68 protein-coding genes (1 of these 68 running past the window's edge) are annotated in these 53,024 nt (G+C 70.5%); 59 read left to right on the top strand and 9 right to left on the bottom strand.

Annotated elements, in window-relative coordinates; genetic code table 11:
* Positions 1-102 precede the first annotated feature (102 nt).
* The 37 genes from ACFV7Q_RS13635 to glmM all read left to right on the top strand — a co-directional run bounded on the left by ACFV7Q_RS13635 (position 103) and on the right by glmM (position 24,493).
* The gene (locus tag ACFV7Q_RS13635) at positions 103-1,272 is read left to right on the top strand and encodes a hypothetical protein (RefSeq protein ID WP_385427919.1); all 1,170 of its coding nucleotides are present in this window, start codon (positions 103-105) and stop codon (positions 1,270-1,272) included.
* 454 nt (positions 1,273-1,726) lie between these two features.
* A complete protein-coding gene (rpsJ, locus tag ACFV7Q_RS13640) occupies positions 1,727-2,035 on the top strand; it encodes a 30S ribosomal protein S10 (RefSeq protein WP_003948644.1) in 309 nt (102 codons plus the stop codon).
* Positions 2,036-2,049: 14 nt separating this feature from the next.
* Positions 2,050-2,694, top strand: coding sequence for a 50S ribosomal protein L3 (gene rplC, locus ACFV7Q_RS13645; RefSeq protein WP_361090689.1), 645 nt, complete (start codon positions 2,050-2,052; stop codon positions 2,692-2,694).
* 5 nt (positions 2,695-2,699) lie between these two features.
* Positions 2,700-3,350 (top strand): 50S ribosomal protein L4, encoded by a 651-nt coding sequence (gene rplD, locus ACFV7Q_RS13650; RefSeq protein ID WP_125540845.1) that lies wholly within the window; start codon positions 2,700-2,702, stop codon positions 3,348-3,350.
* The gene (gene rplW / locus ACFV7Q_RS13655) at positions 3,350-3,673 is read left to right on the top strand and encodes a 50S ribosomal protein L23 (protein WP_385427922.1); all 324 of its coding nucleotides are present in this window, start codon (positions 3,350-3,352) and stop codon (positions 3,671-3,673) included. Before rplD ends, rplW begins: the two co-directional genes overlap by 1 nt.
* Positions 3,674-3,712: 39 nt before the next feature.
* Entirely contained in the window at positions 3,713-4,549 is an 837-nt protein-coding gene (rplB, locus tag ACFV7Q_RS13660) for a 50S ribosomal protein L2 (RefSeq protein ID WP_114053737.1), read from the top strand.
* Between the two features lie 12 nt (positions 4,550-4,561).
* The gene (gene rpsS, locus ACFV7Q_RS13665; RefSeq protein ID WP_114053738.1) at positions 4,562-4,843 is read left to right on the top strand and encodes a 30S ribosomal protein S19; all 282 of its coding nucleotides are present in this window, start codon (positions 4,562-4,564) and stop codon (positions 4,841-4,843) included.
* 45 nt (positions 4,844-4,888) lie between these two features.
* Positions 4,889-5,236 (top strand): 50S ribosomal protein L22, encoded by a 348-nt coding sequence (gene rplV, locus ACFV7Q_RS13670; protein WP_385428049.1) that lies wholly within the window; start codon positions 4,889-4,891, stop codon positions 5,234-5,236.
* Complete coding sequence (rpsC, locus tag ACFV7Q_RS13675) at positions 5,236-6,075, top strand: 30S ribosomal protein S3 (RefSeq protein WP_179173312.1); 840 nt, start codon at positions 5,236-5,238, stop codon at positions 6,073-6,075. The genes rplV and rpsC overlap by 1 nt, the downstream gene beginning before the upstream one ends.
* 5 nt (positions 6,076-6,080) lie before the next feature.
* Positions 6,081-6,500 carry a 50S ribosomal protein L16 gene (gene rplP, locus ACFV7Q_RS13680; protein WP_179173313.1) on the top strand — a complete coding sequence of 140 codons (420 nt, stop codon included), beginning with the start codon at positions 6,081-6,083 and terminating at the stop codon, positions 6,498-6,500.
* Positions 6,500-6,724: a 50S ribosomal protein L29 gene (gene rpmC, locus ACFV7Q_RS13685; RefSeq protein WP_125540842.1), complete on the top strand. Its 225-nt coding sequence runs from the start codon at positions 6,500-6,502 to the stop codon at positions 6,722-6,724. The genes rplP and rpmC overlap by 1 nt, the downstream gene beginning before the upstream one ends.
* Complete coding sequence (gene rpsQ, locus ACFV7Q_RS13690) at positions 6,724-7,005, top strand: 30S ribosomal protein S17 (RefSeq protein WP_079429300.1); 282 nt, start codon at positions 6,724-6,726, stop codon at positions 7,003-7,005. Before rpmC ends, rpsQ begins: the two co-directional genes overlap by 1 nt.
* 102 nt (positions 7,006-7,107) lie before the next feature.
* Positions 7,108-7,476 carry a 50S ribosomal protein L14 gene (gene rplN, locus ACFV7Q_RS13695; protein WP_003956455.1) on the top strand — a complete coding sequence of 123 codons (369 nt, stop codon included), beginning with the start codon at positions 7,108-7,110 and terminating at the stop codon, positions 7,474-7,476.
* A gap of 2 nt (positions 7,477-7,478) precedes the next feature.
* A complete protein-coding gene (gene rplX, locus ACFV7Q_RS13700) occupies positions 7,479-7,790 on the top strand; it encodes a 50S ribosomal protein L24 (RefSeq protein ID WP_385427927.1) in 312 nt (103 codons plus the stop codon).
* A complete protein-coding gene (gene rplE, locus ACFV7Q_RS13705) occupies positions 7,790-8,341 on the top strand; it encodes a 50S ribosomal protein L5 (protein ID WP_179173315.1) in 552 nt (183 codons plus the stop codon). Before rplX ends, rplE begins: the two co-directional genes overlap by 1 nt.
* A 5-nt stretch (positions 8,342-8,346) precedes the next feature.
* On the top strand, positions 8,347-8,532 hold the full coding sequence (locus ACFV7Q_RS13710) for a type Z 30S ribosomal protein S14 (RefSeq protein ID WP_003956452.1): 186 nt from the start codon (positions 8,347-8,349) through the stop codon (positions 8,530-8,532).
* Positions 8,533-8,752: 220 nt separating this feature from the next.
* Positions 8,753-9,151: a 30S ribosomal protein S8 gene (rpsH, locus tag ACFV7Q_RS13715; protein WP_042812335.1), complete on the top strand. Its 399-nt coding sequence runs from the start codon at positions 8,753-8,755 to the stop codon at positions 9,149-9,151.
* 20 nt (positions 9,152-9,171) lie between these two features.
* Entirely contained in the window at positions 9,172-9,711 is a 540-nt protein-coding gene (rplF, locus tag ACFV7Q_RS13720) for a 50S ribosomal protein L6 (RefSeq protein ID WP_385427931.1), read from the top strand.
* 4 nt (positions 9,712-9,715) lie between these two features.
* The gene (gene rplR / locus ACFV7Q_RS13725) at positions 9,716-10,099 is read left to right on the top strand and encodes a 50S ribosomal protein L18 (protein WP_114053745.1); all 384 of its coding nucleotides are present in this window, start codon (positions 9,716-9,718) and stop codon (positions 10,097-10,099) included.
* Positions 10,100-10,144: 45 nt separating this feature from the next.
* On the top strand, positions 10,145-10,747 hold the full coding sequence (gene rpsE, locus ACFV7Q_RS13730) for a 30S ribosomal protein S5 (RefSeq protein WP_179173317.1): 603 nt from the start codon (positions 10,145-10,147) through the stop codon (positions 10,745-10,747).
* Positions 10,747-10,929 carry a 50S ribosomal protein L30 gene (gene rpmD, locus ACFV7Q_RS13735; RefSeq protein ID WP_005313525.1) on the top strand — a complete coding sequence of 61 codons (183 nt, stop codon included), beginning with the start codon at positions 10,747-10,749 and terminating at the stop codon, positions 10,927-10,929. Before rpsE ends, rpmD begins: the two co-directional genes overlap by 1 nt.
* Positions 10,930-10,931: 2 nt before the next feature.
* Positions 10,932-11,387: a 50S ribosomal protein L15 gene (gene rplO / locus ACFV7Q_RS13740; protein ID WP_385427934.1), complete on the top strand. Its 456-nt coding sequence runs from the start codon at positions 10,932-10,934 to the stop codon at positions 11,385-11,387.
* A gap of 186 nt (positions 11,388-11,573) precedes the next feature.
* Entirely contained in the window at positions 11,574-12,887 is a 1,314-nt protein-coding gene (gene secY, locus ACFV7Q_RS13745; RefSeq protein WP_385427937.1) for a preprotein translocase subunit SecY, read from the top strand.
* Complete coding sequence (locus ACFV7Q_RS13750) at positions 12,887-13,534, top strand: adenylate kinase (protein WP_385427940.1); 648 nt, start codon at positions 12,887-12,889, stop codon at positions 13,532-13,534. Before secY ends, ACFV7Q_RS13750 begins: the two co-directional genes overlap by 1 nt.
* Positions 13,535-13,624: 90 nt before the next feature.
* Positions 13,625-14,461: a type I methionyl aminopeptidase gene (map, locus tag ACFV7Q_RS13755; RefSeq protein ID WP_385427942.1), complete on the top strand. Its 837-nt coding sequence runs from the start codon at positions 13,625-13,627 to the stop codon at positions 14,459-14,461.
* Positions 14,462-14,589: 128 nt separating this feature from the next.
* On the top strand, positions 14,590-14,811 hold the full coding sequence (gene infA, locus ACFV7Q_RS13760; RefSeq protein WP_003956442.1) for a translation initiation factor IF-1: 222 nt from the start codon (positions 14,590-14,592) through the stop codon (positions 14,809-14,811).
* A gap of 73 nt (positions 14,812-14,884) precedes the next feature.
* A complete protein-coding gene (rpmJ, locus tag ACFV7Q_RS13765; RefSeq protein ID WP_003956441.1) occupies positions 14,885-14,998 on the top strand; it encodes a 50S ribosomal protein L36 in 114 nt (37 codons plus the stop codon).
* 196 nt (positions 14,999-15,194) lie between these two features.
* Positions 15,195-15,575, top strand: coding sequence for a 30S ribosomal protein S13 (gene rpsM, locus ACFV7Q_RS13770; RefSeq protein ID WP_179173322.1), 381 nt, complete (start codon positions 15,195-15,197; stop codon positions 15,573-15,575).
* Between the two features lie 54 nt (positions 15,576-15,629).
* Positions 15,630-16,034, top strand: a complete 405-nt coding sequence (gene rpsK / locus ACFV7Q_RS13775; RefSeq protein WP_003956432.1) for a 30S ribosomal protein S11 — start codon at positions 15,630-15,632, stop codon at positions 16,032-16,034.
* 151 nt (positions 16,035-16,185) lie between these two features.
* Positions 16,186-17,208 carry a DNA-directed RNA polymerase subunit alpha gene (locus tag ACFV7Q_RS13780; protein ID WP_003956430.1) on the top strand — a complete coding sequence of 341 codons (1,023 nt, stop codon included), beginning with the start codon at positions 16,186-16,188 and terminating at the stop codon, positions 17,206-17,208.
* Positions 17,209-17,313: 105 nt separating this feature from the next.
* Complete coding sequence (gene rplQ / locus ACFV7Q_RS13785) at positions 17,314-17,784, top strand: 50S ribosomal protein L17 (RefSeq protein WP_385427945.1); 471 nt, start codon at positions 17,314-17,316, stop codon at positions 17,782-17,784.
* 107 nt (positions 17,785-17,891) lie between these two features.
* The gene (gene truA, locus ACFV7Q_RS13790) at positions 17,892-18,743 is read left to right on the top strand and encodes a tRNA pseudouridine(38-40) synthase TruA (protein WP_385427948.1); all 852 of its coding nucleotides are present in this window, start codon (positions 17,892-17,894) and stop codon (positions 18,741-18,743) included.
* A gap of 62 nt (positions 18,744-18,805) precedes the next feature.
* A complete protein-coding gene (locus tag ACFV7Q_RS13795) occupies positions 18,806-20,443 on the top strand; it encodes an ABC-F family ATP-binding cassette domain-containing protein (RefSeq protein WP_385427950.1) in 1,638 nt (545 codons plus the stop codon).
* Between the two features lie 45 nt (positions 20,444-20,488).
* Complete coding sequence (locus tag ACFV7Q_RS13800) at positions 20,489-21,763, top strand: glycosyltransferase family 87 protein (protein WP_385428051.1); 1,275 nt, start codon at positions 20,489-20,491, stop codon at positions 21,761-21,763.
* 238 nt (positions 21,764-22,001) lie between these two features.
* Positions 22,002-22,445, top strand: a complete 444-nt coding sequence (gene rplM, locus ACFV7Q_RS13805; RefSeq protein WP_045945297.1) for a 50S ribosomal protein L13 — start codon at positions 22,002-22,004, stop codon at positions 22,443-22,445.
* Positions 22,446-22,486: 41 nt separating this feature from the next.
* Entirely contained in the window at positions 22,487-23,002 is a 516-nt protein-coding gene (gene rpsI, locus ACFV7Q_RS13810; RefSeq protein ID WP_179173326.1) for a 30S ribosomal protein S9, read from the top strand.
* Between the two features lie 132 nt (positions 23,003-23,134).
* Positions 23,135-24,493: a phosphoglucosamine mutase gene (gene glmM, locus ACFV7Q_RS13815; protein WP_385427955.1), complete on the top strand. Its 1,359-nt coding sequence runs from the start codon at positions 23,135-23,137 to the stop codon at positions 24,491-24,493.
* Between the two features lie 25 nt (positions 24,494-24,518).
* Here the strand turns inward: glmM and ACFV7Q_RS13820 are convergent, their stop codons facing one another.
* Together ACFV7Q_RS13820 and coaA are read right to left on the bottom strand one after the other, a co-directional pair.
* The gene (locus tag ACFV7Q_RS13820; protein ID WP_385427958.1) at positions 24,519-25,478 is read right to left on the bottom strand and encodes a DUF389 domain-containing protein; all 960 of its coding nucleotides are present in this window, start codon (positions 25,476-25,478) and stop codon (positions 24,519-24,521) included.
* 39 nt (positions 25,479-25,517) lie between these two features.
* On the bottom strand, positions 25,518-26,513 hold the full coding sequence (gene coaA / locus ACFV7Q_RS13825; RefSeq protein ID WP_385428053.1) for a type I pantothenate kinase: 996 nt from the start codon (positions 26,511-26,513) through the stop codon (positions 25,518-25,520).
* A gap of 289 nt (positions 26,514-26,802) precedes the next feature.
* Here coaA and ACFV7Q_RS13830 point away from each other — a divergent pair, with 289 nt between their 5' ends.
* The 8 genes from ACFV7Q_RS13830 (at position 26,803) to ACFV7Q_RS13865 (ending at position 34,911) form a co-directional block, all read left to right on the top strand.
* Positions 26,803-27,579 carry a hypothetical protein gene (locus ACFV7Q_RS13830; RefSeq protein ID WP_385427961.1) on the top strand — a complete coding sequence of 259 codons (777 nt, stop codon included), beginning with the start codon at positions 26,803-26,805 and terminating at the stop codon, positions 27,577-27,579.
* Between the two features lie 123 nt (positions 27,580-27,702).
* The gene (gene glmS, locus ACFV7Q_RS13835) at positions 27,703-29,553 is read left to right on the top strand and encodes a glutamine--fructose-6-phosphate transaminase (isomerizing) (RefSeq protein WP_385427964.1); all 1,851 of its coding nucleotides are present in this window, start codon (positions 27,703-27,705) and stop codon (positions 29,551-29,553) included.
* A gap of 14 nt (positions 29,554-29,567) precedes the next feature.
* Positions 29,568-29,936 carry a holo-ACP synthase gene (locus ACFV7Q_RS13840; RefSeq protein ID WP_385427967.1) on the top strand — a complete coding sequence of 123 codons (369 nt, stop codon included), beginning with the start codon at positions 29,568-29,570 and terminating at the stop codon, positions 29,934-29,936.
* A gap of 39 nt (positions 29,937-29,975) precedes the next feature.
* Entirely contained in the window at positions 29,976-31,415 is a 1,440-nt protein-coding gene (locus tag ACFV7Q_RS13845) for an NAD(P)H-hydrate epimerase (RefSeq protein ID WP_385427969.1), read from the top strand.
* Positions 31,416-31,555: 140 nt separating this feature from the next.
* On the top strand, positions 31,556-32,695 hold the full coding sequence (gene alr, locus ACFV7Q_RS13850) for an alanine racemase (RefSeq protein WP_385427970.1): 1,140 nt from the start codon (positions 31,556-31,558) through the stop codon (positions 32,693-32,695).
* An 18-nt stretch (positions 32,696-32,713) separates the two neighbouring features.
* A complete protein-coding gene (locus tag ACFV7Q_RS13855) occupies positions 32,714-33,922 on the top strand; it encodes an alpha/beta fold hydrolase (protein ID WP_385427973.1) in 1,209 nt (402 codons plus the stop codon).
* On the top strand, positions 33,855-34,433 hold the full coding sequence (gene tsaE, locus ACFV7Q_RS13860) for a tRNA (adenosine(37)-N6)-threonylcarbamoyltransferase complex ATPase subunit type 1 TsaE (protein WP_385427976.1): 579 nt from the start codon (positions 33,855-33,857) through the stop codon (positions 34,431-34,433). The genes ACFV7Q_RS13855 and tsaE overlap by 68 nt, the downstream gene beginning before the upstream one ends.
* 229 nt (positions 34,434-34,662) lie before the next feature.
* A complete protein-coding gene (locus tag ACFV7Q_RS13865) occupies positions 34,663-34,911 on the top strand; it encodes a hypothetical protein (RefSeq protein WP_385427978.1) in 249 nt (82 codons plus the stop codon).
* Positions 34,912-34,931: 20 nt separating this feature from the next.
* On the opposite strand, the gene ACFV7Q_RS13870 is transcribed toward ACFV7Q_RS13865, so the two are convergent.
* Entirely contained in the window at positions 34,932-35,501 is a 570-nt protein-coding gene (locus tag ACFV7Q_RS13870; protein WP_385427981.1) for a hypothetical protein, read from the bottom strand.
* Positions 35,502-35,655: 154 nt separating this feature from the next.
* Between ACFV7Q_RS13870 and tsaB the strand changes: the two genes are divergently transcribed.
* Genes tsaB through ACFV7Q_RS13895 form a run of 5 tightly spaced genes read left to right on the top strand, consistent with a single transcriptional unit; the run spans position 35,656 to position 38,975 of the window.
* Positions 35,656-36,318, top strand: coding sequence for a tRNA (adenosine(37)-N6)-threonylcarbamoyltransferase complex dimerization subunit type 1 TsaB (gene tsaB / locus ACFV7Q_RS13875; RefSeq protein WP_385427982.1), 663 nt, complete (start codon positions 35,656-35,658; stop codon positions 36,316-36,318).
* A 32-nt stretch (positions 36,319-36,350) separates the two neighbouring features.
* Positions 36,351-36,866 (top strand): ribosomal protein S18-alanine N-acetyltransferase, encoded by a 516-nt coding sequence (gene rimI / locus ACFV7Q_RS13880; RefSeq protein ID WP_385428056.1) that lies wholly within the window; start codon positions 36,351-36,353, stop codon positions 36,864-36,866.
* The gene (gene tsaD, locus ACFV7Q_RS13885; RefSeq protein WP_385427985.1) at positions 36,859-38,010 is read left to right on the top strand and encodes a tRNA (adenosine(37)-N6)-threonylcarbamoyltransferase complex transferase subunit TsaD; all 1,152 of its coding nucleotides are present in this window, start codon (positions 36,859-36,861) and stop codon (positions 38,008-38,010) included. Before rimI ends, tsaD begins: the two co-directional genes overlap by 8 nt.
* On the top strand, positions 38,007-38,288 hold the full coding sequence (locus ACFV7Q_RS13890; protein ID WP_385427988.1) for a hypothetical protein: 282 nt from the start codon (positions 38,007-38,009) through the stop codon (positions 38,286-38,288). The genes tsaD and ACFV7Q_RS13890 overlap by 4 nt, the downstream gene beginning before the upstream one ends.
* A gap of 36 nt (positions 38,289-38,324) precedes the next feature.
* Positions 38,325-38,975 (top strand): hypothetical protein, encoded by a 651-nt coding sequence (locus ACFV7Q_RS13895; RefSeq protein WP_385427990.1) that lies wholly within the window; start codon positions 38,325-38,327, stop codon positions 38,973-38,975.
* On the opposite strand, the gene ACFV7Q_RS13900 is transcribed toward ACFV7Q_RS13895, so the two are convergent.
* On the bottom strand, positions 38,962-40,194 hold the full coding sequence (locus ACFV7Q_RS13900) for a methyltransferase domain-containing protein (protein WP_385427993.1): 1,233 nt from the start codon (positions 40,192-40,194) through the stop codon (positions 38,962-38,964). The two genes, ACFV7Q_RS13895 and ACFV7Q_RS13900, sit on opposite strands and share 14 nt — an antisense overlap.
* A gap of 100 nt (positions 40,195-40,294) precedes the next feature.
* Between ACFV7Q_RS13900 and ACFV7Q_RS13905 the strand changes: the two genes are divergently transcribed.
* From ACFV7Q_RS13905 to ACFV7Q_RS13915, 3 genes are all read left to right on the top strand, one after another.
* Complete coding sequence (locus ACFV7Q_RS13905) at positions 40,295-41,254, top strand: polysaccharide deacetylase family protein (RefSeq protein ID WP_385427995.1); 960 nt, start codon at positions 40,295-40,297, stop codon at positions 41,252-41,254.
* Between the two features lie 14 nt (positions 41,255-41,268).
* Positions 41,269-42,141, top strand: coding sequence for a polysaccharide deacetylase family protein (locus tag ACFV7Q_RS13910; RefSeq protein ID WP_385428059.1), 873 nt, complete (start codon positions 41,269-41,271; stop codon positions 42,139-42,141).
* 105 nt (positions 42,142-42,246) lie between these two features.
* A complete protein-coding gene (locus ACFV7Q_RS13915) occupies positions 42,247-42,465 on the top strand; it encodes a hypothetical protein (RefSeq protein ID WP_385427998.1) in 219 nt (72 codons plus the stop codon).
* A gap of 124 nt (positions 42,466-42,589) precedes the next feature.
* Here ACFV7Q_RS13915 and ACFV7Q_RS13920 read toward each other — a convergent pair whose 3' ends face one another.
* Positions 42,590-43,993 carry an FtsW/RodA/SpoVE family cell cycle protein gene (locus ACFV7Q_RS13920; protein WP_385428001.1) on the bottom strand — a complete coding sequence of 468 codons (1,404 nt, stop codon included), beginning with the start codon at positions 43,991-43,993 and terminating at the stop codon, positions 42,590-42,592.
* Between the two features lie 374 nt (positions 43,994-44,367).
* Between ACFV7Q_RS13920 and groES the strand changes: the two genes are divergently transcribed.
* Positions 44,368-44,676: a co-chaperone GroES gene (gene groES, locus ACFV7Q_RS13925; protein WP_360635802.1), complete on the top strand. Its 309-nt coding sequence runs from the start codon at positions 44,368-44,370 to the stop codon at positions 44,674-44,676.
* A 114-nt stretch (positions 44,677-44,790) separates the two neighbouring features.
* Positions 44,791-46,422: a chaperonin GroEL gene (gene groL / locus ACFV7Q_RS13930; RefSeq protein WP_385428004.1), complete on the top strand. Its 1,632-nt coding sequence runs from the start codon at positions 44,791-44,793 to the stop codon at positions 46,420-46,422.
* A 114-nt stretch (positions 46,423-46,536) separates the two neighbouring features.
* Here groL and ACFV7Q_RS13935 read toward each other — a convergent pair whose 3' ends face one another.
* The 3 genes from ACFV7Q_RS13935 to ACFV7Q_RS13945 form a co-directional block, all read right to left on the bottom strand.
* Entirely contained in the window at positions 46,537-47,229 is a 693-nt protein-coding gene (locus ACFV7Q_RS13935) for an ester cyclase (protein WP_385428007.1), read from the bottom strand.
* Between the two features lie 85 nt (positions 47,230-47,314).
* Positions 47,315-48,088 (bottom strand): SDR family NAD(P)-dependent oxidoreductase, encoded by a 774-nt coding sequence (locus ACFV7Q_RS13940; protein WP_385428010.1) that lies wholly within the window; start codon positions 48,086-48,088, stop codon positions 47,315-47,317.
* 117 nt (positions 48,089-48,205) lie between these two features.
* Positions 48,206-48,883, bottom strand: a complete 678-nt coding sequence (locus tag ACFV7Q_RS13945; RefSeq protein WP_385428012.1) for an MOSC domain-containing protein — start codon at positions 48,881-48,883, stop codon at positions 48,206-48,208.
* 80 nt (positions 48,884-48,963) lie between these two features.
* Between ACFV7Q_RS13945 and ACFV7Q_RS13950 the strand changes: the two genes are divergently transcribed.
* On the top strand, positions 48,964-49,917 hold the full coding sequence (locus ACFV7Q_RS13950) for a LysR family transcriptional regulator (protein ID WP_385428015.1): 954 nt from the start codon (positions 48,964-48,966) through the stop codon (positions 49,915-49,917).
* A 120-nt stretch (positions 49,918-50,037) separates the two neighbouring features.
* On the opposite strand, the gene ACFV7Q_RS13955 is transcribed toward ACFV7Q_RS13950, so the two are convergent.
* Positions 50,038-50,364 carry a WhiB family transcriptional regulator gene (locus ACFV7Q_RS13955; RefSeq protein ID WP_385428017.1) on the bottom strand — a complete coding sequence of 109 codons (327 nt, stop codon included), beginning with the start codon at positions 50,362-50,364 and terminating at the stop codon, positions 50,038-50,040.
* 389 nt (positions 50,365-50,753) lie between these two features.
* Here ACFV7Q_RS13955 and ACFV7Q_RS13960 point away from each other — a divergent pair, with 389 nt between their 5' ends.
* The 3 genes from ACFV7Q_RS13960 to guaB all read left to right on the top strand — a co-directional run.
* The gene (locus tag ACFV7Q_RS13960; protein WP_003948568.1) at positions 50,754-51,365 is read left to right on the top strand and encodes a response regulator transcription factor; all 612 of its coding nucleotides are present in this window, start codon (positions 50,754-50,756) and stop codon (positions 51,363-51,365) included.
* A gap of 364 nt (positions 51,366-51,729) precedes the next feature.
* A complete protein-coding gene (locus ACFV7Q_RS13965) occupies positions 51,730-52,359 on the top strand; it encodes a sigma-70 family RNA polymerase sigma factor (RefSeq protein ID WP_360635821.1) in 630 nt (209 codons plus the stop codon).
* Positions 52,360-52,517: 158 nt separating this feature from the next.
* Positions 52,518-53,024, top strand: partial view of an IMP dehydrogenase gene (gene guaB, locus ACFV7Q_RS13970; RefSeq protein WP_385428020.1) — the beginning only. It continues 999 nt past the right edge of the window; only the first 507 of its 1,506 coding nucleotides appear in the window; the start codon lies at positions 52,518-52,520; the stop codon falls past the right edge of the window.

A 53,024-nucleotide genomic window follows, 5' to 3' on the forward strand; every position in this document is an offset into this window, starting at 1 on the left:
GTTACATAGCGGGTTTCCTTCCCCAGTTTTTTTAATAACACGTGGGGGGGGGGGCCCGGTGCCGCGTGCGGGCCCCCCCCACCGCTCTGTGCAAGGACGTACATGGGCGACAAGAGCAACACCGACGGACCGGGCATCTCCGACGAGGAGTGGGCCCGCTTCGTGCAGGAGGCCGAGTCCGGTACCGGCGCGGCCCCCGCGGAGCCGTCGGCCCGGGCCCGGGAGGTGACCGCGCGCCTGCGCCGCGAGGACGAGCAGCGTGCCAGGGCGGCGAAGAAGGGCAGGGCTGCTTCCGCCGAGCCGCCGGGCTGGCGGACCGGGCCGGCCTGGCAGGAGATGGAGGGTCGGGGGAAGGGCAAGCGGCGGCTGAAGGCCGCACTGGGCGTCGCCGCCATCGCCGCGCTCGCGCTGGTCGCCCTGCGGCCGGAGCTGGTCATCGACCGCGTCACCGGCAAGGCGGCCCAGGACGCACGGGCCGGCCGGCCGCTCCCCGCCGAGACCGCGCGCCCCACTGCCGCGCCCTCCGTGGGCCACCCGGACCAGCCCACCCTCAAGGAGCCGTTCAAGGGCTCCCCGGCCGCCCAGTGGGCCGACGGCGCGGCCGGGATCGAGGTCCCGGAGGCCCAGGCCGTCGGCGGGATGAGCAAGGAGCAGGTCGCCGACGCGCTGGCGAAGGCCAAGCAGTTCCTGGTCTCGGCCAACCTGGACCCGGCCACCCTGCGGGGCGAGCGCCCGACGGCGGCCCTGACCCTGCTGGACCCGAAGCTGAAGGAGTCGCTCACCCGTCTTGAGCAGTCGCTGACGGCGCCGGCCAAGGGAAACGACCCGCTCGACGTCTTCACCCGGGCCGATCCGGCCGAGCTGAAGCTCGTGGGGGACGTGGTCAAGGTCCGCGGCCGCATGTGGACGGAGCCCGGCAAGGACCCGGGCCAGGCCCGCGTGCGCGTCGACTACACGTTCGTCTACCCCTTCGTGAAGGCGAAGCCGGGCGCCGCCCAGGTCGAGCGCACCATCGTGCGGCGCGAGATCACCTTCTCCGTCGCGGACCCGCGCACCTGGGAGGCGACAGCGGGCAAGCTCTGGCTAGAGGCCTACAACAGTGACCTCGCCAACAGCGCCTGCGACGTCCACGACGGATTCCTGCACCCCGTCTTCGACGAGGACGCCCCTACCGGGCCCACGCCCTCCGGGTCGCCCGTGGACCCGTACGACCGCAGCACCAGCCTGGACACCGGGCAGCAGGGGGGTTGCGGGACCCTTTCGCGGTCCTGAGACGGACCCGGGAGCCCCGCCGCGTGGCGCTGTTTGACCACTCAACGTGGCGGGGTATTCTCTTCGGCCCGATTGGCCAGGTACGCACCTCGTATGGCAGACTACTCAAGTTGCTCGGCTGAGTGTCGATGCTGCGCGCCTCCCGCCGGGAGGACCGGAAGCGAGTCCCACAGTACTCGTCGCCTTTATCTGCCTCACGGGGCAGCAATGGGGCGGACGTACGGGAATCTTTCGGGAAGCGTCAGCACGGTGCCTGCCAGGCGCTCGGTGGGTGTTTCTCCCCCGAAACGCGGTCCAGGGACCGCACCCCCTGAACAAGGGAATTTCCGTATGGGAATTTTCTGAGAGGGAGTGCGACACGCCCGACCGCGTGGGTCGGAGAGAAGCGGTGGAGGGATCCACGGCCGGCCGGGAGCCAGAGCGTTTCCACAAGAGACAGGACTACGGAGTAGCCATGGCGGGACAGAAGATCCGCATCCGGCTCAAGGCCTACGACCACGAGGTCATCGACTCCTCGGCGAAGAAGATCGTCGAGACGGTGACCCGCACTGGTGCGTCGGTCGCGGGCCCGGTGCCGCTGCCCACTGAGAAGAACGTGTACTGCGTCATCAAGTCGCCGCACAAGTACAAGGACTCGCGCGAGCACTTCGAGATGCGCACGCACAAGCGCCTGATCGACATCCTCGACCCGACGCCCAAGACCGTTGACTCGCTGATGCGCCTGGACCTTCCGGCCGGCGTTGACATCGAGATCAAGCTCTGAGAGGCGTCGAGAAGATGGCAAAGCAGATCAAGGGCGTCCTGGGCGAGAAGCTCGGCATGACCCAGGTCTGGGACGAGAACAACCGTGTCGTCCCGGTCACCGTCGTCAAGGCCGGTCCCTGCGTCGTCACCCAGGTCCGTACCAACGACACCGACGGCTACGAGTCGGTCCAGATCGCCTTCGGCGAGATCGACCCGCGCAAGGTGAACAAGCCCCTCAAGGGCCACTTCGCCAAGGCCGACGTCACCCCCCGCCGCCACCTGGTGGAGCTCCGCACCTCCGACGCCAGCGAGTACACGCTCGGCCAGGAGATCACCGCGGCCGTGTTCGAGTCCGGCGTCAAGGTTGACGTCACGGGCAACAGCAAGGGCAAGGGCTTCGCCGGTGTCATGAAGCGCCACAACTTCCGGGGCCTCGGCGCCGGTCACGGTGTGCAGCGCAAGCACCGCTCCCCCGGTTCGATCGGTGGCTGCGCCACCCCTGGGCGCGTCTTCAAGGGCGTGCGCATGGCTGGTCGTATGGGCAACGAGCGCGTCACCACCCAGAACCTGACCATCCACGCGGTGGACGCGGAGAAGGGTCTGCTCCTCATCAAGGGTGCGGTCCCCGGTCCGAACGGCGGCCTCGTCCTGGTCCGTACCGCGGCCAAGGGGGCTTGAGGTTAATGAGCACCATTGACATCCTTTCGCCGGCAGGCGACAAGGCCGGTACCGTCGAGCTCCCCGCGGAGATCTTCGACGCGAAGACCAGCGTTCCGCTGATCCACCAGGTCGTCGTCGCGCAGCTGGCCGCGGCCCGTCAGGGTACGCACAAGACCAAGACCCGTGGCGAAGTCCGTGGTGGTGGCAAGAAGCCTTACCGCCAGAAGGGCACCGGCCGCGCCCGTCAGGGTTCGACCCGCGCTCCGCAGTTCGCCGGCGGTGGCGTCGTCCACGGCCCCGTGCCGCGTGACTACTCGCAGCGGACCCCGAAGAAGATGAAGGCCGCCGCCCTCCGCGGTGCCCTCTCGGACCGTGCGCGTCACTCCCGCATCCACGTCGTCACCGGCGTGGTCGAGGGTGCCGTCTCCACGAAGGCCGCCAAGACGCTGTTCGGCAAGATCACGGAGCGCAAGAACCTGCTCCTGGTCGTCGAGCGTGCCGACGAGGCCGCGTGGCTGTCCGCCCGCAACCTGCCCCAGGTGCACATCCTGGAGCCGGGCCAGCTGAACACGTACGACGTGATCGTCTCCGACGACGTGGTCTTCACCCAGGCCGCGCTGGAGTCCTTCGTGTCTGGCCCCAAGGCCGATGAGACCGAAGGGAGCGACGCCTGATGTCCGAGGCGACCGTTACCAGCAAGACCTTCACCGACCCGCGCGACCTGCTGATCAAGCCGGTCGTCTCGGAGAAGAGCTACGCGCTGCTCGACGAGAACAAGTACACGTTCATCGTCGCGCCCGGCGCCAACAAGACCCAGATCAAGCAGGCCGTCGAGGCGGTCTTCTCGGTCAAGGTCACCGGGGTCAACACGATCAACCGTCAGGGCAAGCGCAAGCGCACCCGCACCGGTTTCGGCAAGCGTGCTGACACGAAGCGCGCCATCGTGACCCTCGCTGAGGGCGACCGTATCGACATCTTCGGCGGCCAGGCCTCCTAACGGAGTCTGAGTCGTCCGGAATCGGACGAGGACTGAGAAATGGGTATCCGCAAGTACAAGCCGACGACCCCGGGCCGTCGTGGCTCCAGCGTCGCCGACTTTGTCGAGATCACGCGGTCCACGCCGGAGAAGTCGCTGGTCCGCCCCCTGCACAGCAAGGGCGGCCGTAACAACACCGGTCGTGTGACCGTTCGCCACCAGGGCGGTGGCCACAAGCGCGCCTACCGCGTGATCGACTTCCGTCGTCACGACAAGGACGGCGTGCCGGCCAAGGTCGCGCACATCGAGTACGACCCCAACCGCACCGCGCGCATCGCGCTGCTGCACTACGCCGACGGCGAGAAGCGCTACATCATCGCGCCGCGCGGTCTGCAGCAGGGTGACCGGATTGAGAACGGCCCGACGGCCGACATCAAGCCCGGCAACAACCTGGCGCTCCGCAACATCCCGGTCGGTACGACCATCCACGCCATCGAGCTGCGTCCCGGCGGCGGTGCGAAGTTCGCCCGCTCCGCGGGTGCCTCCGTGCAGCTGCTGGCGAAGGAGGGCACCATGGCCCACCTTCGTATGCCGTCCGGTGAGATCCGTCTCGTCGACGCGCGCTGCCGCGCCACCGTCGGCGAGGTCGGCAACGCCGAGCAGTCGAACATCAACTGGGGCAAGGCCGGCCGCATGCGCTGGAAGGGCGTTCGCCCGACCGTCCGCGGTGTCGCGATGAACCCGGTTGACCACCCGCACGGTGGTGGTGAGGGCAAGACCTCCGGTGGTCGCCACCCGGTCAGCCCGTGGGGTCAGAAGGAGGGTCGTACTCGTTCGCCGAAGAAGGCTTCGAACAAGTACATCGTCCGCCGCCGCAAGACGAACAAGAAGCGCTAGGAGCGGGTTTAGATGCCGCGCAGTCTCAAGAAGGGACCCTTCGTTGACGGCCACCTCCTGAAGAAGGTGGACGCCCAGAACGAAGCCGGTACCAAGAACGTCATCAAGACCTGGTCCCGTCGCTCGATGATCATCCCCAGCATGCTGGGTCACACGATCGCGGTGCACAACGGCAAGACCCATGTCCCGGTGTTCGTCACCGAGTCCATGGTCGGCCACAAGCTCGGCGAGTTCTCGCCGACTCGCACCTTCCGCGGCCACGTCAAGGAAGACCGGAAGTCGAAGCGCCGCTAATCAGCGGGGTGTGAACGACCAATGACTTACACCGAAGGGACAACCATGGAAGCCAGGGCTCAGGCGCGGTACATCCGTGTCACGCCCATGAAGGCCCGCCGTGTGGTGGACCTCATCCGTGGCATGGATGCCACGGAGGCCCAGGCGGTCCTGCGTTTCGCTCCGCAGGCCGCGACTGTGCCGGTGGGCAAGGTGCTTGACAGCGCCATCGCCAACGCCGCGCACAACTACAACCACACGGACGCCTCCTCGCTCTTCATCAGCGAGGCGTTCGTTGACGAAGGTCCGACCCTGAAGCGGTTCCGTCCGCGCGCCCAGGGCCGTGCCTACCGGATCCGCAAGCGGACCAGCCACATCACCGTGGTCGTCAGCAGCAAGGAAGGAACCCGGTAATGGGCCAGAAGGTAAACCCGCACGGGTTCCGGCTCGGCATCACCACCGACTTCAAGTCGCGCTGGTACGCCGACAAGCTGTACAAGGACTACGTCAAGGAAGACGTCGCCATCCGTCGGATGATGACGTCCGGCATGGAGCGCGCCGGCATCTCCAAGGTCGAGATCGAGCGCACCCGTGACCGCGTGCGTGTGGACATCCACACCGCTCGTCCGGGCATCGTCATCGGCCGCCGCGGCGCCGAGGCCGACCGCATCCGCGGCGACCTCGAGAAGCTCACCGGCAAGCAGGTCCAGCTGAACATCCTCGAGGTCAAGAACCCCGAGCTCGACGCTCAGCTGGTTGCCCAGGCCGTGGCCGAGCAGCTCTCCTCCCGCGTCTCCTTCCGCCGTGCCATGCGCAAGAGCATGCAGGGCACCATGAAGGCCGGCGCCAAGGGCATCAAGATCCAGTGTGGTGGCCGTCTCGGCGGCGCCGAGATGTCCCGGTCCGAGTTCTACCGCGAGGGTCGTGTGCCGCTGCACACGCTCCGCGCGAACGTGGACTACGGCTTCTTCGAGGCCAAGACCACCTTCGGCCGCATCGGCGTGAAGGTCTGGATCTACAAGGGCGACGTCAAGAACATCGCCGAGGTTCGCGCCGAGAACGCTGCGGCCCGCGCGGGTAACCGCCCGGCCCGTGGTGCCGGCGCTGGCGACCGTCCCGCCGGCCGTGGTGGCCGCGGTGGCGAGCGCGGCGGCCGTGGTGGCCGCAAGCCGCAGCAGGCTGCCGCTGCCGAGGCCCCCAAGGCCGACGCCGCTGCCGCCGCTCCGGCTGAGAGCACCGGAACGGAGGCCTGACCGACATGCTGATCCCCCGTAGGGTCAAGCACCGCAAGCAGCACCACCCCAAGCGCGGAGGCGTTTCCAAGGGTGGTACCGAGGTGGCGTTCGGCGAGTACGGCATCCAGGCGCTCACCCCGGCGTACGTGACGAACCGTCAGATCGAGTCCGCTCGTATCGCGATGACCCGTCACATCAAGCGTGGCGGCAAGGTCTGGATCAACATCTACCCGGACCGTCCGCTCACGAAGAAGCCCGCCGAGACCCGCATGGGTTCCGGTAAGGGTTCCCCCGAGTGGTGGATCGCGAACGTGCACCCGGGCCGGGTCATGTTCGAGCTGTCCTACCCGAACGAGAAGATTGCGCGTGAGGCTCTCACTCGTGCGGCCCACAAGCTGCCGATGAAGTGCCGGATCGTCAAGCGCGAGGCAGGTGAGTCGTGATGGCGGCCGGTACCAAGGCGTCGGAGCTGCGCGAGCTTGGCAACGAGGAGCTCGTTGCCAAGCTGCGCGAGGCCAAGGAAGAGCTGTTCAAGCTCCGCTTCCAGGCGGCGACCGGACAGCTCGAGAACAACGGCCGGCTCAAGGCCGTCCGCAAGGACATCGCCCGGATCTACACCCTGATGCACGAGCGTGAGCTCGGCATCGAGACGGTGGAGAACGCCTGATGAGCGAGAAGAACGTGACTGAGAAGACCGAGCGCGGCTTCCGCAAGACCCGTGAGGGTCTGGTCGTCAGCGACAAGATGGACAAGACCGTCGTCGTCGCCGTTGAGGACCGCGTCAAGCACGCCCTGTACGGCAAGGTCATCCGCCGTACGAACAAGCTCAAGGCCCACGACGAGCAGAACGCTGCCGGTGTCGGCGACCGTGTCCTGATCATGGAGACGCGTCCGCTGTCGGCGAGCAAGCGCTGGCGCATCGTCGAGATCCTCGAGAAGGCCAAGTAATCACCTGAAGGGTTTCCTTCAGGTTCGTTCCGCCAGGCTCGGCCGGGGCCGTCCGCTTGAGGGCGCCCCGGCCGGGAACCGGCAGACAAACAGGAGATAGACGTGATCCAGCAGGAGTCGCGACTTCGCGTCGCCGACAACACTGGTGCCAAGGAGATCCTTTGCATCCGTGTTCTCGGTGGCTCGGGTCGCCGCTACGCGGGCATCGGTGACGTCATCGTCGCCACCGTCAAGGACGCGATCCCCGGTGGCAACGTGAAGAAGGGTGACGTCGTCAAGGCGGTCATCGTTCGCACCGTCAAGGAGCGCCGCCGCCAGGACGGCTCGTACATCCGCTTCGACGAGAACGCCGCCGTCATTCTGAAGAACGACGGCGACCCTCGCGGCACCCGCATCTTCGGCCCGGTCGGCCGTGAGCTGCGCGAGAAGAAGTTCATGAAGATCATCTCGCTCGCGCCGGAGGTGCTGTAAGCATGAAGATCAAGAAGGGCGACCTGGTCCAGGTCATCACCGGTAAGGACAAGGGCAAGCAGGGCAAGGTCGTCGCGGCCTTCCCCAGCGAGAACCGCGTCCTGGTCGAGGGTGTCAACCGGGTCAAGAAGCACACCAAGGCTGGTCCGAACCAGGCCGGCGGCATCGTGATCACCGAGGCCCCCGTCCACGTTTCGAACGTCCAGCTGGTCGTGGAGAAGGACGGCAAGAAGGTCGTCACCCGCGTCGGTTACCGCTTCGACGACGAGGGCAACAAGATCCGCGTTGCCAAGCGCACGGGTGAGGACATCTGATGGCTACCACTCCGCGTCTGAAGACGAAGTACCGCGAGGAGATCGCGGGCAAGCTGCGTGAGGAGTTCTCGTACGAGAACGTCATGCAGATCCCCGGCCTCGTCAAGATCGTCGTGAACATGGGTGTCGGCGACGCCGCCCGTGACTCGAAGCTGATCGACGGCGCCATCCGCGACCTCACCACGATCACCGGTCAGAAGCCGGCCGTCACCAAGGCCCGCAAGTCCATCGCGCAGTTCAAGCTGCGTGAGGGTCAGCCGATCGGTGCCCACGTCACCCTCCGTGGCGACCGCATGTGGGAGTTCCTGGACCGCACCCTGTCGCTCGCGCTGCCGCGCATCCGCGACTTCCGCGGCCTGTCCCCGAAGCAGTTCGACGGCCGTGGCAACTACACCTTCGGTCTCACGGAGCAGGTCATGTTCCACGAGATCGACCAGGACAAGATCGACCGCGTCCGGGGTATGGACATCACCGTGGTGACCACGGCGACCAACGACGCTGAGGGCCGCGCGCTCCTCCGTCACCTCGGCTTCCCGTTCAAGGAGGCGTAAGCGAGATGGCGAAGAAGGCTCTGATTGCCAAGGCTGCTCGTAAGCCCAAGTTCGGTGTGCGTGCGTACACCCGCTGCCAGCGCTGCGGCCGCCCGCACTCCGTGTACCGCAAGTTCGGCCTGTGCCGCGTGTGCCTCCGTGAGATGGCTCACCGTGGCGAGCTGCCGGGCGTGACCAAGAGCTCCTGGTAAACCCTTCTGTCCCTGGACAGTTGGGATTGCCGGTAACTCTCGGTAAGCATCTGGGTCGGCGGAGGCCCCTCCCCCATGCCGTAGGCTAGTGGGGTTGGGCGTCCGCCGCCCGCACGACTTACTACGCCGTAGGTCCCCGCACCGCACCCGTCCCGTCTCAGTACGGGGAGAGGGATGGCGCATACAGGAAACCCCGGCGAGAGAGGCCGAAGGCCAATTCATGACCATGACTGACCCGATCGCAGACATGCTCACGCGTCTGCGGAACGCTAACTCGGCGTACCACGACTCCGTCGTGATGCCGCACAGCAAGATCAAGTCGCACATCGCGGAAATCCTCAAGCAGGAGGGTTTCATCACCGGCTGGAAGGTCGAGGACGCCGAGGTCGGCAAGAACCTCGTCCTCGAGCTGAAGTTCGGTCCGAACCGCGAGCGCTCGATCGCCGGCATCAAGCGAATCTCGAAGCCGGGTCTGCGTGTTTACGCGAAGTCCACCAACCTGCCGAAGGTCCTCGGTGGCCTGGGCGTGGCGATCATCTCCACGTCCCACGGTCTCCTGACCGGCCAGCAGGCGCAGAAGAAGGGCGTGGGTGGGGAAGTCCTCGCCTACGTCTGGTAGTCGGGAACGGAGGAAAAGCTATGTCTCGTATCGGCAAGCTCCCCATCCCGGTTCCCGCCGGCGTGGACGTCACCATCGATGGCCGCACGATCGCGGTGAAGGGCCCCAAGGGTCTCCTCTCCCACACCGTTGCCGCCCCCATCGAGATCGTTAAGGGCGAGGACGGCGTTCTGAACGTCACCCGTCCGAACGACGAGCGTCAGAACAAGGCCCTCCACGGCCTGTCCCGCACGCTGGTGGCCAACATGATCACCGGTGTGACCCAGGGATACACCAAGGCGCTCGAGATCAGCGGTGTCGGTTACCGCGTGGCCGCGAAGGGCTCCGCTCTGGAGTTCCAGCTCGGCTACAGCCACCCGATCCTGGTGGAGGCCCCCGAGGGCATCTCCTTCAAGGTCGAGTCGCCGACCAAGTTCTCGGTCGAGGGCATCGACAAGCAGAAGGTCGGCGAGGTCGCCGCCAACATCCGCAAGCTGCGGAAGCCCGACCCGTACAAGGCCAAGGGCGTCAAGTACGCGGGCGAGGTCATCCGCCGCAAGGTCGGAAAGGCTGGTAAGTAAAGCCATGGCATACGGTGTGAAGATCGCCAAGGGCGACGCTTACAAGCGCGCTGCGAAGGCGCGCCGCCACATCCGCATCCGCAAGAGCATCTCGGGTACGGCGGAGCGTCCGCGCCTCGTCGTGACCCGCTCGAACCGCGGTATCACCGCCCAGGTCATCGACGACCTCAAGGGTCACACCCTTGCGTCGGCGTCGCACCTGGACGCGTCGGTCCGCGGTGGCGAGGGTGACAAGTCCGCGCAGGCCAAGCAGGTCGGTCTCCTGGTCGCCGAGCGCGCCAAGGCCGCCGGTGTCGAGGCCGTCGTGTTCGACCGCGGTGGCAACAGGTACGCCGGGCGCATTGCCGCTCTGGCTGACGCCGCCCGCGAAGCCGGGCTGAAGTTCTAAGCCCCGGTTCCGGGACTAACGGACGTAACAGAGAGAGGTAATCCAATGGCTGGACCCCAGCGCCGCGGCAGCGGTGCCGGTGGCGGCGAGCGGCGGGACCGGAAGGGTCGCGACGGTGGCGCTGCCGCCGAGAAGACCGCCTACGTTGAGCGCGTCGTCGCGATCAACCGTGTCGCCAAGGTTGTGAAGGGTGGTCGTCGCTTCAGCTTCACCGCGCTGGTCGTGGTGGGCGACGGTGACGGCACCGTGGGTGTCGGTTACGGCAAGGCCAAGGAAGTTCCCGCGGCCATCGCCAAGGGTGTCGAGGAGGCGAAGAAGAACTTCTTCCGCGTCCCCCGCATCCAGGGCACCATCCCGCACCCGGTTCAGGGCGAGAAGGCTGCGGGCGTCGTCCTGCTGAAGCCTGCTTCCCCCGGTACCGGTGTTATCGCCGGTGGCCCGGTGCGCGCCGTTCTGGAGTGCGCCGGCGTTCACGACATCCTGTCGAAGTCGCTCGGCTCCGACAACGCGATCAACATCGTGCACGCGACCGTGGAGGCCCTCAAGGGCCTGCAGCGTCCCGAGGAGATCGCGGCCCGCCGCGGTCTGCCGCTCGAGGACGTCGCTCCCGCGGCTCTGCTCCGTGCGCGTGCAGGGGCGGGTGTGTGATGGCTCGCCTCAAGATCACGCAGACGAAGTCGTACATCGGCAGCAAGCAGAACCACCGCGACACCCTTCGTTCGCTCGGGCTCAAGCGCCTGAACGACGTGGTCGTCAAGGAGGACCGCCCCGAGTTCCGCGGCATGGTGCACACCGTCCGCCACCTCGTGACGGTTGAGGAGGTTGACTAATCATGGCTGAGACCAGCCCGCTGAAGGCCCACAACCTCCGTCCCGCCCCCGGCGCCAAGACCGCCAAGACCCGTGTTGGTCGTGGTGAGGCGTCGAAGGGTAAGACGGCCGGTCGTGGTACCAAGGGTACGAAGGCTCGTTACCAGGTTCCGCAGCGCTTCGAGGGTGGGCAGATGCCCCTCCACATGCGCCTGCCGAAGCTGAAGGGCTTCAAGAACCCGTTCCGCACCGAGTTCCAGGTCGTGAACCTGGACAAGCTGGCCGCGCTCTACCCGCAGGGTGGCGAGGTCACGGTGGCCGACCTGGTCGCCAAGGGTGCCGTTCGCAAGAACCAGCTCGTCAAGGTCCTGGGCCAGGGCGAGATCTCCGTGGCGCTGCAGGTTTCGGTTGACGCCGTTTCCGCCTCCGCCAAGGAGAAGATTGCCGCCGCCGGCGGCTCCGTCACCGAGCTCGTCTAAGACGAACCCACGTGACAGATAGCTGAAAACCCGACCGGGGATGCCTCACATATGGGGCATCCCCGGTTGGTCGTTCCACGGGGGGCGCAGTCGCCGGTAAGGTGGCCTGCACCTTTGCTTGTACGTATTCGTCGAACCTCAGACCGTCACCTCTGACGCAGTAGCGCGGGGGTCGCAGGAGGCACCGTGCTCACCGCGTTCGCCCGGGCGTTCAAGACGCCCGACCTGCGCAAGAAGCTGCTCTTCACGCTCGGCATCATCGTGCTGTTCCGCCTCGGGTCCCACGTCCCGGTACCCGGCGTGAACTACAAGAACGTCCAGATCTGTGTCGACCAGGCCGGAAGCAGCAACAGCCTCTTCGGTCTCGTCAACATGTTCAGCGGCGGCGCGCTGCTCCAGATCACGATCTTCGCGCTCGGGATCATGCCGTACATCACGGCGAGCATCATCCTGCAGCTGCTGACCGTGGTCATCCCGAAGCTGGAGACCCTCAAGAAGGAGGGCCAGTCCGGCACGGCGAAGATCACGCAGTACACGCGCTACCTGACGGTCGCGCTCGCCATCCTCCAGGGCACGGGTCTCGTCGCCACCGCCCGCACGGGCGCGCTGTTCCAGGGCTGCCCGGTCGCGAGCCAGATCGTTCCGGACCGGTCGATCTTCACCACCATCACCATGGTCGTCACGATGACCGCCGGTACCTGTGTCGTCATGTGGCTCGGTGAGCTGATCACCGACCGCGGCATCGGCAACGGCATGTCGATCCTGATGTTCATCTCGATCGCCGCCGGCTTCATCGGCGCGCTGTGGCAGATCAAGCTCCAGGGCAAGATCGCCGACGGTTGGGTCGAGTTCGGCGTCGTGATCCTCGTCGGCCTGGCGATGGTCGCGCTGGTGGTCTTCGTGGAGCAGGCCCAGCGCCGCATCCCGGTGCAGTACGCGAAGCGCATGATCGGCCGCCGCGCGTACGGCGGCACCTCGACCTACATCCCGCTCAAGGTGAACCAGGCCGGTGTGATTCCGGTCATCTTCGCCTCGTCGCTGCTGTACATCCCGGCGCTGATCGTCCAGTTCAGCGGATCCACCGCAGACTGGGCGATCTGGATCCAAAAGCACTTCGTCAAGGGCGACCACCCGTACTACATCGCGACCTACTTCCTCCTGATCGTCTTCTTCGCGTTCTTCTACGTGGCGATTTCGTTCAACCCCGAGGAAGTTGCAGACAACATGAAGAAGTATGGTGGGTTCATCCCGGGTATCCGCGCCGGTCGACCCACCGCCGAGTACCTGAGCTACGTGCTCAACCGGATCACCTGGCCGGGGTCGCTGTACCTGGGTCTGATCGCTCTAGTGCCGACGATGGCGTTGGCCGGCTTCGGAGCGAACCAGAACTTCCCGTTCGGCGGGACGAGCATCCTGATCATCGTGGGTGTGGGTCTGGAAACCGTGAAGCAGATCGAGAGCCAGCTCCAGCAGCGCAATTACGAAGGGTTCCTCCGCTGATGCGTATCGTCCTCGTCGGACCGCCCGGTGCGGGCAAGGGAACGCAGGCCGCGTTCCTTGCAAAGAACCTGTCGATCCCGCACATCTCCACGGGCGACCTGTTCCGGGCCAACATCAGCAAGAACACCGAGCTGGGTCGCCGCGCGAAGGAGTTCATGGACGCCGGCAAGCTCGTCCCGGACGAGATCACCGTCGGCATGGCCAAGGACCGCATGGAGCAGCCGGACGCCGTGAACGGCTTCCTGCTGGACGGCTTCCCGCGCAACGTGTCGCAGGCCGAGGCCCTGGACGAGATGCTGCAGACCTCCGGCATGAAGCTCGACGCCGTCCTCGACCTGGAGGTCGAGGAGGACGAGGTCGTCAAGCGCATCGCCGGCCGCCGGATCTGCCGCAACGACTCCGCGCACGTGTTCCACGTCGAGTACAGCGCCCCGGAGACCGAGGGCGTCTGCGACAAGTGCGGCGGCGAGCTGTACCAGCGCGACGACGACTCCGAGGCCACGGTCCGGACCCGGCTGGAGGTCTACCACACGCAGACCGAGCCGATCATCGACTACTACAAGGCCCAGGGCCTGCTCGTGACGATCCCCGCGCTCGGCAAGGTCGAGGAAGTCACGCAGCGCGCGATGGACGCCCTGAAGAAGTAGTACCCCTGCTGTGCGTACGGCCGCGGTGTCCCCGGGACACCGCGGCCGTACTGTTGAGAAGACCCGGTTCAAAAGGTGGAAGGCACGTTCATGGTCCAGATCAAGACCCCCGAGCAGATCGCGAAGATGCGCGAGGCAGGGCTGGTCGTCGCCGCGATCCACGCGGCGACCCGTGAGGCGGCCGTTCCGGGCGCCACGACGCGGGATCTGGACATGGTCGCGCGCAAGGTGATCGCCGAGGCCGGGGCCAAGTCGAACTTCCTGGGCTACGGCGGGTTCCCCGCGACCATCTGCACCTCCGTCAACGAGGTCGTCGTCCACGGCATCCCGGACGACAAGACGGTCCTGAAGGACGGCGACGTCATCTCGATCGACGCCGGCGCGATCGTCGACGGTTGGCACGGGGACGCGGCCTTCACCGCCTTCGTGGGCACCGGGCACGCTCCGGAGCTGATCGAGCTCTCCCGGGTGACCGAGGAGTCGATGTGGGCCGGTATCGCCGCGATGCGGAACGGCAACCGCCTCGTGGACATCTCGAAGGCGATCGAGGGCTACATCCGCCGCCAGCCCCGGCCCTCGACCGGCAAGTACGGGATCATCGAGGACTACGGCGGCCACGGCATCGGCTCCGAGATGCACATGGACCCGCACCTGCTGAACTACGTCTCGCGCAAGCGGGGCAAGGGCATCAAGCTGGTCCCGGGCGTCTGCCTGGCGATCGAGCCGATGGTCTCCCTCGGTACCGCCCGAACGGAGGTACTGGCGGACGACTGGACGGTGGTCACCACGGACAGCTCCTGGTCCTCGCACTGGGAGCACTCCGTCGCCCTGACGGAGGACGGCCCCATCGTCCTGACCAGCCCGGACTGCGGCAAGGCGAAGCTGGCGGAGTACGGGGTCACCACGGCTCCGGACCCCCTCGGTTAATGATCTAGACTCATGGGCAAACTTTCCGGATTCGTCTTTCTGGGTGCCCTGACGTAGACTGACTCGTCGGCTTACGTGCATTCCCATGTCCGTGGGCCGATCAAGGTAGCCGATTCGAAAGGCGAAGCGTGGCCAAGAAGCAAGGTGCCATCGAGATCGAGGGCACCGTGATCGAGTCCCTCCCGAACGCCATGTTCAAGGTGGAGCTCCAGAACGGTCACAAGGTCCTCGCGCACATCAGCGGCAAGATGCGCATGCACTACATCCGCATCCTGCCCGATGACCGGGTCGTCGTGGAGCTCTCTCCGTACGACCTGACGCGTGGCCGGATCGTCTACCGATACAAGTAGATCTTGCTCTCACTCCTGCCTGGGCTCGCGTCCCGGTGCGGGTGGTGGCACTGACCCGGAGAACCTTAAGAACATGAAGGTCAAGCCGAGCGTCAAGAAGATCTGCGACAAGTGCAAGGTGATCCGCCGTCACGGCCGGGTCATGGTCATCTGCGACAACCTGCGCCACAAGCAGCGCCAGGGCTGACGCACGCCGACCGACCTGCACTCCGCAGTTCTTCGCGCGACGTAAGAAAACGTACATACGCAGAGCCCGCCCAGCCCCGCAGGGGGTCGGCGGCACCTCCGGCGGGGGCCGGGGACCCGGACGTACCACCGCCCACGGGCGGTCGGCGGTCGGGAGCGGTTCTGCGGAAGACCCCCGAACACACAGGAGCCATTGAATGGCACGCGTTTCCGGTGTTGACATCCCGCGCGAAAAGCGCGTGGAGATCGCACTCACCTACGTCTTCGGTATCGGGCGCACCCGGTCGAAGGAGATCCTCGCCTCGACCGGCGTGAACCCGAACACCCGCGTTCGTGACCTGTCCGAGGAGGACCTGGTCAAGATCCGCGAGTACGTGGACGCCAACCTCCGCACCGAGGGTGACCTCCGCCGCGAGATCCAGGCCGACATCCGCCGCAAGGTGGAGATCGGCTGCTACCAGGGTCTGCGTCACCGCCGTGGCCTGCCGGTCCGCGGTCAGCGCACCAGCACGAACGCGCGTACCCGCAAGGGCCCGCGTCGCGCGATCGCCGGCAAGAAGAAGCCGGGCAAGAAGTAGTCCTGTTCAGCGGTCTTGCGCTGTAGGACCGACCACCTCCCGTAGGAGTAAGAGATGCCCCCCAAGGGTCGTCAGGGCGCTGCCAAGAAGGTGCGCCGCAAGGAAAAGAAGAACGTCGCTCACGGCCACGCGCACATCAAGAGCACGTTCAACAACACGATCGTCTCGATCACGGACCCGTCCGGCAACGTGATCTCCTGGGCCTCCGCCGGCCACGTCGGCTTCAAGGGCTCGCGCAAGTCCACCCCCTTCGCCGCGCAGATGGCCGCCGAGTCGGCCGCCCGCCGCGCGCAGGAGCACGGCATGCGCAAGGTTGACGTCTTCGTCAAGGGTCCGGGCTCCGGCCGCGAGACCGCGATCCGCTCCCTCCAGGCCACCGGCCTCGAGGTCGGCTCGATCCAGGACGTCACCCCCACCCCGCACAACGGCTGCCGTCCGCCGAAGCGCCGCCGCGTCTGACGCAGCGACGCCTGTGCGTCCTTGAGAGTCCGGGCGGTACGACCCCTTCGGGGGCCGTGCCGCCCGTACCCTTGCAGTACCGCCGCGCCAGCGGTGCGGCGGCTTGTCGGGCGTCAAATAGTGGGCGTCCACGACTGAAGGAAAAAAAGACATGCTTATCGCTCAGCGTCCTTCGCTGACCGAAGAGGTCGTCGACGAATACCGCTCCCGGTTCGTGATCGAGCCGCTGGAGCCGGGCTTCGGCTACACCCTCGGCAACTCCCTGCGCCGTACCCTCCTGTCCTCGATCCCGGGTGCCGCTGTCACCAGCATCCGCATCGACGGTGTCCTGCACGAGTTCACCACCGTGCCGGGCGTCAAGGAGGACGTGACCGACCTCATCCTCAACATCAAGCAGCTGGTCGTTTCCTCGGAGCACGACGAGCCGGTCGTGATGTACCTGCGCAAGCAGGGTCCCGGTCTGGTCACCGCTGCCGACATCGCGCCGCCGGCCGGTGTCGAGGTGCACAACCCGGACCTGGTCCTCGCCACGCTGAACGGCAAGGGCAAGCTGGAGATGGAGCTGACCGTCGAGCGCGGTCGCGGCTACGTCTCCGCCGTGCAGAACAAGCAGGTGGGCCAGGAGATCGGCCGTATCCCGGTCGACTCCATCTACAGCCCGGTGCTCAAGGTCACCTACAAGGTCGAGGCGACCCGTGTCGAGCAGCGCACCGACTTCGACAAGCTGATCGTCGACGTCGAGACCAAGCAGGCCATGCGCCCGCGCGACGCCATGGCGTCCGCCGGTAAGACCCTGGTCGAGCTGTTCGGTCTGGCCCGCGAGCTCAACATCGACGCCGAGGGCATCGACATGGGCCCGTCCCCTACGGACGCCGCCCTGGCCGCCGACCTGGCGCTGCCGATCGAGGAGCTGGAGCTCACGGTCCGCTCCTACAACTGCCTCAAGCGCGAGGGCATCCACTCCGTGGGCGAGCTCGTCGCCCGCTCCGAGGCCGACCTGCTCGACATCCGCAACTTCGGTGCGAAGTCGATCGACGAGGTCAAGGCGAAGCTGGCCGGCATGGGCCTGGCCCTCAAGGACAGCCCGCCCGGATTCGACCCGACCGCCGCCGCCGACGCCTTCGGTGCCGACGACGACGCGGACGCCGGTTTCGTGGAGACCGAGCAGTACTGAGCAGTACCCCGCAGTACCCATGCAATGACTTCCCCGGGGCGTCCGCCCCGGGGGAACTGACACCGGTACCTGACACGGCCGGTGCAGATACGAAGGAGTAACACCATGCCGCGTCCCGCCAAGGGAGCCCGTCTGGGCGGCAGCGCCGCGCACGAGAAGCTTCTCCTCGCGAACCTCGCGAAGTCGCTGTTCGAGCACGGCCGCATCACGACGACCGAGGCCAAGGCCCGCCGCCTGCGTCCGGTCGCCGAGCGTCTGATCACCAAGGCGAAGAAGGGCGACATCCACAACCGTCGCCTGGTTCTCCAGACGATCACGGACAAGAGCATCGTCCACACGCTCTTCACCGAGATCGCCCCGCGCTTCGAGAACCGCCCCGGTGGTTACACGCGCATCACCAAGATCGGCAACCGTCGCGGCGACAACGCCCCGATGGCGGTCATCGAGCTCGTCGAGGCCCTGACCGTGGCCCAGCAGGCCACCGGTGAGGCCGAGGCCGCCACCAAGCGTGCGGTCAAGGAGGCCGAGGCCAAGGCCGAGGCCCCCGCCGAGGTCGAGGAGACCAAGGAGGCCTGATCCTTCGGGATCGTGCCTGCCTGATCGGCTCTGAACGGGCCCGCCCTTCCCGGGGCGGGCCCGTTCTGCATGGGGGTGAACAGCATGCGCTTGAGAGGATCTGTCACGTGAGTGACGAGGTGAAGCCCGGGCACGTCCGGGTCAGGCTGGACCTGTCGTACGACGGCACGGACTTCTCCGGCTGGGCGAAGCAGCGCACGCTGCGGACCGTCCAGGGCGAGCTGGAGTCCGCCCTGCGGACCGTGATGCGGCTGCCCTACCCGGTCGAGCTGACCGTGGCCGGGCGGACCGACGCGGGCGTGCACGCCCGCGGGCAGGTCGCCCAGTTCGACCTGGACGGGGAGGTGTGGGCGGAGCACGGCGACAAGCTGCTGCGCCGCCTGGCGGGCAAGCTGCCGCACGACGTACGGGTCTGGAAGGTGGCCGAGGCCCCGGCGGGCTTCAACGCCCGGTTCTCCGCCGTCTGGCGCCGCTACGCCTACCGGGTGGGCGACCACCCCGCCGGCGTGGACCCGCTGCTGCGGAACCACGTGCTGTGGCACCCGTGGCCGCTGGACGTGGCCGCCATGAACGAGGCCGCCGCCGAGCTGCTCGGCGAGCACGACTTCGCCGCGTACTGCCGCAAGCGCGAGGGCGCCACCACCATCCGCACCCTCCAGCAGCTGAGCTGGGAGCGGGGCGGGGACGGGATCGTCACCGCGACCGTCCGCGCCGACGCCTTCTGCCACAACATGGTCCGCTCGCTGGTCGGCGCCCTGCTGCACGTCGGGGACGGGCACCGCGCGACGGACTGGCCCGGCAAGGTGCTGCGGGCCGCCGTACGGGACTCCTCGGTGCACGTCGTCAAGCCGCACGGACTGACCCTGGAGGAGGTCGGCTACCCGGCGGACGAGCTGCTGGCCGCGCGCAGCAAGGAGGCCCGGAACGTGCGGACGCTGCCGGGCGCCGGCTGCTGCTGACGGCAGCCGGCCGCCGCTGCCGCCGGTAATCCGTTTGGGAGGACGCTCCCGGGGCCGGGACAATGCCCCGCATGGGACATCTCGAAGCCGGCCACCTGGAGTACTACCTTCCCGACGGGCGGGTACTGCTCCCCGACGTCTCCTTCCGGGTGGGGGAGGGGTCGGTGGTCGCCCTGGTGGGGGCGAACGGGGCCGGCAAGACCACCCTGCTGCGCCTGCTGTCCGGCGAGCTCCAGCCGCACGGCGGCTCCGTCACGGTCAGCGGCGGCCTCGGGGTGATGTCGCAGTTCATCGGCTCGGTCCGGGACGAGACCACCGTCCGCGACCTGCTGGTCTCGGTCGCGCACCCGCGGATCCGGGAGGCCGCGAAGGCCGTGGACCGGGCCGAACACCTGATCATGACGGTCGACGACGAGGCCGCGCAGATGGCGTACGCGCAGGCCCTCAGCGACTGGGCGGACGTCCAGGGGTACGAGGCGGAGACGCTGTGGGACGTGTGCACCACGGCCGCGCTGGGCGTCCCCTACGACAAGGCACAGTTCCGCGAGGTGCGCACGCTCTCGGGCGGTGAGCAGAAGCGGCTGGTCCTGGAGGCGCTGCTGCGCGGGCCGGACGAGGTGCTGCTCCTCGACGAGCCGGACAACTACCTCGACGTCCCCGGCAAGCGGTGGCTGGAGGACCAGCTGCGGGCCACCCGCAAGACGGTGCTGTTCATCTCGCACGACCGGGAGCTGCTCTCCCGCGCCGCCCAGAAGATCATCGCGGTCGAGCCCGGGATCGACGGCTCGGACGTGTGGGTGCACGGGGGCGGCTTCGACACCTTCCACGAGGCCCGCAAGGAGCGCTTCGCCCGCTTCGAGGAGCTCAAGCGACGCTGGGAGGAGAAGCACGCCCAGCTGAAGAAGCTGGTGGTCACCCTTCGGCAGGCGGCCGCGGTCAGCCACGAGATGGCCTCGCGGTACGCGGCGGCCCAGACGCGGCTGCGGAAGTTCGAGGAGGCCGGCCCGCCGCCGGAGCCGCCGCGGGAGCAGGAGATCCGGATGCGGCTGAAGGGCGGGCGCACCGGAGTCCGGGCCCTGACCTGCAAGGACCTGGAGCTGACCGGCTTGATGAAGCCCTTCGACCTGGAGGTCTTCTACGGCGAGCGGGTCGCGGTGCTCGGGTCGAACGGCTCGGGCAAGTCGCACTTCCTGCGGCTGCTGGCCGGGGACGCGGAGAACCCGGTCGCCCACACGGGGGAGTGGAAGCTCGGCGCCCGCGTGGTGCCCGGCCACTTCGCGCAGACGCACGCGCACCCCGAACTGTTCGGCCGGTCGCTCGTCGACATCCTGTGGACGGAGCACGCGAAGGACCGCGGCGGGGCCATGTCGGTGCTGCGCCGCTACGAGCTGGAGCGCCAGGGCGACCAGCCGTTCGAGAAGCTGTCGGGCGGCCAGCAGGCCCGCTTCCAGATCCTGCTGCTGGAGCTGGCGGGCACCACGGCGCTGCTGCTGGACGAGCCGACGGACAACCTGGACCTGGAGTCCGCGGAGGCGCTGCAGGACGGCCTGGAGGCGTACGAGGGCACGGTGCTGTGCGTCACGCACGACCGCTGGTTCGCGCGTACATTTGACCGTTTCCTGGTCTTCGGTTCAGACGGTGTTGTGCGGGAGACTCGGGAACCCGTCTGGGACGAACGTAGGGTCGAGCGGGAACGCTAGGGGGAGCCCGCCCCCGGGCGGGTCGATCGGGGAGGCGTTGTGCGGCTGCGGTCCGGCACCTGGCTCAGGAAACGGCACGACCCGGCGGTGCGGCGGGACCTGGCCGCCCGGCTGCTGGCTCCTGCGACCCGCCCGTGGTTCGCCGGTTGCCTGGTCGTGGTCCTCGGGATCTCCGTCTCCACGAGCCTGCGGTCGAACTGGGGCTCGGACAACGCCTTCGTCGTGAAGGCCGCCGAGACGCTGCTGGCGGGCGGCTCGCCGTACGAGGACAAGCGCTTCCTGTACCTCCCGAGCGCCGTGCTCATGGCGGTCCCGGAGGCGCTGCTGCCGACGCCGGTGCTGCGCTGGGTGCTGCCGTTGGTGGTGTCGGGGCTGGTGGCCGCGGGCTGGTGGGCGGCGCTGCGGCTGTTCTCGGTGCCGGCCGGCTCGCGGTTCGCGGTCGGCGGGTTCGCCGTGCTGGCGCTGGCCTTCCGGCCGTACGTGAACCTCGTCCTGATAGGGAACTGGACGGCGATCTCGGTGGCCGCCCTGCCCCTCGCCCTGCTGCTCGCGCACCGGCGGTCGTGGACGGCCGCGGGCCTGGTGGTGGGGCTGGCGATCGCCTGCAAGCCGATGCTGGTGCCCGTCGGGCTGCTGTTCGTGCTGGCCCGGCGGTGGCGGGGGCTGGCGGCGGCCGTGCTGGTGCCGCTGGGGACGTCCCTGCTGGGCGGGTTGCTGATGCCGAACCCGTCGCTGTTCTTCACCAAAACGCTGCCGTTCCTGCTCCGGGGGCAGGACGCGTACGCCCTGCCCTGGGACGCCTCGCCGATCGCGGTGCTGCCGCGGCTGGGGGTGCCGCAGCCGGTCGCGGTGCTGGTGGCGGCGCTGGGGGCGCTGGCCGGGCTGTGGGCGGCCTGGCGGCGGTGGCGGCGGGAGGACGACCGGGACGGGGGGGAGCTGAGGCTGGCGGAGACGGCCTGCATGGTGATGCTCGCCGCGTTCCTGGTGTCGCGGCCCTCCTTCGACCACTACCTGCTGGTGGTACTGCCGCTGATGCTGGCCTCGGGGGTGCGGGCGGGTTCGGCGGTGCGCTCGGGCTGGTTCTGGGCGGGCATGTTCCCGCAGGTCGCGGGGGTGCCGTGGCCGTCGGAGCTGGAGCGCAAGCGGCGGGCGTTCAAGGACTGCTTCACGCTGTGCGTGTGGGCGGCCACCCTCGCGCGGCGGTGCCTGCGCCCGGCGCGGGTTAACCTGGAAGGCGTACGAACTGCAGGGACCCTTCCCGGGCCCGGAACAGAGCGCACCGCGGAGCCCGCCGAGGCGGGCTCCGGGCCTGCGTTTTGACCCTTCCAGGGCGCGATGGGTATCCTGCTGGTTCGTTATGCGTATTGGCTTGCTCATTCTCACGTGAAAGGGCCTTACGCCGGTCCACCGGGCCGATGACCAGCGGTACACACGGGTTGCGTCCCCGATGTGAACCAGGGCTGTCGTGATCGTCCGTGGTGGCCTTGTCAGGACCCTTCCCTTCGGGCCGCGAGGCTCGGGGGAGAACCCATCACTGAAGAAGCGAAGGCATACGACCGTGCGTACGTACAGCCCCAAGCCCGGCGACATCTCGCGCCAGTGGCTCGTCATTGACGCCCAGGACGTCGTCCTCGGCCGTCTGGCGACCCAGGCCGCTGCCCTCCTGAAGGGCAAGCACAAGCCGACCTACGCCCCCCACATGGACATGGGCGACTTCGTCATCGTCATCAACGCCGACAAGGTCCACCTGTCCGGCAACAAGGCGTCCCAGAAGATGGCCTACCGCCACTCCGGCTTCCCGGGCGGTCTGCGCTCCGTGCGCTACGACGACCTGCTGGCGAACAACCCGGAGAAGGCCGTCGAGAAGGCCGTCAAGGGCATGCTCCCCAAGAACTCCCTGGGCCGTCAGATGCTCTCGAAGCTGAAGGTCTACTCGGGCGACCAGCACCCGCACGCTGCCCAGCAGCCGGTGCCGTTCGAGATCACCCAGGTCGCGCAGTAGTTCCGGCCACCCCCTAAACACAGAGAATTCTGAGGAGCATCGTGGCCGAGACCACCGCCGAGACCCCCGTCGACGAGTTCGAGGGCGTCGAGGAGTACACCACCGAGTCGGACGTCGTCGTCGAGGGCGACTACACCTCCGAGTCCCTTGCCGGTCGCTTCGGCGACCCCCAGCCGGCCGCCGGCCTGGGCCGTCGCAAGAACGCCATTGCCCGCGTCCGGATCGTTCCGGGCTCCGGCAAGTGGAAGATCAACGGTCGCACCCTTGAGGACTACTTCCCGAACAAGGTGCACCAGCAGGAAGTCAACGAGCCGTTCAAGCTGCTTGAGCTCGACGGCCGTTACGACGTCATCGCCCGCATCGCGGGTGGCGGCGTCTCCGGCCAGGCCGGCGCCCTGCGCCTCGGCGTGGCCCGTGCGCTGAACGAGGCGGACGTCGACAACAACCGCCCGGCGCTGAAGAAGGCCGGCTTCCTCTCCCGCGACGACCGTGCGGTCGAGCGCAAGAAGGCCGGTCTGAAGAAGGCCCGTAAGGCTCCGCAGTACAGCAAGCGTTAATCTGCGCCTGCTGTTCAGCAACGACCGCCCCGGCAGCACTCTCCGTGCTGCCGGGGCGGTTCGTTTACCGCCACGAGCGGCACATACCTGTCACCAGCGGTCTCAAGCGAAGCGCGATCTGGGAGGACAACAGTGGGACAACTCTTCGGGACGGACGGTGTACGCGGCGTCGCCAATGCGGATCTGACGGCTGAGCTCGCGCTCGGCCTCTCCGTGGCAGCGGCCCACGTTTTGGGCGAGGCCGGCACCTTCGCGGGCCACCGGCCGACGGCCGTGGTCGGCCGCGACCCCCGGGCCTCGGGCGAATTCCTGGAGGCCGCGGTCGTCGCGGGCCTCGCGAGCGCGGGCGTGGACGTCCTGCGCGTCGGTGTGCTGCCCACCCCGGCGGTGGCGTATCTCACCGGTGCGCTGGGTGCCGACCTCGGCGTGATGCTCTCCGCCTCCCACAACGCCATGCCCGACAACGGCATCAAGTTCTTCGCCCGCGGCGGCCACAAGCTCGCCGACGAGCTGGAGGACCGGATCGAGGCCGTCTACGAGGAGCACCGCACGGGCGCGCCCTGGGACCGTCCCACCGGCGCCGGCGTCGGCCGGGTCTCCGACTACGACGAGGGCTTCGACAAGTACGTCGCCCACCTCATCGGGGTCCTCCCCAACCGCCTGGACGGGCTGAAGATCGTCCTGGACGAGGCGCACGGCGCGGCCGCCCGCGTCTCGCCCGAGGCCTTCGCCCGGGCCGGCGCCGAGATCGTCACCATCGGTGCCGAGCCCGACGGCCTCAACATCAACGACGGCTGCGGCTCCACCCACCTCGACCTGCTCAAGCGGGCCGTCGTCGAGCACGGCGCCGACCTCGGCATCGCCCACGACGGCGACGCCGACCGCTGCCTCGCGGTCGACGCCTCCGGCGCGGAGGTCGACGGCGACCAGATCCTCGCGGTGCTGGCCCTGGCCATGCGCGAGGCCGACGCCCTGCGCGGCAACACCGTCGTCGGCACGGTCATGTCCAACCTGGGCTTCAAGCTGGCCATGGAGGCCGAGGGCATCCAGGTCGTGCAGACCGGCGTCGGCGACCGGTACGTGCTGGAGGCCATGAAGGAGCACGGCTACGCGCTGGGCGGCGAGCAGTCCGGCCACGTGATCATCCTCGACCACGCGACGACCGGCGACGGCACGCTGACCGGCCTGATGCTGGCCGCGCGCGTCGCGGCCACCGGCCGGACGCTGGCGGAGCTGGCCGGTGTCATGCAGCGGCTGCCGCAGGTCCTGATCAACGTGCCCGACGTGGACAAGTCCCGGGTCGCCACTTCCGGCGAGCTGGCCGCGGCCGTCGCCGATGCCGAGCGCGAGCTCGGCACCACCGGCCGGGTGCTGCTCCGTCCGTCCGGTACGGAGCCCCTCGTCCGGGTGATGGTCGAAGCCGCCGACACCGAGCAGGCCCGTTCGGTGGCGGAGCGCCTCGCCGACGTCGTGAAGACGGCGCTCGGCTAGGCACCGCGCACCACGCCCGACCGGGCTACGGGCGCCGTGGCGCACCCGGCCGCCGGACCATCCGGTGCTGCTGGGTGCGCCACAGCAGTTTCCAGCCCACGAGGGTCGCGACCCCGGCCAGGACGATGCCGCACAGGTTGACCAGCAGTTGCAGCGCCGAACCCCACATCTGCTGGTAGTCCCCGAAGCTGAAGGCCACGGCGGCGTTCGCGGCGGCCGGGACGGTCGTGACGGAGATCGCCACGCCGACCAGGGCGCCGGCCTTCGCCGAGGTCAGCGACAGGGTTCCGGCCGTCCCGGCGAGCAGGGCCACGACGAAGGAGAACGGGTCGGGCTGCCAGACGAAGCTGGTGTTCGGGCGCGGGTCCTCCAGCATCGCCTCGTCGAACTGCCCCAGTCCGGTCATGGCCAGGCTGAACAGCGTGGTCGCCGCCATCGCCACCGTGAAGCCCACCACCAGGGCGAAGGCGGAGCGGCCGGCGAGCCTCGGCTCCCGCTGGACCAGCCCGGTGCAGATCCCGGCGAGCGGCCCGAACTCCGGGCCCAGGGCCATCGCGCCCACGATCAGGATGGCGTTGTCCAGGACCACCCCGCAGGCCGCGATCATCGTCGCGATGGCGAGGAACAGCAGGTAGTTGATGGTGAGGGTGGACTCCTCGTGGGTCGCCTCGGCCAGCTGCTCCCAGATCACGGCGTCCGCGGCCTCGCCCGGGGCCTCCTCCTCGGCCTCCTCGGCGCGGCGGGACAGCGACAGGTCGATGTGTTCGACGGCGATCGCGCCGTCCCGGTCGATGCCCAGTTCCCGTAGCCCGTGCACCAGCTCGTCCCCGGCCTCGCGGGCCACGTCGCACAGCACGATGTCGCCGACCGGGTCGCGGGCGGCCCCGGAGAGCACGGCCACGTGCGTGGTGCCGACCGTCCGGTCGATCAGTGCGAGGACGGCACCGGTCCGGTCGTGCGGGGTCATGATCCGCAGATGGAGCATGCCCGCACAGTAGCCCTCGCCCGGCCCTCGGGAGCGCGGTCAGAGCTTGCGCAGGCTGAGTTTCTGCACCTTGTGGTCCGGACCCTTGCGGACGACGAGGGTGGCGCGGCCGCGGGTGGGGGCCACGTTCTCCAGCAGGTTGGGCTTGTTGATCGTCCGCCACATGGTCTGCGCGTACTCCAGGGCCTCCTCCTCGGAGACCTGCGTGTACCTGCGGAAGTAGGAGAAAGGATTCTGGAAGGCCGTCTCGCGCAGCTTCCGGAACCGGTTGAGGTACCAGCGCTCGATGTCCTCGGGGCGCGCGTCCACGTACACGCTGAAGTCGAAGTAGTCGGCGAGGCCGACCCGGGTCCGGCCGTCCTTGCCGGGAAGGGCCGGCTGCAGCACGTTCAGGCCCTCGACGATCAGGATGTCCGGGCGGCGGACGACGAGCCGCTCGCCGGGGACGATGTCGTAGATCAGGTGCGAGTAGACCGGGGCGGTGACCTCGTCCTTACCGGCCTTGATGTCGGCGACGAAGCGGGTCAGCGCACGGCGGTCGTAGGACTCGGGGAAGCCCTTGCGGGAGGTCAGCCCGCGCCGCTCCAGCTCCTTCATCGGGTAGAGGAAGCCGTCCGTGGTGACGAGCTCCACGCGCGGGTGCTCGGGCCAGCGCGCCAGCAGGGCCTGGAGCAGACGGGCCACGGTGGACTTGCCGATGGCGACGGAGCCGGCGACCCCGATGACGAAGGGGGTGCCCTGCTGGCTGCCGTGGCCGGTGCCGCCCGCGTCGCCGAGGAAGGTGTTGAGGGTGCCGCGGAGGGTGCTGGTGGCGCCGACGTACAGGTTGAGCAGGCGGGACAGCGGCAGGTAGATGTCGCGGACCTCGTCCAGGTCGATGACGTCGCCGAGGCCGCGCAGCTGCTCGACCTCCTCGGCGGTCAGCGGCAGTGGGGTGCGCTCGCGCAGGGCGCTCCACTCGGCGCGGGTGAGGTCGACGTACGGCGAGACCTCGGCCCGGCGCGGGGAACGCTCGGACCGCTCGGGGCGCGTCATCGCGCAGTCCGGGTCGGGCGTGCTGCTTCGTGGCGGCGAAGTGATCACACCGCCATTGTCGTGGCTCGGGGCCCCTCGTGGGTGGTGTGGTCGGTCACGTGGCGCAGGCCCCGGGGGCGGCTTTCGGTCTCACTGAGATCACGATCGGGCACGAACGGAGGTTCGGGGTGAGCGGGTGTCGGTGGCGGCACGTAGATTGCTGATCATCGTGGCTCCGGCCCTCCCATGGGGAGTGGGTTCCGTCCGGGCCGTCCCGACCGTCATGTGCATCATCCTGTGGGGGAGTTTCGTGCGTAGCACCCTTGTCCGCCGTTCCGTCGTCGCCGCGTCCGCCGTCTCGCTGGCCCTGCTCGCCACCGCGTGCGGCTCGTCCGAGGGCAAGAAGGAGGACGCCAAGTCGTCCGCCCCTGCGGCCTCCGCACCCGCCGCGGCCGCGGCCAAGGGCAAGACGGACGCCGAGCTGGCGCCCCTCCTGCTGACCCAGGCCGAGGCCCCCAAGGGCAGCGTGGTCAAGACGCCCTCCGCGGCCCAGATCGCCGCCCACGCGGCCACCACCGACAAGGCCGAGTGCAAGCCGATCGTCCAGGCCGCGTCGATGGCGCCCCAGGGCACCTCCGCCGGTGTGGCCCGCATCCAGGTCGGTGGCACCTCCGGCAAGGCCGCCGACCCCAACGCGACGGAGGCGGACAAGGCGAAGGCGGCCCTGGAGATGCTCACCGGCGCCACCGGCACCTCCGTGACCCTGACCTCCTACGACGGCAAGGGCGCCGAGGAGGCGTTCGCCGCCTTCAAGACGGCGGGCACCGCCTGCGCGGGCGGCTACACGATGACCCAGGGCGGCGAGAGCCTGAAGGTCAACAAGGTGGCGGCGGGCGACGCCGTCACGGCCGGCGACGAGGCCGCCTCGTTCCTCGCGGACTTCGGCGACGCCGAGGCCCCGATGGCCGGGCAGCTGGTCGTGGTGCGCAAGGGCAACACCCTCGCCACGTTCTCGGTGCAGAACCTCGGCGGCAAGCCGGCGCTCCCGAAGGACGTCATCGACGCGCAGGTCAAGAAGCTCGGCTGAGCCACGCTGCTGGCGCCCGGCGCCTGAGCGGCCGTCAACCCCGCCCGGCGCATTCGCCGGAGCGGGGTTTTCGTTTCGTCCAAGTGCGGGGCCTGGGGCCGATCGCGGCGTACGCTGCGCCGTATGTGCGGAATTGTGGGTTACGTAGGAGCGCAGTCGGCGCTCGATGTGGTCATCGCCGGGCTCAAGCGGTTGGAGTACCGCGGTTACGACTCGGCGGGCGTCGCCGTGCTCGCCGACGGAGAGATCGCCTCCGCGAAGAAGGCCGGCAAGCTGGTCAACCTGGAGAAGGAGCTCGTCGCGCATCCGCTGCCGGCGGGCTCCACGGGCCTGGGGCACACGCGTTGGGCCACCCACGGGGGGCCCACCGACGCCAACGCCCACCCGCACCTCGACAACGCCGGCCGGGTGGCCGTCGTCCACAACGGCATCATCGAGAACTTCGCCGCGCTGCGCGCCGAACTGGCCGGCCGGGGGCACCGGCTGGAGTCCGAGACGGACACCGAGGTCGTGGCCCACCTGCTGGCGGAGCGGTTCGCCGCCGCCGGGCACGACCTCGCGGAGGCCATGCGGCAGGTGTGCCGGCGGCTGGAGGGGGCGTTCACGCTGGTCGCGGTGCACGCCGACGCGCCGGACGTGGTGGTCGGCGCCCGCCGGAACTCCCCTTTGGTCGTGGGCGTTGGAGAGGGCGAGAACTTCCTCGCCTCGGACGTGGCCGCGTTCATCGCCCACACGCGGTCCGCGATCGAGCTGGGGCAGGACCAGGTCGTCGAGCTCCGCCGCGACGGGGTCTCGGTGACCGGGTTCGACGGTTCGCCCGCCGAGGTGCGGGCGTACCACGTGGACTGGGACGCCTCGGCGGCCGAGAAGGGGGGATACGACTACTTCATGCTCAAGGAGATCGCCGAGCAGCCGAAGGCTGTCGCCGACACCCTCCTGGGCAGGATCGACGCGAGCGGCTCGCTGACCCTGGACGAGGTGCGCATTCCCGCCTCGGTGCTCCGGGAGGTCGACAAGGTCGTCATCGTGGCGTGCGGTACGGCGTACCACGCGGGCATGATCGCGAAGTTGGCCATCGAGCACTGGACCCGCATCCCGTGCGAGACGGAACTGGCGAGCGAGTTCCGCTACCGCGACCCGATCCTGGACCAGCGGACGCTGGTGGTGGCGATCTCGCAGTCCGGCGAGACCATGGACACCCTGATGGCGCTGCGACACGCGCGCGAGCAGGGGGCCAAGGTGCTGGCCATCTGCAATACGAACGGGTCGACGATCCCGCGGGAGTCGGACGCCGTGCTGTACACGCACGCCGGCCCCGAGGTGGCCGTCGCCTCGACGAAGGCGTTCCTCACGCAGTTGGTCGCCTGCTACCTGGTCGCGCTCTACCTCGGGCAGGTCCGGGGCACCAAATGGGGCGACGAGATCCAGGCGGTGGTCCGCGAGCTGTCCGACATCGCCGCGGCCGTCGACACCGTACTGGAGACGATGGAGCCGGTGCGGGAGCTGGCCCGGTCCCTGGCCGACAAGAACACCGTGCTGTTCCTCGGGCGGCACGTCGGCTACCCGGTGGCGCTGGAGGGTGCGCTCAAGCTCAAGGAGCTCGCGTACATGCACGCCGAGGGCTTCGCGGCGGGCGAGCTCAAGCACGGGCCGATCGCGCTCATCGAGGCGGACCTGCCGGTCGTGGTCGTCGTGCCCTCGCCGCGCGGGCGCTCGGTCCTGCACGACAAGATCGTGTCGAACATCCAGGAGATCCGGGCGCGCGGGGCGCGGACCATCGTGATCGCGGAGGAGGGGGACCAGGCCGTGGTCCCGTACGCCGACCACCTGATCCGCATCCCGGCCACGCCGACGCTGCTCCAGCCGCTGGTGGCGACGGTGCCGCTCCAGGTGTTCGCCTGCGAACTCGCCACGGCCCGCGGGAACGAGGTGGACCAGCCGCGTAATCTCGCGAAGTCCGTGACCGTGGAGTGAATGGGTAGTTCGTTGTGATTATCGGCGTGGGAATCGACGTTGCCGAGATCGACCGCTTCGGCGCGGCGCTGGAGCGGACGCCGGGCATGGCGCAGCGGCTCTTCGTCGAGTCCGAGTTGCTGCTGCCGAGCGGCGAGCGGCGCGGGACCGCCTCGCTCGCCGCCCGGTTCGCCGCGAAGGAGGCACTGGCCAAGGCGCTCGGCGCACCCGCCGGAATGCTGTGGACCGACGCCGAGGTGTACGTGGAGGAGTCAGGGCAGCCGCGGGTGCGGGTGCAGGGCACCGTGGAAGCGCGGGCCGTGGCCCTGGGGGTGAAGACCTTTCACGTTTCGCTCAGCCACGACGCGGGCGTCGCCTCGGCGGTGGTCATCGCCGAGGCGTAGGGGCACCGGTCCGGCCGCCCGATCGGGCAGGCTGGGCGCATGCGGACTGCTTACAGCGTGGAGAACGTACGGGCGGCCGAGCGGGAGCTGATGGCTCGGCTCCCCGAGGGCGCCCTGATGCAGCGGGCGGCGGCCGGGCTCGCCGCCGCCTGCGCGGACGTGCTGCCGAAGGTGTACGGGGCGCGGGTCGTGCTGCTCGTCGGGCCCGGGGACAACGGCGGCGACGCCCTGTACGCGGGCGCCCGGCTGGCCCGGCGCGGCGCCGGGGTGACCGTCGTGCCGATGGACCCGCAGCGGATGCACCCGGGCGGGCTGGCCGCGCTGCGGGCCGCCGGGGGGCGGGTCGGCGAGACCGTGCCCGACCGGGCTGACCTGGTCGTGGACGGGCTGCTCGGCATCGGCGGGCGCGGCGGACTGCGGCCGGCGGCCGCAGCGCTGGTCGAACGGATCCCGGCCGGGGCCGTCGTGGTCGCCGTGGACCTGCCGAGCGGGGTGGACGCGGACACCGGGGAAGTGGCCGGGGCGGCCGTGCGGGCCGACGTCACGGTGACCTTCGGGGCCCACAAGCCGGGGCTGCTGATCGACCCCGGGGCTTCGCGGGCCGGCGTGGTGCGGCTGGTGGACATCGGGCTGGAGTTCGACGCCCCGGCAGGGCCCGGGCCCGGGCCCGGGGCCCCGTCCGGTCCCGAGGTCGAGGCCCTGCAGCACGCCGATGTGGCCGGGCTGCTGCCGCGGCCGGCGGCGTCCAGCGACAAGTACCGCCGCGGTGTCGTCGGCATCGTCGCCGGATCGGCGCAGTACCCCGGCGCGGCCGTACTCGCCGTGGCGGGGGCCCTGCGGGGCGGTGCGGGGGCGGTGCGGTACGTCGGCCCGGCTGCGCAGGAGGTCCTCGCCCGCTACCCCGAGACGCTGATCGGGTGGGGGCGGGTCCAAGCGTGGGTCGTCGGACCCGGACTGGGGGAGGGGCGCGGCGAGGAGGTGGCACGGGCGCTGGCCGACCCGGTGCCGGTGCTGGTCGACGCGGACGGACTGCGCGGGCTGGACCCGTCGGCGCTGCGCGCCCGGCCGGCGGCGACGCTGCTGACCCCCCACGCCGGCGAGGCGGCCGCCTTGCTCGGGGTACCGCGGGAGGCGGTGGAAGCCGGGAGGCTCGCGGCCGTACGGGAGTTGGCCGGGCGGTACGGGGCGCCGACCCTGCTGAAGGGGTCGACGACGCTGGTGTGCGACGGGGGCGGGCGCGGGCCGGTGCGGGTGAACCCGACGGGTACGCCGTGGCTCGCGACGGCGGGCAGCGGCGACGTGCTGTCGGGGCTCGGCGGGTCGCTGCTGGCGGCCGGGCTGGGGGCGGCGGATGCGGGTGCGGTGGCGGCGTACCTGCACGGGCTCGCCGCTCGGTCGGCCGCTGCGGGGGCGCCGGTTCTCGCCCATGAGGTGGCCGAGGCGCTCCCCGCCGCCTGGCGCAACGTCGCCCGGCCCTGACGGACCGCCGCCGAGGCCACCGGAGGCCGACCCCTCACTCCCCGCGCCCCGCACGACGGCGGGGCCGGTGCGTGCTGGTGGTCGCTTGCTGGGAATGGCGGTCGCGCGGGGGTGGGGCGGGCTCTGAGAGACTGGGGGCGATGAACGAGACACCGGGGCGCGTGTACGCCGAGATCGATCTGGACGCCGTACGGGCGAACGTGCGCGCACTGCGCGAGCGGGCACCCGGGGCCGAGGTCATGGCCGTCGTCAAGGCGGACGCCTACGGGCACGGCGCGGTCCCCTGCGCCCGCGCGGCCCTGGACGCCGGGGCCACCTGGCTCGGCACCGCCACGCCCCAGGAGGCGCTCGCCCTGCGTGCCGCGGGGGTCGGCGGCCGGATCATGTGCTGGCTGTGGACCCCCGGCGGTCCCTGGCGCGAGGCCGTCGAAGCCGATGTCGACGTGTCCGTCAGCGCGATGTGGGCCCTCGACGAAGTGACCGCCGCCGCCCGGGCGGCCGGGCGGCCCGCCCGGATCCAGCTCAAGGCGGACACCGGCCTCGGCCGCAACGGCTGCCAGCCCGCCGACTGGGCGGAACTCGTCGGCGCGGCCGCTGCAGCCGAGGCCGAGGGCACCGTCCGCGTCACCGGCCTCTGGTCGCACTTCGCGTGCGCCGACGAGCCCGGCCACCCTTCCGTCGAGCTCCAGCTGGCCGCGTTCCGCGACATGCTCGCCCGTGCCGAGAAGGAGGGACTGGAGCCCGAGGTCCGGCACATCGCCAACTCGCCCGCGACGCTGACCCTCCCGGACAGCCACTTCGACCTGGTGCGCTGCGGCCTCGCCGTGTACGGCGTCTCACCGGCCCCCGAGCTCGGCACTTCCGCGGAGCTCGGGCTGCGCCCCGCGATGACCCTCAAGGCGTCCGTGGCCCTGGTCAAGACGGTGCCGACCGGGCACGGCGTCAGCTACGGCCACCACTACGTCACCGACGCCGAGACGACCCTCGCCCTGATCCCCGCCGGATACGCCGACGGCATCCCCCGGCACGCCTCCGGCCGCGGCCCGGTCTCCGTCGGCGGACGGATCCGGCGTGTCGCCGGGCGCGTCGCGATGGACCAGTTCGTCGTCGACCTCGGGCCCGGCGCCACGGTGCGGGCGGGGGACGAGGCCGTTCTGTTCGGCACCGGCGAGCACGGCGAACCCACCGCCGAGGACTGGGCCCAAGCAGCACAGACGATCGCGTATGAGATCGTCACCCGTATCGGAGGGCGCGTACCGCGCGTCTACCGCAACGGCTGAGTGCTGAGTGAGGACGGCGTGAGCGAGAACTGGCGCAGGGCCGGCTGGGCCGGAGCCCTGATCGGCGTGATAGCCGCGGGTGCGGCGGCCGGTGTCGCCGTCGAGCGGATCACGGTGGGGCGCAGCGTGCGCCGCAAGGCGCGCGTCGCCCTCGACGCGACCGGCGACTACGGCTCCCTGCGCGGAACGCCCGGCGCTGCCTACGCCGAGGACGGCACCGAGCTCCACTACGAGGTCGACGAGCCGGACGAGGACGCCGCCCAACGGCCGCGCCCGCGCCTGCGCCGCAAGGCCGCGCCCGCGCCGACCGTCGTGTTCTGCCACGGCTACTGCCTGGGCCAGGACTCCTGGCACTTCCAGCGCGCCGCCCTGCGGGGCCTCGTCCGCGCCGTGTACTGGGACCAGCGCAGCCACGGCCGCAGCGCCCGCGGCTTCGCCCAGGCCGACGGCGAAGCGGTGACGATCGACCAGCTCGGCCGCGACCTGAAGACCGTCATCGACGCCGCCGCCCCCGAGGGCCCGCTGGTCCTGGTGGGTCACTCGATGGGCGGTATGACCATCATGGCGTTCGCCGAGCAGTACCCGGAGCTGGTCCGCGACCGCGTGCTCGGGGTCGCCCTGGTCGGCACCTCCAGCGGCCGCCTGAACGAGGTGACGTACGGTCTGCCCGCCGTGGGGATGGGCGCGGTGCGACGGATCCTGCCGCCCGTGCTCAAGGCGCTCGGCTCGCAGGTGGAGCTGGTGGAGCGGGGCCGCCGGGCCACCGCCGACCTCTTCGCCGGCATGATCAAGATGTACTCGTTCGGTGCCCCGCGGGAGGTGGACCCGGGCGTCGCCCGGTTCGCGGAGCGGCTCATCGAGGCCACCCCCATCGACGTGGTCGCCGAGTTCTATCCGGCCTTCCAGGCCCACGACAAGACGGCCGCCCTCCAGCGGTTCGCGGACATCCCCGTCACGGTCGTCGCCGGGGACCACGACATGATCACCCCGGCCGCGCACAGCCAGGCCATCAAGGACGCGCTGCCGGCCGCCGAGCTCGTCGTCCTGGAGCGGGCCGGGCACCTGATGATGCTGGAGTACCCGCAGACGGTGACCGGGCTGCTGGCCGAGCTGCTGGCGCGCACCGGTGCGGTGCCCACAGCGGCTAACGTTGGCGGACATGGAAGAAGTACCGCTGGAAGCGCTGGAAGCCCCCCGCAGCCCGGTGCGGGGATCGCAGGATCCTGAAGGCGCCGCCGGGGCGCGCATCACCGTCGACTCGCCCGAAGCCATGCAGGCGCTGGGCCGCAGCATCGCCGGGCTGCTCCGCCCCGGCGACCTCGTCCTGCTGACGGGGGAGCTCGGCGCGGGCAAGACCACGCTGACCCGCGGGCTCGGCGAGGGGCTCGGTGTCCGCGGGGCGGTGACCTCGCCGACGTTCGTGATCGCCCGGGTGCACCCCTCGCTGCGCGGCGGGCCGGCGCTGGTCCACGTGGACGCGTACCGGCTGGGCGGCGGGCTGGACGAGATGGAGGACCTGGACCTCGACGTGTCGCTGCCCGAGTCCGTGGTCGTCGTGGAGTGGGGCGACGGCAAGGTGGAGGACCTGTCGGACGACCGGCTGCACGTGGTGATCGCCCGCGCGGTCGGCCACGAGGAGGTCCTGGACGACGTACGGGAGGTCACCGTGCGCGGGGTCGGCCGGCGTTGGGCCGCACCGGGCCTGCTGGCGGGTCTCGGAGCCGTCACGGCGGGCTGAGTCCGGGTCGCCCTTCCGGGCGGCGGGGCGGGGCCCGGTCGGGCTTCGGACGGCCCGGGCGGGCTTCGGACGGCCCGGTCGGGCCGGGGACGTCCCGGGCGCGGCCGCCCCAACAGGTGCCGACAAGGTGTCGGCAAGATGTTGCGCCGGAAGAGCCGGGCGTGGTCACATGGTACGGAGGGCTGGTTAGGCCTACCTAAGTACGGCCGGCCCGGGCCAGGAGGCAGCCATGTCGACAGGAGCAACGGCACCGCGCGACCCCCGCTCGTCCGCCGTGCCCATGGGCGTGCTGCTCGCCGCGGGTGCGGCTGCGTCCGCCGTCTCGACGCCGCCGGTGCACGAGCGCGCACGGCAGCGGGCGGCCGGCCGGGAGAAGCCCGCCGGACCGGCCGGACCGGCCTGCGCGGAAGCGGCGGCCGACGGCCGCGGACCGGGCGGCCGGCACGAGCAGGCCGCCCCGGAGCCCGAGGCGGCCTGAGTCCTCCGTCCGGGTGAATGTCAGGGGACGACGACGACCTTCGAGTTGATCGTCGCGAACGCCCACATGGCGTCGCCGTCGGCCCGGCTCATCCGGATGCCGCCGGTCTTCCGCGTCGGGTCGGGCTCGGGCAGCTTCCCGTCCGCGCGGGCGCTGAAGCCGATCACGACCCCGCTGCCCTCGGCGGTCGCGAAGCGCACGACGTGCTCGACCGGGACGCCGTCCGAGCCGGTGACCGCGTTCGAGCGGGAGTTCACCAGGTAGGTGCCCGGCTTCGGGTGCACCGTGCTCGGCACCACCGTGAACGTCCTCGGTTCCTTGCCGTCCTCGGTGACCAGCCACACCCGCTTCAGGGCCGCCGAGTACACCACGCGCGTCCCCGTGCCCGAATCGGCCGGCACGGCGTTCGGCTTCGCCGGGCCGGGCGCCGGCGCGGGCGCCTCGGCGGAGGGCGCCGCCGACGGCGCGGCCCCCCGTGCGGCGGGTGCGGGCGCGGTGGCCGAGGCCTGGTAGCCGAGGAACCCGACCGCGGCGAGTGCCGCGGCGGTGAGCCCGGCCACGATTCCGCTGCTGCGTCCCACTTGCTCCACCTCTCGTGCTTCCCCGTGCGCCGGGTCCGGCAGATTCCCGGGCCTGGTCCCGGATTTCGCATGCCGTGGTCGAATCCTCGGGTCGAAGGTAGCAGCAGGGGTGCCCCGCGACCGGCCGCGAGGGCCCGGGCCCCGGGAGTCGTAGGCTGTTCGCGTGCTCTTGCTCGCTGTAGATACCGCCACGCCCGCCGTCACCGTCGCCCTGCACGACGGCGAGGACGTCCTCGCCGAATCCCACCAGGTCGACGCCCGCCGCCACGGGGAGCTCCTGCTGCCGTCGGTCGACCGGGTCCTCGCAGGGGCCGGGCTCACGCTCGACGCCCTCACCGGCATCGTCGTCGGCGTCGGCCCCGGCCCCTACACCGGGCTGCGCGTCGGCCTCGCCACGGCCGCCACCTTCGCCTCCGTCCTCGGCATCCCCGTGCACGGCCTGTGCACCCTCGACGGCCTCGCGTACGCCGCGGGCGCCGCGGGGATCGAGGGACCCTTCACCGTCGCCACCGACGCGCGGCGCAAGGAGGTCTACTGGGCCCGCTACGAGGACCCGCTCACGCGGGTCGGCGGGCCCGCCGTGGACCGCCCGGCCGAGATCGCCGAGCAGGTCGCCGGGCTGCCCGCGGTCGGCCAGGGCGCCCTGCTGTACCCGGAGGTGTTCACCGACGCCCGCGGCCCCGAGCACCTGAGCGCCGCCGCCCTCGCGGCGCTGGCGGTGCACCGGCTCGCGGCCGGGCAGGAGTTCCTGCCCCCGACCCCGCTGTACCTGCGCCGGCCCGACGCCCAGGTGCCCAAGAACTACAAGGTGGTCACCCCGCAGTGACCGCAGGTACCGGCACCGCTGTACTGCGCGAGATGCGCTGGTGGGACATCGCGCCCGTACTGGAACTGGAGCAGGAACTGTTCCCCGAGGACGCCTGGTCCGCCGGAATGTTCTGGTCCGAGCTCGCCCACGCCCGCGGCCCGCACGCCACCCGCCACTACGTGGTGGCCGAGACCGTTCCCGACAGCGGCTCCGCAGCGGGCTCCGGCCGCATCGTCGGCTATGCCGGGCTGGCCGCCGCCGGCGACCTGGCCGACGTACAGACCATCGCGGCCGCACGCGACCAGTGGGGGACCGGGCTCGGTGCCCGGCTCCTCACCGATCTGCTGCGGGCCGCCTCCGCGTTCGAGTGCGCCGAGGTGCTGCTGGAGGTGCGGGTGGACAACACCCGCGCCCAGAAGCTCTACGAGCGCTTCGGCTTCGAGCCGATCGGCTTCCGCAGGGGCTACTACCAGCCCGGCAACGTCGACGCGCTCGTGATGCGCCTTTCCGATCCCGCACACTCCGTCCCCGCGGACGGACCCGTACAAGGTGAGACCCATGGCTGACGAACCCCTCGTCCTCGGCATCGAGACCTCCTGCGACGAGACCGGCGTCGGCGTCGTCCGCGGCACCACCCTGCTGGCGGACGCGGTCGCGTCGAGCGTCGACGAGCACGCGCGTTTCGGCGGCGTCGTGCCCGAGGTGGCCTCCCGCGCCCACCTGGAGGCGATGGTCCCGACCATCGAGCGGGCCCTGAAGGAGGCCGGGGTCAGCGCCCGCGACCTCGACGGCATCGCCGTCACAGCCGGCCCCGGCCTCGCGGGGGCGCTGCTGGTCGGCGTCTCGGCGGCCAAGGCGTACGCGTACGCGCTCGGCAAGCCGCTGTACGGCGTGAACCACCTGGCCTCGCACATCTGCGTGGACCAGCTGGAGCACGGGCCGCTTCCCGAGCCGACGATGGCGCTGCTGGTGTCCGGCGGGCACTCCTCCCTGCTGCTCGCCCCGGACATCACCTCCGACGTGCGGCCGCTGGGCGCGACCATCGACGACGCGGCGGGCGAGGCCTTCGACAAGATCGCCCGCGTGCTCCAGCTCGGCTTCCCCGGCGGCCCGGTCATCGACCGGCTGGCCAAGGAGGGCGACCCCAAGGCGATCAACTTCCCGCGCGGGCTGACCGGGTCGCGCGACCCGGCGTACGACTTCTCCTTCTCCGGGCTCAAGACGGCGGTCGCCCGGTGGATCGAGGCGAAGCGGAACGCGGGCGAGGACGTGCCGGTGCGCGATGTCGCGGCGTCCTTCCAGGAGGCCGTGGTGGACGTGCTGACCCGCAAGGCGATCCGCGCCTGCAAGGACGAGGGCGTCGACCACCTGATGATCGGCGGCGGCGTCGCGGCCAACTCCCGGCTGAGGGCGCTCGCGCAGGAGCGCTGCGACGACGCGGGGATCATCCTGCGGGTGCCTCGGCCGAAGCTGTGCACGGACAACGGCGCGATGGTCGCGGCGCTGGGCGCGGAGATGGTCAAGCGGAACCGCCCGGCCTCGGACTGGGACTTGTCGGCGGACTCCTCGTTGCCGGTGACGGACCCGCACGTGCCGGGCGCCGGCAAGGGGGACGCGGACGAGCAGGACCACGGCCACGCACACGCACACGGACACGACCACGACCACGACCACGTGCACGAGCTGAGCAAGGACAACCTGTACTCGTGAGCACCATCGCGCTGATGTGGGAGGCCCGCGCCGCCGACGGCCGCGGTGCGGAACTGCTGGAGTGGGCCCGCTCGCAGGTCCTCGCCCGGGAGCCACTGCGCCGGGAGGTGCTGCGGGCCTCGCAGGACCGGGTGCTGGTGATCACCTGGTGGGAGGCGGCCGAGGGCCTGGCGGCCGAACTCCCGGAACTCCCGGAGCCCGCGGCCGACCTGATCACGCGCGCGGTGCACCGCTGGCGGTTCGAGTCGGTGGAGGCGGAGACCGCCGGCGGGTCCTGAGCCGCCGGACGGCGGGCCCGGGCTAGGGTCATGTGCATGACGCGCCCTGGCCTGCCGCCCCCGCCGCCGCCCGCCGATCTGCGGGCCGTACTGGACGAGGCCTCCGTACGGGCAGTGCGCGCCGACCGCGTGCGCATCCTGCGGGAGCTGGGCCGGCGAAGCCTCGGCCCGGGGCGGCTGCTCCTGCTCTGGGCCGTGGCCGCCGTCATCGCCCTCGGCTGGTCCCTCGTCGGCGCGGGCCTGATGGCCTTCGAGAGCTCGGGCCCCTTCTCGGTGGTCTTCGGCGGGGTCTTCGCCCTGCTCGGGGCGGGCGTGATGATCCCGGCCGGGTTCTGGTCCGCCCGGTGCGTCCGGCGGGACCGGGCGGTGCGCCGACTGCTGCACGCCTGGGCCGAGGTGGACCCCGACCCGGCCGCCGACGCGTGGCTGCGCTCCCCCGGCCCGATCCTGTTCTGGGCGCTCTCCTCCTCCGCGGCGGCCGTGTTCGGGCTCTACGTGTGTTTCGCCGCCGCCGCCGCGGCGTGGGCCCGGCCGGGCGGCGCCACGTACGGCGAGGTGACCTACACCGTCGGCTTCGGCACCATCCTGTGGATCACGGGCCTGCTGGGCCTCGGCAAGGCCGGCGCGCACCACCGCTGGGCCGTGCGCGCCTTCCCGCCCCCGCCGCCCGTCGTCAGAGGGCGCTGACCGGCGAGCCGATCAGCATCGACGGGGCGCCCGCGACCCGGGTGAGGAACACGGTCGCCGCGTTCCGCCCCTGCGGCTTGACCTTCCTGCGCAGCTCCTCGGGCTCGATGGCCGAGCCGCGCTTCTTCACGGTCAGGATGCCGACCTCGCGCTCGCGCAGCAGCGCCTTCAGCTTCTTCAGGCCGAACGGCAGCACGTCGGTGATCTCGTACGCCGTCGCGTACGGCGTCGCGCGCAGCTCGTCGGCGGTGACGTAGGCGATGGTCGGGTCGATGAGCCGGCCGCCGAGCTGCTCCGCGACCTCGGCGACGAGGTGGGCGCGGATGACGGCGCCGTCGGGCTCGTACAGGTAGCGGCCGACCGGCCCGGTCTCCGGGTCGGGCAACGGGCCGGCGGTGTGCAGGGTGCGCGGGCCGGGGAGCAGGGTGGCGCGGACGGTGCCCGGGGTGGCCCCGAACCACAGCACGGCCTCCTTCACGTCCCCGTGGTCGGAGATCCACTCGGCCTCGGCCTGCTCCGGCACCGCCTCGTGCGGGATGCCGGGAGCGATCTTGATGGCCGCGCACCGCGCCGTACGGGCCGCCTCCACGGCCCAGGACAGCGGCGGCGAGTAGGCCTCCGGGTCGAAGACCCGTCCGCCCGCCGCCCGGCCACCGCCCCTCGCGGACGTGCTGTGCGCGGCCCCTCCACCATGTCCGCCGCGCCGGGCTGGGTCGAGGAAGACGGCGTCGTACCCGGCGGTGTCGACGGTGGTGACGTCCGCCTCCCGGACCTCGACCAGGTCCGCCAACCCCAGCGCTTCGGCGTTGGCCCGGGCCACGGCGGCGGTCAGCGGGTCGCGGTCCACCGCCAGCACCCGGATCCCGAGCCGGGCCAGGGCCAGGGCGTCCCCGCCGATGCCGCAGCACAGGTCCGCGACGCTGCGCACGCCGAGCGCCGCGAACCGCTGCGCGCGGTACGAGGCCACCGTGGCACGGGTGGCCATCTCGGCTCCGCCGGGCGTGAAGTACATCCGGAAGGCGTCCTCCGCGCCGAACTTGGCCGCCGCGCGCTGCCGCAGCCGGGCCTGCCCCAGCGCGGCGGAGACCAGCGGTGCGGGGTGCTCGCGGCGCAGCCGGGTGGCGACGGCGAGCTCCTGGGCCGGGTCGTAGTCGCGGAGCGAGTCCAGGAGGGCGCGGCCCTCGGGGGTCAGGAGGGCGGCGAAGTCTTCGGGGGTCACCGCCCCATTGTCGGCCAGTGTGCGCCAGTCGGTGGAAGGTCGCCTTCCGTTCGCGGTGTCGGCGGGGCGGAGCGCCGTTGCGGTGCCAGGATCCGCTGCTATGCAGCTAGTACGACAAAAGGAACAAAAGATGCTTCACGGTCGCCGGTTCACCGCCGGCTCGCGCGGTCGGGCCGGGGTCGCCCTGTCGGCCCTGCTCGTCGCCGCTCTGGGAACGGCGTGCGGCACCTCCGGGGACTCCGGCGGCGCACCCGCCCCGACCAAGGGCGGCAAGAGCGCCGAAGCATCCTCCGGTACGGGGGGCGGCGCGGCGGGGGCGGCTCCGGGCACCCGCGCCGAACAACTCAAGGCCCGGCTGGCCGCGGTGAAGAAGTGGAAGCTGGACAAGGTGCCGCTGGACGCCCCTGCGGCACCGAAGGAGAAGCCGAAGATCAGCACCCGCGACGGCTTCGAGGTCGAGGGTCACGAGGACCTCCCGCCCGTCTTCACCACGATCCCGACGGAGGACAAGGTCGTCTTCCTGACGGTCGATGACGGCGCGGAGAAGGACCCCGAGTTCCTGAAGATGATGAAGGAGCTGAGGATCCCGTACACGGCGTTCCTCAGCGACTACCTCGTCCGTGACGACTACCGCTACTTCAAGGAGATGCAGGCCGACGGCGTCACCCTGAACAACCACTCGCTCAACCACCGCTACATGCCGGCGCTGTCGTACGAGAAGCAGCGCGAGGAGGTCTGCGGGCAGCAGGACACGATGCGCAGGACGTTCGGCAAGCGGCCGACGCTCTTCCGTCCGCCGTACGGGAACTACAACGAGGACACCCTGCGCGCGGCCAAGTCCTGTGGGATCAAAGCGGTTCCGCTGTGGAACGCCGAGGCCTTCCCGAACCGGATGGACTACCGTGAATGGGACCGCGACCTGCATCCCGGAGATATCATCCTCACGCATTTCCGGGGGCGGGACGACTGGGAGGGCACCATGCCCGACATGGTCCGCCACGTCATGAAGACCGTCACGGACAAGGGTTACGCCGTGGCACGGCTGGAGGATTACCTGTGAAGCACGCGCGTCGGCTGGTGGCCGGAACGCTGACGGCCGGCGCGCTCGCGCTGTCCCTGACGGGGTGCGGGAACAGCGTGGACCCCATCGAGCGGCTCGGACGCAAGGCCACCCACGACCAGCCGAGCCCGTCGGCCCCGTCCGGGGCGGTCGCCCAGGGCACCCCGGGCGCGTCGCCCTCGGCCGGCGGCGGGGACCAGGCGTACGAGAAGTGGGGGCTGACGGCCCCGGTGCAGTTCGCGCCGAAGCCGGCGCAGAAGCCGGTCCTGCCGCCGCCCGCCCCGGGCAAGGCCCAGGTCGTGGACCGAATACCCGTGCCGGCCACGGAGAAGGTCGTCTTCCTGACCTTCGACGACGGCGCGGAGAAGGACCCCGAGTTCTTGAAGATGGTGGCCGATCTGAAGCTGCCGATCAGCATGTACCTGACCGACAACGTCGCCTCCTCGGACTACGGGCACTTCGAGAAGATCCGTGACAACGGCTCCGGCAGCACCATCAACAACCACACCCTGACCCACCCGAACCTCCGGACCCTGCCCTACGCGGCGCAGAAGAAGGAGATATGCGGTCAGCAGGAACGCCTGGAGAAGCGCTTCGGCGCCAAGCCCACCCGCTTCCGCCCGCCGTTCGGCAACTACAACGACGACACGCTCAAGGCGGCCGCCGAATGCGGCATCACGCAGGTGGTCCTGTGGCGGGCGTCGATGCAGATCAACGACTTCCAGTACGCCCAGGGCTCCGGCCTCAAGCCCGGCGACATCATCCTCGCCCACTTCCGCGGCCCCTCCGAGCTCAAGGGCGCGACGGAGGTCCAGATGACCACCCGCATGCTGCGGAGCATCCAGGAGCAGGGCTTCCGCATAGGCCGCCTGGAGGACTACCTCTGAGGCACTGCCCGTTCAGGTGAAGGGCGCGTGCCCCCGGGTACGGGCCCGGTCCACCGCGGGAGGAATGACGCACACCCCACCCCCGCCGAACCGGGAGGCGAAGCGATGCCGATCGACACCGTCGAGCGTTTCCTGAACGCCCTGAGCCCTGCGCACCGGGAGAAGGTCCGAGAGCTGCCCCCCGCCCGGCAGCAGGAGTTGGCCGACGCCTGGGAGCGGGAGCTGGAGAAGGACCACGACCTCGACACCCTCTCCGAGCTGTCGCCCGCCGCCGCCGAGGCCGAGGCGGCCAAACGGGTGATCGAGTCCGAAGGCGGCGGCTGAGCCGTCCGGAAGGCGCGGCCGGCCGGCGACCCCCCTTCCGCACCCTGGCCCCCCCCTGCACCCTTAGGCCCCGTCCTGCACCCCCGGGCCGGCCCGGCGCCCCCTCCACCCCGCCCGGCGCCCCTCAGTCCCGCCCGACCGCCACCACCGGCGTGAGCACGGTCGCCACGGGGCCTCGGCGGTCCGCCAGCCGCTGCCGCTCCGCGCTGTCGCTGATCCGCAGCAGCAGCGCGATCATGATCCAGTTGGCGAGGAGGGACGAGCCGCCCTTCGCCAGGAACGGCAGCGCCTTGCCGGTCAGCGGGATCAGCCCCGTCACACCGCCCGCCACCACGAACACCTGCAGTGCCAGCGCCGCCGACAGGCCCACCGCCAGCAGCTTGCCGAAGGGGTCGCGGGCGCCCAGCGCCATCCGCAGTCCCCGCTGCACGAGGAGGCCGTACAGGAGGAGCACCGCCATGACCCCGGCGAGGCCGAGCTCCTCGCCCACCGTCGTCAGGATGAAGTCGCTGCGGCCCGCGAACACGATCAGCTCGGGATGCCCGAGGCCGAGCCCCGTCCCCGAGATGCCGCCGGTGCCGAAGCTGAAGAGGGCCTGCGCCGACTGGTCCGAGGTGACGCCCGGGGGCCGGTCCTGCCAGTAGTACGACAGCGGGTCCAGCCACGCGGCCACGCGCCCCTTCACGTGCGGCTCGGTCGAGCCCACGACGAACGCTCCGGCCGCGGCCATGACCAGGCCGCACACGATCCAGCCGGTGCGCTCGGTGGCGACGTACAGCATCACCACGAAGACGCCGAAGAAGATCAGCGAGGTGCCCAGGTCACGCTCGAAGACCAGCACCAGCAGCGACAGGATCCAGACGGTGACGAGGGGGCCCAGCTGGCGCATCGGGGGCAGCCGCAGGCCCAGGAACCGCCGCCCGGTCAGGGCGAGGGAATGCCGGTGGACGACCAGGTAGCCCGCGAAGAAGACCGCGATCATGATCTTCACGAACTCGCCCGGCTGCGCGGAGAAGCCGCCGATGACGATCCAGCGCTTCGCCCCGTACGTGTCCGCCCGCGAGAACGCCGGCGCGATCAGCAGCACCAGCGCCCCGGCCATCGTGAGGTAGATGAACCGTTGGAGCAGGCGGTGGTCCCGCAGCAGTGCCACCACCAGCAGGCAGGCGGCCACGCCGATCACCGTCCACACCAGCTGGCCGGGGGCGTTGGCCTCGGCGCCGTACCGCTCGACGTACGACTGGTCGAGCCGGTGCAGCAGCACCAGCCCGAGCCCGGTCAGCAGCACGGCCAGCGGGAGGACCAGCGGATCCGCGTACGCGGCGAACCGGCGCACGCCCAGGTGTGCCACCAGGGCCAGCAGGCTCATGCTGATCGCGAAGCCGGCGAGGTCGACCGGCAGCTCGCCGTTCAGGCCCAGGCCGGCGCTCGCGTGTCCGAGGACGGTGGTGCCGACGACGAGGGCGAGCAGCAGGGCCTCGGTGCGGCGGCGGGCCCCGGCGGCCGTCAGCGGCCTCAGCCCCCGCACGGGTCGCCGCGCCCGTCGGCGGTGACGGGGGAGGCGGAAGCCATGGGTCCGATCTGATCGTCAATGGAACGCTTTAGCTTCATATCGTCTAGGACGATCATGCGGTCGTCGGGGTTGCTCGGAGCGTTCGGGAGGGGGACCGTCTGGATCCGGCCGACTCGGCGGCCGGAGTGGCCGGATGTGCGAACCGGGGGGACCGTATTGGCACTCCGCTTGACCGAGTGCTAATCGCCGGAATAGTCTCGCACCTGGCACTCACCCCCGGTGAGTGCCAACACAGCGACGGGCAGGTCCGGCACCCGCGACGACGGATCCACCTGGTCGCCACCTCAGACAGTTAACCCCGTGAGATCTCCGAAGGGGGAGGTCGGATCGTGACGACCGCCAGCTCCAAGGTTGCCATCAAGCCGCTTGAGGACCGCATCGTGGTCCAGCCGCTCGACGCCGAGCAGACCACGGCCTCCGGCCTGGTCATCCCGGACACCGCGAAGGAGAAGCCCCAGGAGGGCGTCGTCCTCGCCGTGGGCCCGGGCCGCTTCGAGGACGGCCAGCGTCTCCCGCTGGACGTCAACGTCGGCGACATCGTGCTGTACAGCAAGTACGGCGGCACCGAGGTGAAGTACAGCGGCGAGGAGTACCTCGTCCTCTCGGCTCGCGACGTGCTCGCGATCATCGAGAAGTAATTCACTTCTCCCAGAACTGCTTTGATCTGCGCCCCTGGTCACCCCGCTGATTGCCGGGCGGCGAGGGGCGCGGGTCGTTGAACCCGAGTTTTCCGAGAGGGCTGAACCGCTCCCATGGCGAAGATCCTGAAGTTCGACGAGGACGCCCGTCGCGCCCTCGAGCGCGGCGTCAACAAGCTTGCCGACACGGTCAAGGTGACGATCGGCCCCAAGGGCCGCAACGTCGTCATCGACAAGAAGTTCGGCGCCCCCACCATCACCAACGACGGTGTCACCATCGCCCGCGAGGTCGAGCTGGACGACCCGTACGAGAACCTCGGCGCGCAGCTGGTGAAGGAGGTGGCGACCAAGACCAACGACATCGCGGGTGACGGCACCACCACCGCCACCGTGCTGGCCCAGGCGCTGGTCCGCGAGGGTCTGCGCAACGTCGCCGCCGGCGCCTCCCCGGCCGCCCTGAAGAAGGGCATCGACGCCGCGGTCAAGGCCGTGTCCGCCGAGCTCCTCGCGACCGCCCGTCCGATCGAGGACAAGTCCGACATCGCCGCCGTCGCCGCGCTCTCCGCGCAGGACCAGCAGGTCGGCGAGCTCATCGCCGAGGCGATGGACAAGGTCGGCAAGGACGGTGTCATCACCGTCGAGGAGTCCAACGCCTTCGGCCTGGAGCTGGAGTTCACCGAGGGCATGGCCTTCGACAAGGGCTACCTGTCGCCGTACTTCGTCACGGACCAGGAGCGCATGGAGGCGGTCCTGGAGGACCCCTACATCCTGATCCACCAGGGCAAGATCTCCTCCATCCAGGACCTGCTGCCGCTGCTGGAGAAGGTCATCCAGGCGGGTGGCTCCAAGCCGCTGCTGATCATCGCCGAGGACGTCGAGGGCGAGGCCCTCTCCACCCTCGTCGTCAACAAGATCCGCGGCACCTTCAACGCGGTCGCCGTCAAGGCGCCCGGCTTCGGTGACCGCCGCAAGGCGATGCTCCAGGACATGGCCACCCTCACCGGTGCCACCGTCATCGCCGAGGAGGTCGGCCTCAAGCTCGACCAGGCCGGCCTGGACATCCTGGGCACCGCGCGCCGCGTGACCATCTCCAAGGACGACACCACCATCGTCGACGGTGCCGGCTCCGCCGACGACGTGCTCGGCCGCGTCAACCAGATCAAGGCCGAGATCGAGGCGACCGACTCCGACTGGGACCGCGAGAAGCTGCAGGAGCGCCTGGCGAAGCTCGCCGGCGGCGTCTGCGTCATCAAGGTCGGCGCCGCCACCGAGGTGGAGCTGAAGGAGAAGAAGCACCGTCTGGAGGACGCCATCTCCGCGACCCGCGCCGCGGTCGAGGAGGGCATCGTCTCCGGTGGTGGCTCCGCGCTCGTCCACGCCGTCAAGGTCCTGGAGGACAACCTCGGCCTGACCGGCGACGAGGGCACGGGTGTCGCGGTCGTCCGCCGCGCCGCGGTCGAGCCGCTGCGCTGGATCGCCGAGAACGCCGGCCTCGAGGGCTACGTCATCACCTCCAAGGTGGGCGAGCTGGAGAAGGGCAACGGCTTCAACGCCGCCACCGGCGAGTACGGCGACCTGGTCAAGGCCGGCGTCATCGACCCGGTCAAGGTCACCCGCTCCGCCCTGGAGAACGCGGCCTCCATCGCCTCCCTGCTGCTCACGACCGAGACCCTGGTCGTCGAGAAGAAGGAAGAGGAAGAGGCCAACGGTCACGGGCACGGCCACGGTCACGGCCACAGCCACTGACCCCCGATGAGCCGGTCCGCCCCTCGCTGACCGGCTCCCTTCGGACCGCGACCCCGGTCGCCGCCGCTCCGCGGTGGTGGCCGGGGTCTTCCCGTGGGCCGGGAGCCGGGCGGCTCAGGACATCGCCCCGAGCTGCCGCATCAGGGCGTTGGTGTCGTAGTGCCACCAGCCTTCCTTGATCATCCCGTTCTCGCAGCGGAAGACCGTCGTGCCGGTCATCGTGCAGGTCTTGCCGGTCGGGGCGATCCCCATGAACTCGCCCTTGTGCTTGCCGGTCCAGGTCCACAGCGTCGTGACGTACTCGTCCTGCGCCATCTGGGCGTCGCAGCTGAAGGAGAAGTCGAAGGCGCCGCGCCACATCTCCACGTCCTCGCGCATGCCCTCGCGCCCGGTCTTGTCGACGGGGTTGGACACGTCGTGGTCCATGTAGTCCGCGGCGAAGACCTCCTCGATGGCCTCCATCTTGCCCTTCGCGGTGATGTCGTCGAACACCCGGTTGGCCAGCAGCGTGTTGAGGTGCTCGTCGCGGACCACGTCCAGGTTGGTGAACCGCGGCATCCCGTCGCAGAGGGCCACCATCTCCTGGAACATCCGGTCCGTTTCGGGGAGGTGAGAGTTCTTCATGGCCTCTTCGTACGACGGGAATTCGACCACGTCGACATAGTGTGTCTCTGCTTCACGGTCCCTGCCGACCACACTGTGCGTCACGGTGCGCTTGCCGCTGGTCTGCGCCAGGTACCGGTCCATGAGCGCGCTGACGGCCTCGGGCTTGCTCGTCTCGTAATCGACTATTTGTACGAATGTCATGGCGTCTCCCGGGCTGGATGAGATACGTCCATTTTAGGGAGATTTGCCCCGTCCGGCTGACTCCTGCGGCCCCCGACGCGGCCGCTTACCGGGGCCCGTACTTGCGGCCCGTGCGCGAGGACAGCCCGCCCAGGAGCCCGCGCGGCGTCAGCTTCACCACGCCCAGCAGTGCCTTGTACCGCGGGTCCGGGACCGAGACCGTCTTGCCGCGCGCCAGGTCGTCGAGGGCCGCCGTCACCAGCTTGTCGGCGTCCAACCACATCCAGTTGGGGATGTTGTCCGTGCCCATCCCGGCCCGCTGGTGGAACTCCGTCCGTACGAACCCGGGGCACAGCGCCATCAGCCGCACGCCCGACCCGGCCAGGTCCCGCGCCGCACCCTGGGTGAACTGCACGACCCACGCCTTGCTCGCCCCGTACGTGCCCCGCGGCACGAAGGCCGCCACCGAGGCCACGTTGATGACACCGCCGCGGCCGCGCGAGCGCATCGACGCGGTGGCCGCCGAGGTCAGCCGCAGCACCGCCTCGACGTGCACCTTCAGCATGGTCAGCTCGTCCGCCATGGACACTTCGAGGTAGCGGCCCTTGTTGCCGAACCCGGCGTTGTTGACCAGCAGGTCCACCGGGTGCGTACGGTCCCCGAGGCGCCGCTCCACGGCGGCGATGCCCGCCTCCGTGGACAGGTCCGCGGTCAGCACCTCGGCCTCGATGCCGTGCCGGTCGTGCAGCTCGGTGGCCTGCTCGGCGAGCCGCGCGGTGTCGCGGGCCACCAGTACGAGGTTGTGGCCCTGGGCGGCGAGCCGGCGGGCGAAGGCGGCGCCGATGCCCGCCGTGGATCCAGTGATCAGCGCAGTCGTCATATGCGCAACCTAGCCGCCCCGGACGACAGTCCGGAGCGGGCCCGCCATGGCGGTACCACTTCGTCCGCTTTCCCCCGGCCGTAGGCTCCGGCTTCTCGCCGGGGCGTTGCCGGCCGGCTACGTCCCGTACTTCCCGAGGTACTCGCGGACCCGCTCGTGGGCCTCCGGCTCCATCGCCGTACCGGCCGCCAGGGTCCGCTCCAGTAGCGCGCGTTCGGTGGTGAACGCACGGAACCACAGCCCCACCGTCACGTCGTGGTCCGGGCGGCTGACCACCTCGACCGCATCCCCGGCCGAGACCTCTCCCTCCTGCACCACCCGCAGGTACGCGCCCGGCCGCACGGCCCGCGTGTACCGCCTGACCCAGCCCGGCTCGCCGAGGGCCCCCTGGAAGGTGCCGCACGGGATGCGCGCCGAGGCCACCTCCAGGACGACGTCGGCGCCGATCCGCCAGCGCTCGCCGAGCAGCGCGCCGGTGACGTCGAGGCCGGAGGTGGTGAGGTTCTCGCCGAAGATCCCGGCGGGCAGCCCGCGCCCCAGCTCCCGCTCCCACCAGTCCAGGTCCTCGCGCGCGTACGCGTAGACCGCTTGGTGGTCGCCGCCGTGGTGGCGCAGGTCGCAGACGGCGTCGCCCTCCACGCCGCTCGCGCCGACCCCCTTCGGGCCCGGGGCGAAGACCCGGACCGGGCCCGGGACCGGCCGCTTGCCGATGCCCGTCACCCCGCCCTCGGCGCTGGTGTAGTCGACGGCCGCCGCACGGCCGAGGTTCACGGAGATCACATGCTGGGGGGCCACGGGGACACGCTAACCCAGCGGCCCCAAAGGTGTACCGGGGCAAGTGCGCCCCGCGTCAAAGCCGGGCTTATGCTCGAAGGATGATCGAGGCACGCCATCTCCGGGTCCTGCGCGCCGTGGCCGACTCCGGCTCCTTCTCCGCCGCCGCCCGCGAACTCGGCTGCACGCAGCCCGCCGTCTCCCAGCAGATGAAGGCGTTGGAGCAGTCGGCCGGCACCCCGCTGCTGGTCCGCGCGGGCCGCGAGATGCGGCTCACGCAGGCCGGCGCCGCCCTGGTCCGGCACGCCGCCGGGATCCTGGCCGGACTGACCGCCGCCGAGGAGGAGGTCGCGGCCATCGCCGGGCTGCGCGCCGGACGGGTCCGGCTCGTGTCCTTCCCCAGTGGCAGCTCCACCCTGGTCCCGACCGCCCTCGCGGCGATGCGGGCCGCGCACCCGGGCACCCGGATCTCCTTGGTCGAGGCGGAGCCGCCGCGCTCGGTCGCGATGCTGCGCGACGGCGACTGCGACGTCGCGCTGGCCTTCCGGTACGCCGGCGCCGAGGGGTCGTCCGGGGCCGGAGCCGGGACGGGGGGCGGGAGCGGTGCCGGGGGTGCCGCGGCGGCCGCCGAGTGGGACGACCTCGTCGTACGGCCGCTGCTGACGGACCGCCTCGTCGGGCTCGTGCCCGAGGGGCACCGGCTGGCCGGGGCCGAGGAACTCGGCATGGCCGACCTGGCGGACGAGCCCTGGATCGCGGGTTGCCCGCGCTGCCGCCGCCATCTGGTCGAGGTGTGCGAGGGCGTGGGCTTCACCCCGCGCATCGACTTCGCCACCGACGACTACCCGGCCGTGGCCGGCCTGGTGGGTGCCGGGCTGGGGGTCGCCGTACTGCCGGAGCTGGCGCTGGAGTCCGTACGGGCCAAGGGCGTGAGCACGCTGGCCGTGGTGCCGGCCGTGGAGCGCGAGGTCGTGGCGCTGACCCTGCCCGACCTGGCCCGCGTGCCGGCCGTGGCGGCGACGCTGGCCGAGCTGGAACGGGCCGCCGCGCGCTGACCACGGAGCGTGGCGCCGCCCGCGCACGGCGGCGCACCGCGGCCCCACCCCGCCGCGGCGCGGGGTGGGGTGGGGAAACGTTTCTGCGTGACGTCCCGCAGCGGTCCTGCCGTGCGGCCGTCAGTCCGGAGGGGTCCGTCCGATGGTGCTCGACGCGGGGATCAGGCGATGGCGGGCCCGGCCCATCAGTTCCTCGCGCTCGTCCTCGGTGAGGCCGCCCCACACCCCGTAGGGCTCGCGGACGGCCAGTGCGTGCGCGGCGCATTCCGAACGCACCGGGCATCGCATGCAGACCTCTTTAGCCGAGGCCTCGCGCGCACTCCTGGCCGCACCCCGCTCGCCCTCCGGGTGGAAGAAGAGGGAGCTGTCGACTCCGCGGCAGGCGGCCAGCAGCTGCCAGTCCCAGAGGTCGGCGTTCGGTCCGGGGAGGCGGGAGAAATCTGCCATGGGTAGTCCTCTTGGTGCCGGTACTGAGACGAATACGGTCCAAGTCTCCACACCTACCACACCTACTGTCGTAGTAGATGTAAATATGACTCATTGGGAATCTAGCCTCAGACACGGGCTGAACGGAAGGAAAGCCGCCAAATAGGGCATAGCTCCAGATGGAGGACCGTCGGCGAGTGGCGCCGATGGTGTGATCGCGTCCTCACGTAGAGTGCCGAAGGTGTCCGTCCGACCCCGTAACTCTTTCGAGTGACCATCGTTGAGAGAGCGAAGGCGGTTGAACCAAGGCGTTCCCGGACAGGTGTCCGAGAGCATCGACCGCACAGGTGACGATACGTACCAGCCTGGAGGCTCAAGGTGACGCGCATCAGCAGCTCCGGAGGGCGGTCATGACTTCCGTCCTCGTCTGCGACGACTCCCCGCTTGCCCGAGAGGCGCTCCGTCGCGCGGTTGCCACCGTGCCCGGCGTCGAGCGCGTGACGACGGCTGCCAACGGCGAGGAAGTCCTCCGCCGCTGGGGCGCCGACCGCTCCGACCTGATTCTCATGGACGTACGGATGCCCGGGCTCGGCGGTGTGGAGACGGTGCGCCGGCTGCTCTCCGCCGATCCGGGTGCCCGCATCATCATGCTGACGGTCGCCGAGGACCTCGACGGCGTGGCCCTCGCGGTAGCCGCGGGCGCCCGCGGCTACCTGCACAAGGACGCCTCGCGCGCCGAGCTGCGGGCCACCGTCACCCAGGCGCTCGCCGACCCGACCTGGCGGCTGGCCCCGCGCCGGCTCCGCTCGGCCGAGATGGGCGCCGCACCCACCCTCACCGCGCGCGAGATCCAGGTGCTGGAGGGGATGAGCCACGGCCGGTCCAACGCGGAGATCGGGCGCGAGCTGTTCCTCTCCGAGGACACGGTGAAGACGCACGCCCGCCGGCTGTTCAAGAAGCTGGGCGCCTCGGACCGGGCGCACGCCGTGGCGCTCGGGTTCCGTTGGGGCCTGGTCCGCTGACCGCGGGCCCGTGAGGGCAGTCCCGTCCGCCGCAGGCGGGCGGGGCGGCGCGCCCGACCGCCCGGCGCGCCCGACCGCCCGGTGCTCCGGGGTGCTCCCGGGCTTCCCGGCGGCTCCCGCTCCCGGCCGTACCGGTGCGTAGCAGGGGATTGGCGGGGCACAATCCGGGGGACGTGTCGCTTCGTGCGCGATGCCGCATGCTTGAGTGTGTGGCGCATTTCTGGGATGGGGCCTCGGGGAGTTTTCGGGCGAGCGGGAGGGGAGCGTGCAAGTGAAGAGCTCAGGCGCACCCGCTCATAACGCTTCGATGCACAACACGGGCCGTGGTGCCGCGAACGCTCCGGCGCCAAGGCACCATGGATTGATGCGCGACGACGAGGCCCCCGGCTCCCCCGCGGCCACAGGCCCCACCGGAGCCGCCAAAGGCAGCAGCGCCGAGGCCGTCAGCGCGCTCGTGCGCCGCGCCGTGGAAGGCGACGAGCAGGCCACCCATGACCTGCTCGCCTTCGTGCACCCGCTGGCCATCCGCTACTGCCGCACCCGGCTCTCCCGGCTTCCCGGGGACGCCCGCCACTTCGTGGAGGACCTGGCCCAGGAGGTGTGCGTCGCCGTTCTGATGGCGCTGCCGCGCTACCGGGACACCGGCCGCCCCTTCGAAGCCTTCGTCTTCGCCATTGCCGCGCACAAGGTCGCCGACCTGCAGCGGGCCGCCATGCGCCACCCGGGCAGCACTGCCGTCCCTTCCGACGAGATGCCCGAGCGGCCGGACGACTCCCTCGGCCCGGAGGAGCGGGCGCTGCTCAGCAGCGATGCCGCCTGGGCCCGGAAACTCCTGGCCAACCTGCCCGAGACCCAGCGCGAGCTGCTCGTCCTGCGGGTCGCGGTCGGGCTGACCGCCGAGGAGACCGGTCAGATGCTCGGGATGTCCCCGGGCGCGGTGCGGGTCGCCCAGCACCGGGCGCTCAGCCGGCTGCGCGCCCTCGCCGAGCAGTAGCGGTGCGGAGCGTGTGGCTCCGCTATGGCCCGTCAGGGCTCGGCGATCAATAGGAGGAAGCGACGAAACTTGGACGTGACCTCGCTCGTGGAATGAGACGCGTCGCTATCCCGTTAGCATGGACATCCGCGCTGAGCAAGACCATTTGGGAAGGTGTCATGACTGTCAACGCCGACGGAGCGCCCGACAAATTCGCCACGCTCGGGCTTACCTACGACGACGTCCTGCTGCTGCCGGGCGCGTCCGACATGGCGCCGGACGAGATCGACACTTCCTCCCTCATCTCGCGCAACGTCCGCGTCAACATCCCGCTGCTGTCCGCCGCCATGGACAAGGTCACCGAGTCGCGCATGGCGATCGCCATGGCCCGCCAGGGCGGCGTCGGCGTCCTGCACCGCAACCTCTCGATCGCCGACCAGGCCAACCAGGTCGACCTGGTCAAGCGCTCCGAGTCCGGCATGGTCACCGACCCGATCACGGTGCACCCGGACGCGACGCTGCGCGAGGCGGACGAGCTGTGCGCCAAGTTCCGCATCTCCGGCGTCCCGGTCACCGACTCCGCGGGCAAGCTGCTCGGCATCGTCACCAACCGCGACATGGCCTTCGAGTCGGACCGCAGCCGCCAGGTGCGCGAGGTCATGACCCCGATGCCGCTGGTGACGGGC

Source organism: Streptomyces sp. NPDC059851, assembly GCF_042732005.1.
Classification (GTDB): domain Bacteria; phylum Actinomycetota; class Actinomycetes; order Streptomycetales; family Streptomycetaceae; genus Streptomyces.

Bases quoted from the DNA above. Each gene is read 5' to 3' on its own strand.
- rplF (WP_385427931.1), top strand. From the start codon at position 9,172: ATGTCTCGTATCGGCAAGCTCCCCATCCCGGTTCCCGCCGGCGTGGAC.
- rpsM (WP_179173322.1), top strand. From the start codon at position 15,195: ATGGCACGCGTTTCCGGTGTTGACATCCCGCGCGAAAAGCGCGTGGAG.
- ACFV7Q_RS13895 (WP_385427990.1), top strand. From the start codon at position 38,325: ATGACGCGCCCTGGCCTGCCGCCCCCGCCGCCGCCCGCCGATCTGCGG.
- ACFV7Q_RS13955 (WP_385428017.1), bottom strand. From the start codon at position 50,364: ATGGCAGATTTCTCCCGCCTCCCCGGACCGAACGCCGACCTCTGGGAC.
- coaA (WP_385428053.1), bottom strand. From the start codon at position 26,513: ATGACGCGCCCCGAGCGGTCCGAGCGTTCCCCGCGCCGGGCCGAGGTC.
- rpsJ (WP_003948644.1), top strand. From the start codon at position 1,727: ATGGCGGGACAGAAGATCCGCATCCGGCTCAAGGCCTACGACCACGAG.
- rplC (WP_361090689.1), top strand. From the start codon at position 2,050: ATGGCAAAGCAGATCAAGGGCGTCCTGGGCGAGAAGCTCGGCATGACC.
- ACFV7Q_RS13940 (WP_385428010.1), bottom strand. From the start codon at position 48,088: ATGACGACTGCGCTGATCACTGGATCCACGGCGGGCATCGGCGCCGCC.
- glmS (WP_385427964.1), top strand. From the start codon at position 27,703: ATGTGCGGAATTGTGGGTTACGTAGGAGCGCAGTCGGCGCTCGATGTG.
- ACFV7Q_RS13960 (WP_003948568.1), top strand. From the start codon at position 50,754: ATGACTTCCGTCCTCGTCTGCGACGACTCCCCGCTTGCCCGAGAGGCG.
- ACFV7Q_RS13750 (WP_385427940.1), top strand. From the start codon at position 12,887: ATGCGTATCGTCCTCGTCGGACCGCCCGGTGCGGGCAAGGGAACGCAG.
- rplB (WP_114053737.1), top strand. From the start codon at position 3,713: ATGGGTATCCGCAAGTACAAGCCGACGACCCCGGGCCGTCGTGGCTCC.
- rplD (WP_125540845.1), top strand. From the start codon at position 2,700: ATGAGCACCATTGACATCCTTTCGCCGGCAGGCGACAAGGCCGGTACC.
- rpsC (WP_179173312.1), top strand. From the start codon at position 5,236: ATGGGCCAGAAGGTAAACCCGCACGGGTTCCGGCTCGGCATCACCACC.
- ACFV7Q_RS13845 (WP_385427969.1), top strand. From the start codon at position 29,976: ATGCGGACTGCTTACAGCGTGGAGAACGTACGGGCGGCCGAGCGGGAG.
- rpsK (WP_003956432.1), top strand. From the start codon at position 15,630: ATGCCCCCCAAGGGTCGTCAGGGCGCTGCCAAGAAGGTGCGCCGCAAG.
- tsaD (WP_385427985.1), top strand. From the start codon at position 36,859: ATGGCTGACGAACCCCTCGTCCTCGGCATCGAGACCTCCTGCGACGAG.
- rpsQ (WP_079429300.1), top strand. From the start codon at position 6,724: ATGAGCGAGAAGAACGTGACTGAGAAGACCGAGCGCGGCTTCCGCAAG.
- tsaE (WP_385427976.1), top strand. From the start codon at position 33,855: ATGGAAGAAGTACCGCTGGAAGCGCTGGAAGCCCCCCGCAGCCCGGTG.
- rpmC (WP_125540842.1), top strand. From the start codon at position 6,500: ATGGCGGCCGGTACCAAGGCGTCGGAGCTGCGCGAGCTTGGCAACGAG.
- rplP (WP_179173313.1), top strand. From the start codon at position 6,081: ATGCTGATCCCCCGTAGGGTCAAGCACCGCAAGCAGCACCACCCCAAG.
- rplX (WP_385427927.1), top strand. From the start codon at position 7,479: ATGAAGATCAAGAAGGGCGACCTGGTCCAGGTCATCACCGGTAAGGAC.
- rpmD (WP_005313525.1), top strand. From the start codon at position 10,747: ATGGCTCGCCTCAAGATCACGCAGACGAAGTCGTACATCGGCAGCAAG.
- ACFV7Q_RS13915 (WP_385427998.1), top strand. From the start codon at position 42,247: ATGCCGATCGACACCGTCGAGCGTTTCCTGAACGCCCTGAGCCCTGCG.
- ACFV7Q_RS13905 (WP_385427995.1), top strand. From the start codon at position 40,295: ATGCAGCTAGTACGACAAAAGGAACAAAAGATGCTTCACGGTCGCCGG.
- rimI (WP_385428056.1), top strand. From the start codon at position 36,351: ATGCGCTGGTGGGACATCGCGCCCGTACTGGAACTGGAGCAGGAACTG.
- ACFV7Q_RS13780 (WP_003956430.1), top strand. From the start codon at position 16,186: ATGCTTATCGCTCAGCGTCCTTCGCTGACCGAAGAGGTCGTCGACGAA.
- rplE (WP_179173315.1), top strand. From the start codon at position 7,790: ATGGCTACCACTCCGCGTCTGAAGACGAAGTACCGCGAGGAGATCGCG.
- rplQ (WP_385427945.1), top strand. From the start codon at position 17,314: ATGCCGCGTCCCGCCAAGGGAGCCCGTCTGGGCGGCAGCGCCGCGCAC.
- ACFV7Q_RS13865 (WP_385427978.1), top strand. From the start codon at position 34,663: ATGTCGACAGGAGCAACGGCACCGCGCGACCCCCGCTCGTCCGCCGTG.
- rpsE (WP_179173317.1), top strand. From the start codon at position 10,145: ATGGCTGGACCCCAGCGCCGCGGCAGCGGTGCCGGTGGCGGCGAGCGG.
- ACFV7Q_RS13820 (WP_385427958.1), bottom strand. From the start codon at position 25,478: ATGCTCCATCTGCGGATCATGACCCCGCACGACCGGACCGGTGCCGTC.
- ACFV7Q_RS13710 (WP_003956452.1), top strand. From the start codon at position 8,347: ATGGCGAAGAAGGCTCTGATTGCCAAGGCTGCTCGTAAGCCCAAGTTC.
- alr (WP_385427970.1), top strand. From the start codon at position 31,556: ATGAACGAGACACCGGGGCGCGTGTACGCCGAGATCGATCTGGACGCC.
- rpsS (WP_114053738.1), top strand. From the start codon at position 4,562: ATGCCGCGCAGTCTCAAGAAGGGACCCTTCGTTGACGGCCACCTCCTG.
- ACFV7Q_RS13795 (WP_385427950.1), top strand. From the start codon at position 18,806: ATGCCCCGCATGGGACATCTCGAAGCCGGCCACCTGGAGTACTACCTT.
- rplW (WP_385427922.1), top strand. From the start codon at position 3,350: ATGTCCGAGGCGACCGTTACCAGCAAGACCTTCACCGACCCGCGCGAC.
- ACFV7Q_RS13635 (WP_385427919.1), top strand. From the start codon at position 103: ATGGGCGACAAGAGCAACACCGACGGACCGGGCATCTCCGACGAGGAG.
- rpsH (WP_042812335.1), top strand. From the start codon at position 8,753: ATGACCATGACTGACCCGATCGCAGACATGCTCACGCGTCTGCGGAAC.
- map (WP_385427942.1), top strand. From the start codon at position 13,625: ATGGTCCAGATCAAGACCCCCGAGCAGATCGCGAAGATGCGCGAGGCA.
- ACFV7Q_RS13965 (WP_360635821.1), top strand. From the start codon at position 51,730: ATGCGCGACGACGAGGCCCCCGGCTCCCCCGCGGCCACAGGCCCCACC.
- rplR (WP_114053745.1), top strand. From the start codon at position 9,716: ATGGCATACGGTGTGAAGATCGCCAAGGGCGACGCTTACAAGCGCGCT.
- rpmJ (WP_003956441.1), top strand. From the start codon at position 14,885: ATGAAGGTCAAGCCGAGCGTCAAGAAGATCTGCGACAAGTGCAAGGTG.
- ACFV7Q_RS13935 (WP_385428007.1), bottom strand. From the start codon at position 47,229: ATGACATTCGTACAAATAGTCGATTACGAGACGAGCAAGCCCGAGGCC.
- ACFV7Q_RS13950 (WP_385428015.1), top strand. From the start codon at position 48,964: ATGATCGAGGCACGCCATCTCCGGGTCCTGCGCGCCGTGGCCGACTCC.
- groL (WP_385428004.1), top strand. From the start codon at position 44,791: ATGGCGAAGATCCTGAAGTTCGACGAGGACGCCCGTCGCGCCCTCGAG.
- rplV (WP_385428049.1), top strand. From the start codon at position 4,889: ATGGAAGCCAGGGCTCAGGCGCGGTACATCCGTGTCACGCCCATGAAG.
- rplO (WP_385427934.1), top strand. From the start codon at position 10,932: ATGGCTGAGACCAGCCCGCTGAAGGCCCACAACCTCCGTCCCGCCCCC.